Raw genomic sequence first — 56,138 nt, 5'->3', positions numbered from 1 at the left:
GTTTGATTATTTGGAATGTTGCTGTTAAAGAATCAGAAGCCTAAAACTCTTCTTGATTTAAAGCTAAATAAAGCCCTCATTATTGAGGGCTTTTTTATTGTGTTTTATAAATTTTTTTAATAGCTAACTTCCAACAAAAGCATTCTCTTTAAATAATCCTCTTAATCTTCGCCCATCATTTAAATAAATCATCTCGCCTTTACCATGACGCATGTCATTTAGCCACTCACCTTCATAACGACTGCCTTCCTGATACTTTGCACCATCCTGATATATCATAACTCCATAGCCATTGCGCTGGTTATTGAGAAACCCGCCTTCATATCTCCTTCCATCAGGATAGACCATAATTCCTTGCCCAGACATAATCCCGTTTACAAAGTTTCCAGTATAGGTCTGCCCATCAACATAACTAAAAAAACCAGTCCCGTTCGCTCTGTCATTTTTCCATGATCCTTCATAGCGACTATTTTGTTGATAAATGCCCGCATCATTGAATGTCATAATGCCAAAGCCTTCACGTTTATTCTTTCGATAGCTGCCTGCATAACTTAAACCATTTGGATAAATCATAACTCCATAGCCTTCAATCATTCCATCGTGAAAGTCACCTTCATAGCTTTGGCCGTTGACATGTTTGAAAAATCCTTGGCCACTTGGCTTGTTATTGGCGAATTCACCAACATATTTTGAGCCTGCTTTGAAGGCATAAATTCCTTTTCCATGCATGCAAGATTCCACATCAAAGCCAATAAGACATTCTTCTACCTGTCCTCTGTATAGACTCCCATCAGAAAACTCCATTAGGACAACGTCATTTATATTTTCAAGATATGCATCATTAAAACTAGCGCATGATATGCCGGGAACTAAAATAATGGATAGCGCCACTATGAATTTTCTTTTCATAGTAGAATTATATTTCAAACTTATGGAATGTAAGATGAAACCTGAAAAAATGTGTAAAACTTGTGGAAAGCCCTTTGCCTGGAGAAAGAAATGGAGAAAGGATTGGGAGCATGTTCTATATTGCAGTGAGAGATGCAGAAGAAACAAGCCTTAGTGTGACCTCGCTCTCTCAACTGAAAAAAGGCCCTAAGTATTAGAGCCTTAATCTTATTTTTTTAAATTTTATCTAGATTTCCAATAAAATAAAATTGCTAAAACGACATCAGGGGCAATATTGCCAATGATGTTGGCCGCACCAGCTGGAAATGCGCCCGTACTTATTTGAAACAAAGTTAAGGGCACCCATAGTGCATGCAGAATGGCAAAAAACATACCCACTGACTTGATATTTTCACTGGCCCAGCTAGGCATTTGCCAACTAATATAGGCCATACCCAAAGCCATTAACGACATGCCTCTCATAATATCCTCTGCAATAGCACTCGCTTCAACATTGAAGCTTCCCATTAACGCACCAGGTGCAAGCAGCATCATAGCTCCAAAAAAGGTAAATAAAGCAGCCTGAAGTCTAAAAACTAAAGATAAACTCATAGTGTTCCCCTTATTATTGAATGGAATTTTATTATGCCACAGATAAATCTACTAAGTCAAAAATGAATTCATCACTTAAAAAAAATAGGTTCATTATGGCTTATAAATTTAGTATACTAATTTCAATGGCAGGGACAAATTTAAAAATTACTTTCTCCTAAAGCGATTATTAAATGCTCTTCTTTTTTTGTGGAAATAAATCCCTGCCATTTAACTCAATGTTAAAGATTCAATCAGAGTTAGTAACTAGCTAGAGAGAATACAGCAAGACTTTCAAAGCCGACGCGTCTTAATAGCTTTGATGTGAGAATTCTTGCTGCGGGTCTTTCATACCAATCTCACTTTGGCTTATTAGAGTATTTAAATTTTGTCTAATTCATTCAAGGTGTAAAGCTCTTTAGCAACCTTGCTATATTTTTCATAGGTGCTATTAATAGCTTTTTCAAGCCATTTTTTTGCCTCAATAAGATCCCTATTTACACCAATACCACCGATGTAAGAAGCGCCAATCGAAAACTGTGCAGGAGCATAACCAAGATTTGCCGATTTCATCCACCAATCAAAGCCAGCTTCATCGCTCTGAACTACCCACATTCCCTCTTTCATGTACATCGTACCAAATTCATACATCGCTCTAGGATGGCCTCTAGTTGCTAGTTGGCTTATTTTGAAAAGCTCTTTGGCAGCTTTTTCGTACTCACCAGCTTGATCGAATGCAATAGCTCTCTTCAAGTCAGCATGAACCCCAAGAGAAAGAATTGTTAAAATAACCAATACTAATTTTTTCATCATTCACATTCTAGAGATGTGAAATGAAGATTACATGTAGATTATGAGTTCTTTAGATAAAGAATTTTATTTCAAAGGAGGCTCTAACCACAGGTGCCTCCAAAACGACTCCGAATAATAATTTCCTTTGCCACAGAGGAGCTTATATTAAATTTACGCGCCAAATACTCTAAGCTTTTATGTTGATAGGTGTAAAGCATCACCATCATATAGATTTCATCATCATTAACAGGTGATTTATTTAAATGCTGAAATGATTTTTGACCTCTTGCCATAATAGCATTAGTGTAATGAGATTTATTTGGTAAGTCTAATCAATAAAAAAGAAATCTTTAGAATGTCCTATCGATTGTTATTGATTTTTCTTCACCAAGAGTATCAATCTTAAAATTTGTACCTGAGCGCGTTGAATAGACTGGCCCCTTTCCTCTTAGCATCCTATTCCACTTTTGAAGTTTAATAGCTCTAGCAGATGCTTTATTGATCAAAATTTCTGATTCATCAATTGCAATACCATCTTCGCAGATAATTGCTCTTTCATTTATTTGAGATAACACCTCTTCAGAGATTGGAGGGTCTTTAGCAAACATACAAAGCTGATTATCACTAAAACCACTGACCTCGAGAGCAGCATATGCAATTTTTAAAGTTAAAGTGAGAGAAATAAATAGGGCTGCTTTCATTATTAAATAATTATAAGTCACTAGGAACTATATCTTAATTTTTTTAAAAAAATATAGTGTATGTTTTTTTTTACATTAAGTAAAATATTTATAACATTATGTATGGTATACTTTACATTTTTAAGAACAATTTACAAAAACTAATGAACATAAAAATTAGAAATACTTTAGCTGAAATAACTGGAGCATCACTTGCGATGATTTGGATGTGGCTTAACCTAACAGAGGCCTCATTAATGACTATTCAAGCTGTTTCTAAAGTTCTAGCCCAGGGAATTGGAGGCAGTATTATTCTAATTATTGCTCTTCATATCATCTTCAATATACTGTCTTCAATTATCACAGGACAATACGAAGAAGATATTGATGATGAAAGAGATAAAATTTTTGAACTCTATGCACTTCAAGTGAGTAGTGCAATTTTTGGAATATCAATTGTAGCTACTCTTGTCTTATTGGGATGGTTTAATCTTACAATCATTTCAGGCCTTATTGCTATCACTTTTTCAGGATTTATAGCAAGTATTTTGAGTCTACTATTAAAGATTTACCTCTACAGGTAGAGATGTTTAAGAAAAAAATTCAAATTAAAAATGCAGTGAGAAAGCTCAGATTTAATAACGATGAGATGACTCAACAGCAGCTAGCAGAAGAAGTTGGTGTGTCACGACAGACTATCGTCGCCATTGAAAAATACAAATACACCCCATCATTAGATCTAGCGTTTAAGATTGCGCTAGCTTTTGATAGGGAGATACAAGAAGTTTTTTTTATAAACCAGTAATTTTTATCAGGAGGAAGTAATGGAAATATCAGAGCTAGATCCAAATATAAAAGGCACTCAAGAGGAGCTCATAAGGCATCAAGAAAAAACTCGAAAATTTAAAGAATATGTGCAGGGTTTATTTATTGATCTCTATACTCAAGATGAATTTAATAGAAGGGTAGACGCAATATTTAACGAAACATTTAAGAGGAATCAAAATGATAAATGATGAAAATCATCTCATACAACAAATAAATAGTATTGATGATAATTTAGAAAAACTTGAACGAAACTCTAATAGAAATAGTGATCAAGTAGGTCTAATATGGTTAACAATATTAGGCTATATTATCTATTTAGAATTTATTAAATAATCAGGCATAAATATGAAAGAATACCCAGTAAAGCTGAATATTGACTACTCAGAATCCTCTAATCGCCTAACGGCAATCTTTAGACTAATTCTTGTCATCCCCATTGTCATCATTCTTGCACTAATTTCAACCTATGCTGAAGCTCTGTCATTAGCTATTGCAATGATGATACTCTTTAAAGAAAAGTATCCCAAATGGTGGTTTGAATGGCATATTGGTATCACTAAATTTACCTACAGAATCGCTGCATATGTTTTTCTCATGAGGGATGAGTACCCGTCAACAGATCACGATCAATCAGTTCAGATTGACGTTCCTTACCCTGACGTTAAAAATGATTTAAAGAGATGGATGCCACTTGTTAAATGGATACTGGTTATCCCTCACATCATTATTCTTATCTTCCTCTTTATCGGAGTTGTACTCTCTACAATTTTTGCATTAATAGCCATTTTATTTACAGGAAAATATCCTAAAAGCATCTTTAACTTTGTTGAGGGTTTTTTAAGATGGACACTGAGAGTGAGTGCATTTGCTCTTCTATTAACAACAGACGAGTATCCGCCATTTCGTTTGAGTGATTAATCTAAATATTAAAATACAATGCTATGCTAGAAATAAATTAATAGGAATAAGACTTATCTTTGTCAGGGCTGACTTCTTTAATTAGATCTGGATCAGGTGAAGGGAAAACTGTTCCACTCTCTAATGAAAGATTTACTTCAGTAGGCAAAGAGGCAACTTCAACGCTGCCATAACAGAGTATTTCTCTTTTCTCCACTTCTTTTTGAATATATTCAGGCGTGCTAGCAGAGTCCATCCATCCACACAGATCATCATTAGACCAGTCATCAAGATATGCCGCATAAATTTTGCTAGTGAAACCTACAGCCAGGAAAGTTACTAATATTTTTTTCATCAAAATGGGTTTTTATTAAAAAAACATCAAATATATGCTAATTTATTTTTTTTTAAATGTAAATTATGTGTTTTCTAAATGAAAATCTTATTTCAAGTGTAACTTTTTTCAGCAAAGCTAATGATTGAATTATCACGTAAAAAATTTGATGGTGAAATGAAGCTAACTGTTACTCGTGCACCCACTCAAGAGACAATAAAAGAGCTAAGGCATGAGCTAGGACTTGTTAAAAATATTGTTGATTACTGGAAAGAAAAATCAGATAAAAGAGCCTTTGGAAAAATTAAAAATGAAAATATTTCTTTTGAAAAGTGGAGAGAAATATATTCACAACATGGGTGGATTGAGATCTCAGATTATCATTGCTTTTATAATCCTAAAAGCATCTCAATTGAAAATGAGACTATTACAGCCCATCCGTCAGTAGAAGGTAACAGTGATAATGAGCAAAGCGGCACCTGGACATCCTATGAACTTGACAAGTCTTATTCAACATTTTTTAAGGTCTGGAATAAATACTATCAAAAATGGGAATTTAGGCTCAACAAATTAGAGAAAGAGCGCTTTGATATGAGGAGAGTTTCTCAAACACAAGCCACAAGAATAGAAGAGGCACTCTTTGTGCTTCTTGGGTTGAGTCCATCGGTTCAAGGCACAACAGGCTTTGAAAACTTCAGTCTCAGTGAAAGGCTGTTTGAGACTGACAGTGTCGAGTATCAAGACTACCAAGGAAACAAACTGCTAGTCAACAGCAACTTATATTCCAATGATGGCTATGGGCACTTGGAATGGTATTTGAAACAAAAAGAGGAATATGTCCTCATTGAAAGATTAGCCACAAGAGGTCAACCGTCAGATTTTAGTGATAGGCTCTCATCAATAAAGTTTAATGAATGGGCATATAAAAATCACTATTTAGAGGATAGGGTGCCAAAAATTAGAAACAGTGCAGATAGTCCATTTGGAGAGGGGTTTGCCTTTAAACTTTTCAGCTCTTTATTAGAGACTGGTTACATCAAAGGCACATTTGATTACAACTGGGAGTTGGCAGATGGTATGTCCTGGGCCTCACTCAATTATCTGACTTCAGAGCTTGTTAACAGAAATCTAATTCAAACAACTAGCCCCTTTGAAGATATTAAAAAATACATTCACTATGGGTCAGCTTACCCTCTAAAGGATCAAGCAATACTAACATCACCTGATGTTTTGAGTCATACAAATGATGATAAGATTTTTCTTCAGGAGTGCGATTTAATAGACTCTGCACTGATTAATGTTGAACCAGACAAAGCAATAGAAAACAAAACATATAAGGAGAAGCAATGAAAATACTTGATTTATTAGATGCAGCGTTAGTATTGGTAGATCTCGAGGTCAATCTTGGAGATAACAAACAAAACAGTCCGACTCTTTGCGCCAAATACAATGGAAAAATTATTCCCCTCAATACGCCTGATGGAAGGCCAATACTAATGAACGTAGATAATGCCATATGATTAATATCAATGAGGTTATTGAGATGGCTTGGAGCGATGATGTCACTTTCTCAGATATTGAAAAAGAGATTGGAATCAAAGAGCCAGAAGTTAAACGTATTATGCAGGCAAATCTTAGGCCTAATTCTTATAAGCTTTGGCGAAAAAGGGTTCGCTGGATCAAAGAAAAGAAGAAGAAATCTAACAATTTCCTTTAAGCTAGTTGAGTGATTTTGCCCAACTAATTGTTAATAAAAACTAATTTCAGAGACTGATACATCGGACCTGAAATCGCGACCATAGGCAACAACAGAGAAATCTCTTATCTGATTAACTTCTAGACCTCTCTGTCTGTATTTTGAGCTTTTAAATTTGTTAAAAGGTAAATCCACTTGCTGCCAATTAGGACTTGTTTCAAATGTGTGATAATAATAGTCGCTCGGAGACCAGGTTAAATAAGTTCTAATCATGACATGATAAGTCTCGCCATTCCCCCTAACATTAAGCCTAACCCCTTCAAGGCCTTTGCCCTCTTTATTAGCTTTATGGATTAATTGGAACATCTCCGGTTTATTGAATAATGATACTTTTGATCTAAATTGAACAAATCCTCCATTATTCTTTGTGCTTACATCACCAGTAAGTCTTAAATAAAACATATCTCCATCTTGCATTAATGAAGTACTCCCTTTAGATACACCCCCCATCACTTGATCACTCTGATATTTCCATTCTTTTGCCATCTTTGGCTCAATAGGAAATTCAAGAATGTCTTGGGCATAAGTAACTGATTGAGTAAGAACTAACAAAACTAACAGTATTGCTTTCATTCTTTTACCACCAGGAAAGCACTCTACCATTTCCAGCAATAATAAGAACACATGTAACCACATGAAGAACAATCCAAAACGTTCTAAAGAGGAGAGCTTTCTTCACATCTGTTTGGGCAATAGGTAAAAACTCGGGCTTATCTTCATCATTAAGACCGATTGGCATCCCAACTGTTCTAGCCCAAACCCTTAAGAATCTTCTTTGTCCACTCATCGCTATTTTTTATAATTTAACCCTGTAATTGAAAATGAACCTTATGCCGCTCTCTGAATTTTTGTTGGAGCCATTATTAGATGAAGGTGAAGGAAATACTGTTCCATGTTCTGCGGCATAGGGTTCTTGAATAGAGTTATCGCTTACATCAAGATTTGAAAAACATGCTAGCTCTCTGACCTCTATCTCAAATAAAATTGGGTCTGGCACTGAGACAGCCTCAACCCACCTGCAGAGGTCCTCATTAGACCAATCATCAAGATTGTTTGCTAATGAAACACCAAAAAGACAACTAATAAATACTAATAAATATTTAATTTTCATAAGTCAATTCTAAAAGATTGCACAAGAAAGCTAGTGAAGAAATGGAGTTTTTTAGATAAAGAGTAAAAACTTTCAAAGATATAGCAACATATCTCTAAAGAAGGTTATGCAGAATCTTTAATTAATTCTGAAGCATAATTACCAATAATCTGAATATCAATTCCTTTGAGACTATCTGGATACTTAGAAAAAACTACCTTATTGCATTCTGAAATTGGATGCCAAATATTAAAAAGTGGCATATTATTTCTATAAATTGATACAAGAGGCTTATTGAAAGCACAAGCTATGTGAACAACAGATGTGTCAGGAGAAATAATCAGATCAAGACTATCAATAATTGCCGCTAGGTCATGAATAGACTTAGTGGGATAGCTTGGAAATGTGTTTGAAGAACTTTCTTTGGGTATTAACTTTTTAATTGAGTCTAGCTCATCTGGCTTATGAATTAAGATAATTATCAAATTATTGAATCTTGAGTGAAGATTCATAATAATACTTTTTACATCTTCATCGGTGATTCTTTTTTCAGCACTGGAACCCTCAATATTAAAACCAATAAAAAAATTTTCTCTATCAAACGACGAAAGAAATGATAATGCCTCAGATTTGTTAATTTCTGGGTAGAAGACATCATAAGATTTGTCTGTAGCTTTAATATTCATCAATCTTAGTACGTCTAAACATGTATCACGCTGATGAGTAAGTTTTGAGTTGGTATAGTGATCATATGGCTCAATATCTTGAGGACCCATACCATATCTTCCGACACATTTACTAACTGCAATAATGCAGTTTGGTTTAACAATTTTTAGCAAAATAATAATCTTTGACACTACTTGATATTCTAGCTCTATTGCAAGATCAAAATTTATTTTGCGGAGTTGAAGCAAAAGTGGCATTAATTTTTGCCATTGATTTTTATATATATGAACTTCATCAATATAAGGGTTACAGATTGCAATTTCTTTATTAACCTCGCTAGCCAATACGTGTATTTTTGATTTGGGGTATGATTTTCTAATTTCACGTATTATGGGGCTGCAAACCACCATATCTCCAATTTTTTGATTCATCAAAATTAAGATTTTTTGTGATTTATCTAGGTTTATTGATCTCGACTTTTTTCGACTAATAAACTTTAAAAAACTTGCTTTGAAAAAATAACTTATTTTCATAAAGTATAAAAAATTTAAAATAAGACACATGGAAATATATTGTGACTTTACTATAGATTAAAAATATACCAGAGATAGTGTATATTCCATTCTTATAAAGAAATAGAGTGGAGTAAATAATTCCTAGCTATTTAAAAATTTGACAACATAACTCACTTAAATTTGAATAAAAAACTTTATATTGCTATAATTTTTACTACAGCTTTTATCCTCTATATATCTCTGGTGTTAAATCCGGCATCTGGGTGCTTTAGGCTTGAAAGTGGCTCAAATTCCCTAGGCCTATCTTTTTCTTACACCTTGACAATGGTTCAAGATTTCTTTGCTGCTAGAAATCAGGAGCAGCTACATTGCTACAGCCAGTTTCTCAAAGTCTGGGATATCATTTTTGCTATGATTTATACGTTAATGTATGGCTCTTGGATTTTGTATCTGCTTAATAAGAAAATTTATTTAGTGATTCCAATACTTGGAATGATTGCAGATTGGTCCGAGAACTTTTCTGAAATTTTGATGATTCAAAGCTATGTGACTTCTGGCTCAATAACCCAATCATTAGTTTCCCTTGGCTCGGGGATAAACTCCTTCAAATGGATTATGTCGAGCCTAACCTATGTGCTAGTCATCATTGGAATAATCGTTGCGATAAGATCATTTTTAATGAAAAAAAATCGAGTTAGATATTTGTGACAGCGACATACATAAAAACTGTCAAGAACAAATAGCCTACAACCGTCAACAAGTTTTTAAATAATCTCATTTCCTCTCAGCCCATCTTTTAGAAAGGAAAGGTTATCAAGGTAAGCGTCTTTAAGATGGTTGTCCATCATTGACTCCATTTTTCTAAGCTCTTTAAATTCTGTTTCTAATGCTCTTTTAGACTTTCGCCTATGGTTTGGAGAGCCATTTTTTGTGTTATATTTTGCAAGTGTCATTATTTAAATCCTTAAATTTAATATTGTACAAACCTAGCAATAAAGCTAACCATCACGTACATAAAACTGAGCATAAATGCCATACATGCAGTTATCCAGAGGACTAATTTAGTTTCCATAAATCGTTTTTTATTGGTTAATCATTTTAAAAAAAATCAAATTTTAATTTGGCAGAAATAAAGTTAGATGAAGATTAGATATAGTTTAGATAAAGAATCCTATTTTCGTTTTACGAAACCTGAGATGAATTTTTTTGAGCTATAATACAAGTGTCATAACTAGTTAAAAAGGGGTAAATATGAAATCAATAGTAGATAACCAAATCGAAGCTGCTGAAAAAGAGTGGTTAGATCTTTGGAAAAAAGGACCAACGCGTCTTCGGTGGGATAAAGTGCCGCTCCAAGTTGGGGACTTGGCTCCTGATTTTGAATTGCAAGATACATCGGGGAAATTAGTTCATTTGCAAGATTTTTGGAGTAATGGTCCAGCATTAATCATGTTCTGGAGGCATTATGGTTGTAGTTGCGGGGTTGACCGTGCCAATAGTCTAAAAAATGAATACGCGGATTACATTAAGCTGGGCGCCTCTGTCGTCGTGATTGGTCAAGGCGAGCCTGAGCGTTCAAAAGAATACAGTCAAAGAAACGGCATACCCTGCCCTGTCTTATGTGACCCAACATTTAGTGTCTATGAAGCCTATGACTTGTTGGAAGGCAAGCCTTCACAAATTGTCTATGACGCGCCTGATGAGTACCTTAATATCGATTATGAGACTGGTGCAGAATTGCAGAAGTCTCGTCACGGCACAGATGGTGGCCTGGTAGATAGCCCATGGCAGTTGCCAGGAGAATTTGTCGTTGATCAAAAAGGGATAATTCAGCTTGCTCACCGCTATCAGCATTGCGAAGATTGGCCTACTTCATCAATGCTTATTCCGGCTATCAAGGAAGCAATCTGGGAAAATAAACTGTAGTTAAAGTCCAAATTTAGTTTGATACCCTAAGACAGTCCAACTTCGTTTGATAATATGTCCCAAGCACACCACATTTATAAAATGAGCTTTGCAAGTATTTACCCACTGTACATTCAAAAAGCAGAGAGAAAAGGACGCCTAAAGACTGAAGTGAATCAGATTATCCAATGGCTAACAGGCTACAACGAAAAAGAACTTGGAGAACAATTAAAACAAGAGGTTGATTTTGAAACCTTTATTAAAGAAGCGCCCCAATTAAATCCTTGTCGCACTCTAATTCAGGGTGTTGTATGTGGGGTTAGAGTAGAGGACATCAAAGAGTCTACTATGCAAGAAATCCGATACTTAGATAAGATGATTGACGAGCTTGCCAGTGGAAAAGTGATGGAAAAAATTCTACGCCAATAATTATCAGGTACATAACTAAAGTCCAAATTTCGTTTGATGTGTGAGGGAGGTTAATTACTGACCAAGTTCTGCTTCTAGTTCAGCTTCAAACGCTGCGATTTCATCTTCAATCGATTGCTCAGTTTCATTTTCTGTTGCCTTATCAGCTTTTTCAGCGATACGTTTGAGATTAGCTGCTAAGGCTTCTCTATAACTTTTAGCTTTAGCTTCTTCTTCTGCGGCAAGTTCTTCTAATACTTTTTTAGGTATTACTACACTGCTATCATCTAACATTTCATAAAGTCCTAATGATTTAGGTGACGGTCTATCATCTGGCTTAATCATTGTAAAATCAAAATTACCGTTGTTTATAAAAACTGTTCCATCAGTCAAATGAGATTTTGAAGCAAGATACAAATCATAATCACCATCAGAATCTAAATCATTGAATAGAATAGACATGATAAAAACACTAAAGTTACTATCTACTGGAAAGATTCCATGGTCCTTAAACTTCTTGTTACCTAAGTTTTCTATAATTTGTATCGCAGCTCCTTTAATTGATTTTTTATTCCTACCATAAACTATGTCCATATCACCGTCATTGTCTAAATCCCAGGCCGATACTTCAGATATTCCCCCCCATACTTTGTGTTGCTTAAGTCGGGTTATGGTATAGGGTATAAAATTTCCTTGACCATCATTCCAGTAAATTCCAGTTGGGAAACCATTGCCCCCATATTCATTACCGCCAAATATAGCATCTAAGTTGCCATCATTGTCCATATCAGCTAGCTCCAGACCAAATGCATTACTGCCGCCACATTGACGTTTTGCTAAAAACCCACTACCATCATTCATTAAACACCAAAACGTTCTCCAGTCAGTTAGCACAACATCCATATCGCCATCATTATCAATATCGCCGGTAGCCGCGCCGTGTGCATACGCTATGAAGTTATTATCACTAAGATGGGTGTTACTTGACTCGAGCCACGTTCCATTTGGCTGACTTAGATAATAACTATCACGATAACCTTGGTTTTGATGCGTCTGTCCGTGGTCTGCAATATAAATATCTAACACTTTATCATTATTATAGTCTGCGATTAGTAACTGCCTTCCAACTGACATGCCTTTATTGTCACGATTATCAATCAACAGCTCAGGCGAGTAGTTAAACTTACCATCAGCGCCGCCCATATAAAGTGCAGGTTGTGGTTTAATACCATCATCCTGCTGTTGGAGAGTACATCTATCTTGATAAGAACAGCCATAGTTTTCTGCATGCATTCCACCAGCATAGATAAGATCAGTTAGACCATCATTATTAAAATCAGCCTTAAAATATCCACCTGTTCCAGGGTATAGCACTCTTGTTGGTGGAGGATGTGATGGCGGAGCAAAGAAATTAATATTGGGATCATTCTCAATATAAATACCAGCTAATGCTTTTGTTTTTGAATTGACATTTGATGAATTAGCAGTAGATGAAGATGATTGTTTATTGCCACCACCACAGTTGAATACAAAGTAAGTGCCGTCCTCTGAAATACTCTTAATTGGCTCACTGCCATCAGGGCATGAACCCGCAAGACTTTGGACTGATAAGAAGGACAGAATTAAGAGAGGGAATAGTTTTTTCATAATCTAACTATACCTCTTAATAGGACTCAATTTGAACTAAAGTCCAAATTCCGTTTGATGTGTGAGGGAGGGGTATTAATTAATGCTAAATATAGTAATTCACTATTCCATATGTATATAACCCAGTAAAGATTATATTAATCCATTTCAATTGTTTTTCAGTATGAAGCCAAGCACAGTAAACCCAGATTAAGCAAAAAGGAAGTCCAATAAACATTGTATAAGGATACAAGTCATTGATAATGGCAATTGTGCTTAGGATACCAAGGAATAGTGCGAACCACTTTAAGTGTTGTTCGTATTTAGCAAATCGCATCATCTAAGTCTCTCCTAAAAAAAATAGGATTATATGTCAATTAGAACTAAAGTCCAAATCTCGTTTGATGTGTGAGGGAGGGAGTTTCTATTGCTTTTTTAGTTTCATATAAACTTTGAAAAAGTCTTCTATAGGAGATTCTCCCCATATTTCTTCATCTATCAGGCCTTCAAAGAAAAATTCTTCTGATTTTTGTCCCGAACTATAAATATCGAGTTTAACAGAGCCAGATACGTCTCCATTTTTATCAACTTGACCACTAAAAGTATCATACAAATCTGAATCTCCTGTTTGCAAATTTCGATTACTCTCATCAATAGTTATTTGACCATTAGATATGTTAATGATGCCATTGCCTATATCGTCAGCTTCATCCTCTGCATAACGAAACAATTCAAAACTATAGCGACCATCAAAGAGTTCTGTTGGCTTTGGTTTCTTGGAAAACTCTATCTTTAGGCGATTACCAAAGCCCCAAACTCCTGAAATTTCACCATCATTAATATTTCCATAAAGTTCGGTATATCTAAGGTCATCAATAGTATATAAATTCAAATCACCCTTAATTGAAATGTCACCATTTGATTGATACTTGACAATTAGCTTTTTTCTAACTGCTGGTGTAGGGCGAGGATCAAATTGTTTTAAGCCTTCAAATTCACCTTCGCATTGATCTAGAATGAGAGGCTCTGAGCCTACAAACTCCCACTCACCATTGCCATTCCAATGATCTCGAAACCATTTGGCCTCATATTCGCCATTAAACCCACTATCAGAAGTTGCTTTAGCACATTGATCAATTTCTTCTTGTAACTTAGCTTGACGTAAAAGTTCAATCTTTGAAGTATTAGAATTTTCTTCTAATACGTTATTACCTATATGGAGCATGTAGGGATGAACACCAAAATTAGGTGAATCATTAAAATTTGAACCCATGTAATTTTTTACATCAAAATTGTAAAGCTCTGGCATATAACGCTTCACAAATTTAGTGTGTGCTTTTACAAACTCTTTATCACCATCCTCCCAGCTATAAGCCCATCCCCCATTAGTAGTTTTTTCATATAATTGTTGTGATAAATTCTTGATCTGATCATAGGGCAGCCACAATGACCCAATATTATATTTTGCCCATTGGGCAGTCAGCTTAAAATCTTTTAATAGCCTGTAATTAAAGCTTAAATACTCATGAACTTTTGCCCCGCGAGGAAGCGTATGCTCAAAATAGTCATAACCAACTGAATCATATATCTCTGCTAATAGACTTGAGTAGTATGTGTATTCCCAAGAGTAGTTCACTGTATTACCGCCCCTTGAAGCATGATTGATATTAATACCGTCTTCATTAATAAAGGCATGCACGACATACATATCATCATGCCCTTTATCTAACAAAGTTTGGTTTTCTAATCTAAAACCAAGCATAATTTCACCCACTGCTACTTTCATTCGCACATTGCCACAGTTATTTGTGCCGGTTCGTTCACTGTAAACGCTACTAAGATCATTAATATCACATTTAATGCGCGGTCCATTGTAGTCACGACTTATCGGGAGAAATTTTTGCTCCATTAGTTTCTTAGTCATGTAATCATCTACCCGTTGACGCTCCTCTGGCGTGTATGCTATTTCGTCATACCAGAATGCATAAGACTGGGCAAATGTGCCAATGGCTGATGGGATATTGTAGCCTGCAACAGAATGTTTGATTTCATGGGTTTCAACCTCATAAGGCACAACAAACATTGGATCTTTTGAAGCTGAGGCCCAGGACAGTAAAATGTCACCTAGTATTTGTGGGTTATTTGAAGACGCTGCATGAAGGTATGATTGACAATGCGCAAAAATTCTTGCTGAAGGATTATCACCTGGATAAGGGTTTACGCTCGTAAATCTCTCACTACAATTTCTGTCAACATATTGATCATAAATACTTTCATTTTTCCATCTGGGAATTGGAACCAGCTTAGCATATTCTTTTACAGACTCCCAATCAGCAATGGGCTCCCAATCCTTTACCACTTTGATTTCTTTAAGCTTGTCTGGAAGTAGTTTGCTAGAGCGAGGGCTTGAATCTTCAGAAGTTGAAACTGGCTCTGAGCAGTTAAATACATAATAAGTACCATCATCGGAAATACTCCTTACTGGCTCACTGCCATCAGGGCATGATGAGGCAAATCCTTGAATTGAATACAAAGACAGCACAAAAATAAATAATATTTTTTTCATTAAGTAGGATGAGATAAATAGAAAGTTAAATTATAGTTCAAAAGGAATTCAAATTTCGTTTGATGTGTAAGTGAGGAAGTATATATCTATCTACGAGGTCGAGAGGGGCTTTATTTACTGACTAGATTCTGCTTCTAATTCTTCTAATATTTCATCCATTAACTCTTGAGCAGCTATCTCTGCTGATGTTTTTTCTTTAATAACAGGTAAAGAAACTTTGTCGTCAACTTCCTCTAATATTTCATCCATTAACTCTTGAGCAGCAATCTCTGTTGCTATTTGTGCTTGACTAGTAGAGTCATTCTGAAATCTATACCCAACTGTTTTGATTTTGTAACCACCACGTTTGAATTCATTAGAAAAGTCACTTCTAGTCTTGTTAAAGATATGACCTTCATCAAGCACATTGCTTTCTTCGTCTAAGATGTAATAAGTTTGGCCCATACTCCAATCCCAAGTCCAGTCACTCGTATTTGCAAAAGGAGTAATTCGTTGATGCTCGGGTGAATGATTCTCCCAATCACTTTTTGCAATTTCATTAGTAACAACATAAGAGATACCTTCACAAATCATGTCATCTATGTTGTCGCTATTTAAATCAATAAACTTTGGCATACAAGCCTGGTTCCAAACGATACCTTCGTGCAAATTAACAGGAGTACTGGCTTGTGTATGTTTGTCCTGAATTGTGCGAAAACGTTTGGGGTCTTCTTTTAGGTACTTTGAACGAGTAATCTCTTTAGTCGTAAACTCTCGATTACCTAAATTTTCAACTAACACAACCGCACTACCTACAGTCCACTTGGATAATATATTGATAGCAATATCAACATCACCATCATTACCAATATCTACTGTGGTTTGACTTGCTCCTGAACCATCAAAGTAAACTTCACCTTGGTCAAATGGTTTATCATTCCATTCAGATAAGTCGATAAATGTCATATCATTCCAAGAGAACTGGCCACTTCCATTGCCCCAAAATATTCCTGGGTTCTTTAGTTGGTTGTTACGATATTGATGTTGAAAGAAGGTTGTTTTTTTAGGGCCGTGGTGTGCTAAAACAAGAACATCATTAAATCCGTCGTTATCATAGTCGGCAATACGAAAACCCCAAACATTTTGAATGAATCCTCGTATTGTATCTATTGGTGTTCGCAGACACGGTTTGACTGTGAAATTTGCTTTGCCGTCGTTGTAAGCACACAAAATATTTTTATCATTTAATTGATGATAGATAATATCAATATCACCGTCACTATCTACATCGCCAACACCGTGTGCGTGAGTGAATTGTTTTTTGCCAATATACTTGGGAGTAAATATACCTTTACCTGTATTTGTAAGTACTATTACGCCTCCATAATCAAACCGACCGTCAATTTGTCCCAGACTACTTGACGCGATTACCATATCCATTCTGCCGTCACCATTGAAGTCAGCGACTCGAATGTTATCACCTCTTCCAAATGTGGTATTTGGTGATTCGAGTGTATCAATCATATCGTATTCTTTCCACTCCTCAAGCCAAGGAGATACCACTAAATTCGCAGTGTTTTGTGTAACTTCAACATTAGGTCCAGCGTAAGGTGGGTCTGAATTAAATATCAAATCTTTGTGTCCATCATCATTGACATCAATCAAGGGTATTTGGACATATCCATAAAAGGCTGTTCTAATCGCAAAGGCAAAGTCTAAACTGACAAGTCCAGGAAAATTATTATAATGGTACTCATCGTGGATATTAATGCTTACTGGCCCTACATTTATATTCGTATTAGATGAAGATGCTTTTTTGTTTCCACCCTCGCAGCTAAAAACATAATAAGTTCCATCAGCAGAAATACTCCTTACTGGCTCACTGCCATCAGGGCATGATGAAGCAAATCCTTGAATTGAATACAAAGACAGCACAAAAATAAATAATATTTTTTTCATAAGATAGAAAGGAGGATTTGTAGATAAAAATTTAATTATAGCTCAAATAGAAATCCAAATTTCGTTTGATGTGTGAGGGAGGGTGGTTTTTGACTTACTCTTTTTTATCCAACTTCAAAATCACGTCAAAATAATGGTCCCACTCACCTTGTAATGGGCTATCGATACTCCCATTTAAATCTACTAAAAATAAATGGGTCTTTCCAGTCAAGACATTTATTTTAAGCGAACTGATAATATTGCCTTCCTTATCAATTTGACCTTTAAATGAATCATACAAGTCTATTGAACCAATTCTTTTATCTAGAGTGCGACCCTCTTTTGCCACAGTCATGATTCCATTGTTGATTTCAATATAACCATTTCCTAGGCGCTGACTTCCATCATTTTCATTGAAGCGTGATATAGTAAAAGAATAGCGTCCATCAAATAACGGGCTACTTAGAACTGTATCTGACGAGCGATTGCTATGGGTGGGTCTAAAGGACTCCAACGTGGATTCATCTTTATTAGTTGTTAACTCGAGTACTTGAAGAGTAAACCCTTTTTCTGAGCCTTTATGGACAACAAATTCTATATCTCCGTCATTATCTATATCGATTGGGCGAATACCTGCAAGAGTGTTTTTTTCTCCCCCAGTAAGTAAATCATTATTTAGAGGTCTAAATGAGCCATCCTCTTGTCTAATCAACACCTTAGGCGGGCTTGTTTTAATTTGACTTCCTATTTGCTGTTTGGATGGGTCGTCAATTCCGTTACCAGAAACCAATACAATATCATTTTTATCGTCATTATTTATATCTATCAAATTAAGCGATTTGTTCCACGTTCCATAATCAAAGGTAATTCCTGGAAAATAAAAATTACTTTTATCGACGAATTTTCGATTATTTTCTTGGATAAGAACTTGAAGATCTATGCCGAGATGACTCCGCTCTATCAATAGGTTTATGGTTACATGAAGTATCAATATATCGTTATCACCATCATTATCAATATCTGTTACGAGATAATTGTATCCAGCACTTTTCCTGCCAAATCTTCCGGGTTGAAGTTCAAGGGCATCGCTTTTTTTGAATCCAGAATTCGAACCAAAAATTATTCTGTTGTTGTCAACACCTTCAAGCTTGCCACTTAAAAGAATTAAATCAAGCTTGTCATCATCATCAACAAACTCCAAACCTGGAGTATAGAAAATGTTTCTTCTTTTATTACCAGGTTTCCACGATATATAAGAAAGACCCCTATCTAATAGTTGCCCATCTGGAATTTTAGTAAATCTACCTTTGCCATTATTTCTTAAGAAATAATGGGGTACATTAACGTCAATGCCTGCTTGCGTAACAAACAAATCAATATCCCCATCTGAGTCAACATCTCCACTGGTAACTCCATGAGTAAAGTCTAATATTTGTGGTAAGTTTGAAGTAGCATTTATAAATTTGCCGTTAGGAGCGCTCAAGATTAATGAGTTTTGGCAGCCAGGAAATGGATCATAGTCAACTCCAGTGTCAGCAATGAAAATATCGTTGACCCCATCTCCATTGAAATCCTCAATGACCGAACTTCTAGCATTGCAAGTATATGGAACTATATCCATTATTGGTCTAAACAAAGAAAAACCCTTGCCAGGAGTTTTTGTCAAAAATATTGGCTTAATATGAGAGCCTTTTTTTAAATCCCAATATTGTATGCCGTAAACAATTTCAGGCATGCCGTCTCCTGAAAAATCACCCGAACCAAGGGGTGTAATCATTGAACCCCCAGATTCGACAGACTTACTGAAATCTTTGCTTAAGACATTGAATTCATCTGTTATTGATTTTGCATATAAACCATCAACCCACTCAATTTGAGTTTTTTCCTCAGTTGAAGCTGAATTATTGGACTGAGAAGCATTTTCACTATTACTACTGCAGTTAAAGACGAAATAAGTACCATCAGCAGAAATACTCCTAACTGGGTCACTGCCATCAGGGCAGGAGTTTGCATAACTTTGTATTGAAAAGAAAAATAAAATTAAAAATAAGAGTAGTTTTTTCATACATAAACTATACCTTAATTAGACTCAATTTGAACTAAAGTCCAAATTACGTTTGATGTGTAAGTGAATGGCTAGTATCAATCCTCAATGAATTAATTATTAAACTTTTTTAATCTAATTTAATTATTAGCAAGTTTCTCCACACCAACATATACTGCCCTACTTCCAGAGAAATTCTTTGAGTATTTGTGAGTAAAGAAAGTTCTATAGCTGTCACCCTCAAAGTCGAAGAAATATGATTGTATTTCACAGCCGTAGTTCCCAAAGATTTCACTTTGCTCTTTAACTGACGGCCTCCTAAAAGTTCCATCGCCATTACCAAAGAATATATTATTAATTTGATTATTACACTCAAATGTATTCCACTCGTCTCTAAAGGCATAAAAATCCATATGGCCATCTTGATTTATGTCGAAGCTGTATAAGCGCGTTGTTGCGCCAGGGTCAATCTCATGCCTATCCGAAACAGTAAACTTGCCATTATCATTTCTAAAGAAAAACATCTCTCCTACAGGTTTACAATCGGAGGTAATTTGATATACTTTTTCTGAAGCTGATTTTTTGCAAAGTCGATTTTCTTTCCAGGTGGCAGTATCAAAGTCACCATCGCCATCCATGTCGAATTGATGAGAACGATAGGATTCGCTGATTAATTTAAATCTTTCGCTCGTTTCATATCCAGGCACTGCCCATCCTTTTCTTTTTTGCTCCCATCCTGACCAGTTATTAAATAGCTCCTCCTTATCAGGCTTTTTACTAGCAATATACTTGTCTAAAGGCTTTAACTCTATACCCCAATTATTGTAAGTCACCTCTGACCAGCACCAACTTAAATACTCCTTATCGCAGTTGTGAAATAAGATGCCACCTTTTTTGTTAGGATAGACAGAAAGTGATGTTTTAGATGTTTGAAGTCTTGTAGGATGGTTCTGATAAACGCACTCCAAGCTTTTTCCATTACACACACCAATCCCCGATCCCTGATGATCTCCACCCCAGGATATATCAATAAAATCATCATAGCCATCATCATCTAAATCTCCAGCTACGAAGTCATGTGAATACATTGGTTTGCCAAACTTTGTATAGCTTTCAGTCTCAAAGTCATAGATATAATTCACATCCTTCCATGATGAATCCTGATGCCTACCATCTTCAAGCATACCTGCAATGACTAATTCAGTTAAGCCATCTTGATTAACATCAGTCAAGACCATTCGAATAGTAGAGGCTGGTATTTCAACAATTGGGTTTTTAATGACTTCAACAGATTTTGAGCCAAGCTCTTCTGTATTAACTTCAATGGTTGCAATCTCCATTTGGCCAGGCCGATCTGTTTTCTCATTTGTCTCTACTTGAATGTTTTCAGCTTTACCAACTATTTCAAGATTTCCATTTTTATTAACTCGATGGATAAGCAATCCTGATGTTTGCCAAACATTCTTGAACCAATGTCCGCCTGGAAATTTAGGCTTTCTATCTAGGACAGCAATGATTGAGCACTTATTGGAGCTCTTACGATAAAAATTTGTATCGAGGTCTTTACAACTTGATGATGTCTCAGTATCCACAAATGATTCAAATTTAACAGCTTTTACTGAGGAAGAGGAAGATGAATCGTTGCTATTTGAAGATGATTGTTCATTGCTAACACCGCAGTTGAAAACAAAATAAGTGCCGTCCTCTGAAATACTCTTGATTGGCTCACTTCCATCTGGACAGGACCCCGCTAAACTTTGAACTGAGAAGAAGGAAAGAATTAAGAGAAGGAATAGTTTTTTCATAAAAGTATTAAGGTTTAACTAGGATTCAATTAAGAATACCATGGCTAAATTTAAACAATCAGATATATGTCAACTTGAACTAAAGTCCAAATTTCGTTTGATGTGTAAGGGAAAGTAGAGTGTCCTAACGCTGATGCCTAATTAATACAATTTGGGGGAAATCCAATCAATTCATCTATTCCGTTGGACTTTCCAATTTGGTACTTTCTTTTTTGAAGGTACACAGGGTCGTACTCGAGTTCTACACCAGTGACAATTTTCATTAGTGTGTCTATTGCAATTGCGACTTGGTGAGTGTGCTTTATGGCATTATTTGGGTCATTAATAGCATTACTTTGATTGCCGTCATACTTTCTGCTTTTAAACTTGTCCCAATCAGTTATAGCTAGGTTTACAACTTCTGATGCTTTAACTAATTTGTTTTGAAGTTTGTCTGGAATCTCTGCGCCCCATAATTCCGCAATATAGACGTAACCAAGTGCAATATCTAATCCATAAGAGTGGTACCATTGACCTCTATATCCTCTGAATGAATTGTTGTTTATGTAGCCATCATCATAGAATAGCCTATCCATTTCTTTAAACCTGTGATTTATTTCTTCTGCAGCAAGCTCTTTATCATTTGTCCAAGATGCGTATGCAAGAATTGATGTGCCACCATTAGCCATGGCATAAAAACCCTGCTCCTCTTCCTGAAGTTCTATTGGCTGTAGAAACTTTTTGTACATCTTTTTGATGTACTTATCTACAATCTCAAACTCCTGCTCGTTGAGTTCATCTCGCAACCATAATGCAGTAATCATGTAATTTGAAAATACGTTACTGGCGAATTGATATTCATGGTACCAGCAGGGTGCATTTATATCACCACCGGCATAGCAACCAGGTTTCTTTCTGACTTCAATATAGCCAATACTGTCATACAAGGTATCTGTTTTAGCCAGTTCTATTAACAAGTTTTTAGCTATGCTAATATTAGCTTGATAATCGTTTCCCAATGCGTTATGCGTTGCTGCCATTAGCATATTCATTGGTTCTGTAATTTTTTGATGATAAACATTCATGGAATTACTGTTTGCCTCCCAATCAGCATGCCAATCATAGCCAACTAAACCTTTAACAAGATTAATAGAAGAATTCAAGCTAAAAGATACGGGGACTAAGGCATTACAGGCGCTAATTTCTGTTGTATAAAATTTACCTGGAAAGCTAATGTCATTAGATTTAATAAGACCTTTATTAGTATCAGTATCAGGAGATACTTGATCAGGGCAATTGAAAACAAAATAAGTGCCATCATCAGAGATACTTTTAACTGGTTCGCTTCCATCAGGACATGATGAGGCCAATCCTTGAATAGAGTACAAAGACAAAACAAATATAAATAATATTTTTTTCATTAAGCAGAATGAGATAAATAGAAAGTTAAATTATAGCTCAAATAGAATTCCAAATTTCGTTTGATGTGTGAGGGAGGGTGTATACATATATCCGAAAGGCCAAGAGGGGCTCCCCCGTACCTTCAAAGTCAGTATATATATGCGAAGGATGGCACCTATTTTCTTCCAGTTAATTCCTTATAAAGCTCAGGATCACCCCAAACAATGTTATCACCTAGGGCATAGATTGTGCATTTACCATCTGTTTTATTATTTTGCTTACATCGTCTAAGGGCATTGTTTTCATTTCTAGACCATTCATAATGACAATCCAAGCCATTACTATCAATGGAGATAAATAAATAAGTTTCTTTATTAGTTTGGCTGTAGTAATCACCAGCATGGAACTCTTTTAAAATAGCTTTACAAACCGCTAAATTACCTTGAGTCTGTAATAGTTTTAACTGAGATTTAAAGTTTCGTGACGAATATTTAAAATTATTTTTTTTATTTTCCCTATCCTTGGCAAGCCTTTTAGCTTTTTCCTCTTCTTGTTTCTTTTTAAGTTCAGCAAGCTGACTTACTTTTTCTTCTCTATCTACGAGAGACTCAATTATGCCATTTTGCGCTAGCGACCCATATAACTTGTATGCCTCAGGTGGCATTATTAATGAAAAGTTAAAGTCGCCATTATTTACAAAAACTGAACCATTAGTGCTTTGATCCATGGAGTTTAGATATAAATCTATGTCCCCATCATTATCTAAATCTCTAAATAGAATATTCTTAATCCAACCAATTCTTGAATCTTTAACTATTGGGATTGGATCATACTCTCTAAACTTTTTACTACCTAAGTTTTCTATAAATTGAATTGCAGAGCCTTTATAGTCTGCCTTGGAGTTGAAGATTTGTGTTCCCACTTTACTAAACACAATATCCATATCTCCATCATTATCTAAATCTGAAGCTGTAACATCAGGAATTCCATGAAATACATCATTGTGATCATTAAGAGGGCTCGCCATATAAGATAGAAAATTTCCTGAACCATCATTCCAAACAATGCCTGTAAACTGGTTTCTATTCATGCCACCAACTATTGCATCCAAGTCGCCATCATTATCGATATCAGATAGCTCAACAGATGACGCAGAACTTGTGCCGCCACATTTGCGCATTTTCAAAAACCCACTTCCATTATTCATCAGACAGTAAAACCCATTATTGAATTGAGGATGCAATTCAGTTATCACAATATCCATATCTCCATCATTATCAATATCGCCCGTTGCTCCGCCATGATCATAAACCCTAAAGTTAGGCTGACTTAGATGTGTTTTACTAGATTCAAGCCAAGTTCCGTTAGGCTGACTTAAAAAATAGCTATCTCGATACCCCCATTTTTCTGGCCCACTAACTGAAGTATCATTGATATAAATATCTAACAATTTATCATTATTGAAGTCCGCGATTAGAAGTCTTCTTCCAAGCGACATTCCTTTATTGGATCGATTATCTATAAAAAGCTCAGGCGAGTAGTGTAATTTACCATCAGCATTACCCAAATAAAGTGCCGGTAGCGGTTTATCATTATCATCTATTTGACTATAACTGCAATCTGAATAAGTACATGAGGGAGAAGCATTCATATCCATCATTCCTATATAAATAACATCGGATAAACCATCATTATTAAAATCAGCAATTCTTCCCTCAGATCCATGCAACGTTTTATTTGTTGGGTATAGACCTAATGGCAAACTGAAAAAATCTAAATTTGGGTCATTTTCAATATTAATACCAGCAAGTGCCTTGGCTACTTTTTGTGAGGAAGTACTGCTGTTTGCCGTGTTTGAACCACCACAGTTGTATACAAAATAAGTGCCATCAGCAGAAATACTCTTGGCTGGTTCACTACCATCAGGACAAGACCCCGCAAAACCTTGAGCTGAGAAAAAGGATAGAATTAAAAGTAGCGGTATTAGAAGCTTTCGCATGGGCTTGTTGAACTTATCTAAAAATGCTAATAAAAGTTTAATAATTTTCTTTTTTGAAGTCGATAATCACATCAAAAAAAGATGGATAAAAATTTTCATCAAGGACATACTCTTTAGTATTGTTATCCCAAGACTTAATATCCTCAAACTTTCCTCTCAACTGAAGTGAGTCCATACTTCCCGAGAACTTAATAGTCTTAGGCTCTACCATATCCATTATTGGATTGAGCTCAATTGAAGCTTTTATGTTTCCTTCTTTATCAATTACGCCTTCAAAAGTATCATAACTACTGATTGCACTCGTACTGAGATATCGGTATTTTCTAGCAATACTAATCTTCCCATCTTTAATTATAAATTGTGCGGTGCCAATATTTTTTTGTCCATCTGTCGGTTCAGTTCTTATTATGAGTGCATAAGACCCATCGAAGTTATTAGCTGCCTCACCAACTTTTTTAATAGGCTCGAGAGGTTTTACAGCCTTAGACTTCACTTTAAAAGAGCTTGAAGTTTTTGTATTATCAAGAGTAACCTCTACAGGTGTAATTGGATTCATTGAGGTCTTTGGAGTTGTGAAGTAAGCCATAGCTGGTTTTATAACTTTATCTCTATCATTACAGCATTGGTAAAGACCGAAAAGCATAAAATTTAGATTTTCTTTTTGCAATGTTAAAGTTCTGCCTTTATAGGCTAAGACTTGTTTACCATTTAGCCAAAGATTTGCCAAGCCAGTTTCATTATTCTCCCACTTCATTTCTAAATGAAAATTTGTCCACTTGCCTCGCATGTCTTGGATTTGTGTTATTGGTATCTTAGATGTATCCTCACCATAATCTGCACAATCTCCATCCCATAGTTTCTGTGTTGTGAAATGTAAAACTCCATTGTCTTCTCCTCCTTGACTTGTAAATGCTATATGTGGACATTCACTATTATGAAACTCTCCAAGCAATAATTTACCACTATCTTGTATAGGAAAATCATTTGGTAAGTATACATCCCAGCTATACCACTGCTGATTTGGCTGAATATCTCCTGGTCGATTATCTTCCCACACTTGTTCAACCATTTGCGACCTTACTGAATTTTCTCCACAGTCACTGGTTTCCATTTCACCTACCATATTATCCCAATCAATATCTCTTGTTTTTGACCCACATTCACTTCCGGTAGTAAATTTATGAACTTTGTTAAACTTTCCTGTTGGGTCAGTTATATAAGAATAGTCCTCAAGCTTGCCATTTGTTGTATCTAGCTCAAACTTAAGGCTTTTAGCAGTTGATGAGGACGCTTTTTCATTACCCGCGCTACAGTTGTATACAAAGTAAGTACCGTCAGCAGAAATACTCTTAACTGGCTCACTTCCATCTGGACATCCGCCAGCAAAACTCTGTATTGATAAAAGTGAAAAAACTAAAATCAGAAGTAGGTTCTTCATAAAAGTATTAAGGTTCAAATTGGATTAGGTTCAGAATACCATGGTTAAATTCAAATAATCAGATATATGTCAACTTGGACTAAAGTCCAAATTTCGTTTGATGTGTGATGGAGGGTGTATAAATTTAATGAATAGATATGCTAGCTAACAAGTCATCGCTCAACATTTTCTTCTAGATAATTCAGTGTAGAATCCGTACCACCTAGGACAGCCTGGAATAATTTCCAAGCTTCTTCATCATTTGCTTCTTTGAAATAATCATAATGACATTGTTGGTTTTTAGCACTCTTCATATTGGTCGTTTCGCTGACAAAACTCATCCAATCATATTCGTTCATTAGTCCCAGTCCACACTCCTTTTGAAGGGAAGCCTGATGTCTTGTAAAAGGTCTAAATTCAGGCGCATTGAGTTCACCTACATTAATTGACAATCTACTCTCATTAAGGACATCGAATTTAAAAGCCAGCGGTCTAAATTTAGGAATGTGAAAATTCTCAAGTCTCAATTCACCATAAATTTCTGCCTTGTGTGTCTCCCACCCAACATTTTTATTTTGTTGGTTAGGCGGACTTATTTCGAAAAATTCAGCTTGGTCAAGGTTTAAAATTAGGGCTTCATCATTCATGTCATAAATTGGAATTTCTGCTAAAAGTTGTTCTTGCTCTTGAGCTTTTTTAGTCTCTAGTTGTTCTTGCTCTTGATCTTTTTTAGCCTTTATTGCTTCCGCATTTTTCTTTAATCGAAGCCTATTTTCTTCTTGTTTCTCTTTCAGTTTTTCATCCTGTTCTTGGAGAAAATTACTAACATTTTGATTAAATGCCTCATATACTGCTACACCACTGATATTAACAAAAACCGATATATAATTGTCCCAAAACTTGCCCCATTTTTTAGAGTAGTCGATCATACTCATTAAATCAGGACGATACCTTAGGACATACCCTTTTGATTGCGCCGCCAATACTTTAGGGTTAATATACTCACGATGCCACTTTTCTTCAAGTGGCAACTTATCAAATTCGTGAACATCTAAATCCCCATAGTCTGGGATTCCAAAAGCATATTTATTGAGCTTTTCAGGATGATAAATGAAATCAAAGAAAGCGTCATAGACCTCATGAATTTTTTTCCCATGAGGAAGTTGATGTTCATAAAAATCATAGCCAATAGATTCATATGCAACTGCTAGTAGGGTTAATACTTCTGGTAACTGCCTTTGATAACTCAGAGCCAGTGCGCCTTTTCTAGCCCAAGGGGCGTAAATGCCATCTTTATCAATTACTGCTAAGGCTATTTCAAGGTGGCGATTTCCGGCAGTAAAAAGTTTTTGATTGCCAGTCTTTAGTCCAAGGTAGACTGCCCCTAGAGCTAAACGCCACCTATTACTGCCGCAGTAATCTATAGACATAAAATTATTCCCTATAAATTCAAACTTTGTCAGATCTTCAAGGTCACATCTTTGATACATTCTAGGTGGATCAATATCATGGTTTATGAGCCAATCACTCAGATAGCTCTCAACTGCTTGACGCTGATCTTGCGTAAAATCAAAATCATCATAATAGACAGCATAGAACGATGCAAAATCACCAACAAGCATGGTAGAAGCATATCCTAAAGCGCCGTGTTCCCACATCTTTAAATTATTAGAAGTAGGATAAGCAACTGGCTCATTTTTAGCCCAAGACAAAAGGATTCTCTCAAATACCTTAATCCCCTCATCACGATTACGGAAATGCTGGTGCGTAAAAAAAGTAGCACACCTGATAAAGCTTGATTGAATTCCATTTGAAAGCCCCTGACCTTTATGAGAAAGCCAGCTTTTATCCCATTCAGAAATTGCTCGTTCACAATCATCTACATAAGGGTGCATATTCCACCACCCAATAGAGTATTTTTCGTGAACTGGACCTTTGAATCTCTCATGAAGAAGATCTAACTCACTGGGGTCTTTGAATAGTTCCCAGTTTTCAGTTACTTTTAAATCACGAAGTGGAGATTTTGCAAACTCATGAACTGGAAAAGAGTCATAAGTATTTGAAGCAAATCCTTGAATTGAATACAAAGACAGCACAAAAATAAATAATATTTTTTTCATTAGACAAAAAGGAGGATTGGTAGATAAAAATTTAATTATAGCTCAAATAGAAATCCAAATTTCGTTTGATGTGTGAGGGAGGGTTTATAGATTTAATGAGAAGCTATGCTAGCTAGCAAGTCATCGCTCAACATTTTCTTCTAGATAATTCAGTATAGAAGCCGTCCCACCTAAGACAGCCTGAAACAACTTCCAAGCCTCTTCGTCATTTGCATCCTTGAAATAATCATAATGACATTGTTGGTTTTTAGCACTCTTCATATTGGTCGTTTCGCTGACAAAACTCATCCAGTCATATTCATTCATTAACTCAAGGCCACATTCCTTTTGAAGAGAGGCTCGATGTCTTTTGAACGGGTTAAACTCAGGCGCATTCAAATCACCGACATTGATTGATAATCTATTCTCATTATATAAAACATATTTAAAAGCCAATGGCCTAAACTCAGGAACTTGAAAACTGCCCATACTTAACTCGCAACTTATTTCTGCTTTGTGTGTCTCCAATCCAGAATTTTTGTTTTGTTTTTTTGGCGGACTTATTTCGACAAATTCAGCTAGGTCAAGATTTAAAATTAGAGTCTCATCATTCATATCATAAATTGGAATTTCTGCTAAAAGCTGTTCTTGCTCTTGAGACTTTTTAACCTTTAATGATTCAGCATTGTTCTTTAATCGAAGCCTGTTTTTTTCTTGATCTTGTTCTAATTTTTTTTGTTCCTCGATGATTAACTTTGAAACATTTTGATTAAACGCCTCATAAATTGCTAAACCTGAAATATTAACAAATCTTGAAACATGTTCCTGCCAGTGCTCATACTCACCCCATTTCCATTCTGCTTGCTTATTGGGGTTATACCCCCATGTTTTTTTGTATTCAATCTTGTCCATTAAATCAGGACGATATCGAATAACATAACCCTTGGACTCGGCTGCTAGTATTTCTGGGGAAATCATTTCACGGTTCCATTTTTCACTTAATGGAAGTTTATCGAATTCATAGACGTCAATAACCCCTGGATTTCCCTTGCCTCCATAGTAACGAGTTCCATGTGCATACTTATTCAGTTTCTCAGGATGATAAATAAAATCAAATAATGCCTCATAGACCTCATGAATTTTTTTTCCACGAGGCAATTGGTGTTCATAAAAGTCATAGCCGATCGATTCGTAGGCCACTGCAAGCAGCGTTAGGACCTCTGGAAATTGTCTTAAATAGCTCAGAGCCAAGACTCCTTTTCCAGCCCAAACTGCATTAATACCATCTTTATCAATTGTAGCTAAATTTATTTCAATATGCCTATTACCTGCTGTAAATAGCTCTTGGTTACCCGTTCTAAGACCGAGATAGACAGCACCTATTCCCATACGCCAGCGGTTACTTCCGCAATAGTTTGCAGCTCTAGTTGTATTGGCACCACCAACTTCGAATTGCTTTATATCCTTGAGGTTACAGATTGGGAATCCAGGAAGGGTAAGATCATGATTGATTAGCCAATCACTTAAGTATTCCTCTACAGATTGGCGCTGCTCTTGAGTGAAATCAAAATCATCATAATAAACAGCGTAAAAAGATGCAAAATCTCCCATAAGCATAGACGCTGCATACGCCTGACTACCAAATATATTTTCATCATTTGAGTTTGCTGCATAGATGACGGGCTTTGTTTTTGCCCAGGACAGAAGTATTCTTTCAAAGGTCTTTATACCTTCAGCTCGATCTCGAAAATGACGAAGAGTGAATACTCTTGCGCATCTTATAAAACTTCTGGCCAAATTCTCTTCAAGCAAACGAAAGTTTTGATCAAATTCAGAAATACCGCGTTCACAATCATCCACATAATTTTGCATCTTCCACGAATTAATAGGTTGATTTTCATGAACTGGGCCTTTGAATCGCTCATGAAAAAGATCTAACTCACTGGGGTCTTTGAATAGTTTCCAGTTTTCAGGAACCTTCAAATCACGAAGTGGGGATTTTGCAAATTCATGCACTGGAAAAGATTGATAGGCTTGATTCGAGTTTGACTTGGTATTAGATGAATTAGCATTAGAAGAAGGTGCTTCATTAGCACCGCCGCAGTTAAATACAAAGTAAGTACCATCCGCAGAAATACTCTTGACTGGCTCACTGCCATCTGGGCACGACCCAGCATAACTTTGAGCTGAGAAAAAGGATAGAATTAAAAGTAGGAATAGTTTTTTCATAATTGAATTATAGTTCAAATAGAAATCCAAATTTCGTTTGATGTGTGAGGGAAGGTGTATATATCTATCCACGATGTCAAGAGGGGCTCCCCCCGTACCTTCAAAGTCTAAATAAATATGCCAAGGATGGTCTTTATTTTGTTCCAGTTAATTCCTTATAAAGATTGGGATTTCCCCAAACAGAAGTATCGCCAATGGCATAGATAGTGCATTTTCCATTAGACTTTGTATTCTCTTCGCATTGTTGGAATGCTGTCATCTCATTGGTAGACCATTCATAATGACAATCCTTACCATTACTATCAAGAGAGACAAAAAAGTAAGTATCTTTGTTTGTTCTTTTGTTGTATTCACCTCCAAAAAACTCACTAAAGACCGCATCACAGACTTGTAATTTTTTTTGATTAGTTAATAATTCGATTTGTGATTTATGAAAAGATGATTCTTTTAGCTGCTGAATAAGTTCTCCAGTCTCATGATTAAATTCAAAATAATAAGGATGGAAATTAAAATCAAAAATAACAACCTGGTCTTTATTTACCATCAACTTATAAGGAAAAGTTCCATCGGAAACATTTTCTTTTTTAAACTTGCCTGAATTCATTATTTTCACATTCTTGCCATTCTTTTGAAGCGTTGTAAAGCCCCAGCCCACATGGTTATTACTTGTAAGTAGTAGAAATTTATCATCATACTCAACAATATGATGAACCATCCCAAAGTCACCACTCCATGTACGAGACTGACAATCCTGTGATGACTTACTAGCTTTTATAGGAATTTTAATTTGATCCCATGGTGAGAATGAGCCTCTTCCATTATTTCTGAGAACACTTGAAGCATTTTTACAACCATTTGTCCCAATAAATAAATCTAGATAACCATCGGAGTCAAAGTCTATAAGCTCAAGATAATTTGTGTGATATCCCATCTGAATCATGCCTTGATTTTTAAAATTACCTTTTCCATCATTAATATGAATGACTGACCTATCGACATAGGAAATGATAAAGTCCTGGTCACCGTCATTATCTATATCACCAGCAGTTATTCCATGGGCTTTATCTAATATGCCAAATTCGACATGCTTAAATTTGTCGCCTGTGCTCATAAATAGATGACTTTGATAAGACGGTCTATAGCTATAACCGCGGTTATCCCAACCACCATCTGCAATAACAAAATCATCAATACTGTCACCATTAAAATCGGCAATACGTATCATGCGAGCATTTTTTACATATGGAGCGTTTCCACTTACAAAAAATTGACCCGCATCTTTTGGTCCTTGAGCCTTGCCATTTTCATCAGTCAGAAAAGCAACAACTGGGAATACCACGTCTCCACTTACACAGCCCTCTCTGCCACAGTTTTTATAAATCCCACTTGAAGAATCTTTTATGGCTTGTGTGAAACCAAACAAGAAAACAAGCCAATCTTTATCGCCATCATTATCTAAATCTATACTGATGAAATCTTCAACCAAAGCTGATGGATTTATTTGAGCAATCCACTTTACCTTTTCATCAATTGCCATAAAATCCCCATAAAGCTCTGCGGTCCACCTTTTTTTATTTGGAAACTCTGAAACTTTGTTCTTTTTAAACAATTCATTTAATTCAGGAATTCCATCAAGTTTACTTATTTGAAAAGCCTCACCTTTTCCTTGAATTTTTGCTATTCGCATTCTTGTATCAAGTAATTTAGCATAAGCAAAATAAAATGGAGGTTCAGAGTGATACTTGTTGTTGTGGGTATAAGTGCCTTGCGATATTGGTGAAATTATATTTTCATTAATTTGATTAGCTGTTTTTTTATTAGCATTATCATTTCCATCGCCACAATTGAAAACAAAATAAGTGCCATCCGCAGAAATACTCTTGACTGGTTCACTGCCATCAGGACACGAGCCCGCAAAACTCTGAATTGAGAAAAGTGATAAAACTAAAATCAGAAGTAGGTTCTTCATAGAAGTATTAAGGTTTAAATGGGATTAGATTTAGAATACCATAGCTAAATTTAAATAATTAGATATATGTCAACTTGGACTAAAGTCCAAATTTCGTTTGATGTGTGAGTGAGGGTGTATATATCTATCTCCGATGTCGAGAGGGGCTCCCCCCGTGCCTCAAAGTCAGTATATATATGCGAAGGAATAATTATTGACTTCTTAAATTTTCATACAGTTTGGGATTCCCCCAAACAGCAGTATCGCCAATGGCATAGATAGTACATTTTCCAATAGCCTTTGTATTCTCTTCGCATTGTTCGAATGCTGTCATCTCATTAGTAGACCACTCATAATGACAATCCTTACCATTACTATCAAGAGAGACAAAAAAGTAAGTGTCCTTATTTGTTCTTTTGTAGTATTCACCTCCAAACAACTCACTAAAGACGGCGCTACAGACCTGTAATCTTCTTTGGTCGGTTAATAATTTGATTTGTGATTCAAGAAAAGATAATTCTTTTGGTTGTTCTTCATTAGCCACTTCACCAACTCTAACCACTTCACCATTATAATTTTCAATTAATTGTTTTATTTCTTCACCTGCAGTTTCTTTATAGTTTGTCTGTTGAGTTTTGATCTGTACCATAGGATTGTCTGGCTGGTTCTTGTTAATCAGTTCAAACTTGAGATTTCCTTTGTTTAACCAGATTGCATTGTCATACTTGCCAGATTTGCCATCATAAAATATAACATCCATTAAGCCATCATCATTTACATCATGTAGTTTCAATGTAAAGTACTTATTTGCCCAATTAATCTCAGTTTTTAACTCAGCATGCTCTTCTTTTGTCATAGGGTCCCAAAGAATAGTCAAATCTGACTTGAAGTTCATATTACCGAGATTTTCTTTAATCTCCATTGCAACCCCAACATACAAGTTTCTAAAACGCATAAGTATGATATCTTGGTCACCATCATTGTCAAAGTCCCATGAACGTGCACCGACTGAGCCAACCCAATCGTAATCTCCATCAGTGAATACTGACATATCTTTACATACACGGAACCAACCATTACCATCGTTACAGGATATCTTTGGGTGTCCAGGTTGACTTGCGTTTTCTTGTTGCTGAGTGTACATGTCTAAATCACCATCGCCGTCGAAATCAGCAAGTTCAACAATATATGCCCCCGCACCATCGATACATTTGCGGTATTTCATTACACCGCCGCCAATATTTATCCAACAATCGACATGTTTACCACCTGTTGTAGATAACATATCTATCCAACCGTCACCATTGATATCCCCTGCTTGACCGCCATGGCCAAAATCATTAATGACTTTGTTTAGATGTGTATCAGAACTTTCTAACCAGGTACCATTAGATTGAGACAAGTAGTAACTGTCACGAAAGCCTCTCCAACGAACTTTGTTAGAAGATGCGTGGCCGCTCTCGTCTGCTTTATCATCATAAAACCAGAAGTCTTGGATACCGTCACCATTAAAGTCAGCAACAGCGGGCTTGCCACCACGTATGCCTGCATCTTTGCGCTTATCGATAAGAAGATAAGAACTTCTTTTCCAAATTCCATCAGCATGCCCAAGAAACAATTCAGGCATCATATTTGGAGTAATACAAGCCTTCTTGCCACACGAATAGAATTGCCCTACTGGGTCATTATCATCGATGTCTGTAGCATTGTTGATTCCTTTTCTGTTTGAGTATATTAAATTATATTTCGCATCATCAACGGCTCCACCATAAATGAAATCAACGTAGCCATCATTATTGAAATCTCCAGTCCAATGTTGGGGTCCACCTCGTTGACGACCAGTATCTTTCAAAAATGGTGAATACCTGCCTGGAGTTGGACCATTAATTAATGTATTCTCCGTTATCTCAATCATAGGACCTGACCAAGGACCATCGTTTTCAGATAAATTCGTGTAGGGTTTGCCTGAGAGAACGTTATTATTTACACAGTTAAAAACATAATAACTTCCATCATCAGAAACACTCTTGATTGGCTCACTGCCATCAGGGCATGATGATGCAAATCCTTGAATTGAATACAAAGACAGCACAAAAATAAATAAAATTTTCTTCATTAGGGGGTGTGAATAGAAATTTAGAAAGGCTAAATTATAGCTCAAAAAGAGTCCAAATTTCGTTTGATGTGTGAGGGAGGGTGTATATATCTATCTCCGATGTCGAGAGGGGCTCCCCCCGTACCTTCAAAGTCAGTATATATATGCGAGGGATGGTACTTTTTTCATAGTATTTATCTAAACCATCGGTTATATACACCTCAAACCAACGGTTACTAGTCTCTAGTTATTTAACTATTATTATTTATCTAATTATTTGGACTTAAGCGAGGTGTAGAAAAGGTATCGAAAATCGTTTCTTTGAGTACCAGTTGAGTACCAGTCTAATATTTAGATTTAAGTGAAATCGCTTAAAGCCTTATGGGATATGGTGGTTATGGGTGGACTTGAACCACCGACCCCAGCATTATGAATTTAATTTACTTTATTATCCTTTATTTCCTATATAATACTGGTATGTCCATAAACATCCTATTATACATAGGTTTAAAGAGATGAACACTTCCATAGACATCCATTTTAGTATAACTCAATATAACCCACATCTGTGTACTGGATGTGTACTGGAGTTAGTATCATGAAGATTAACTTTACACGCAAAGCACTAGACAACATTGAAATACCTAGCAATGGGCAAGTTGCTTACGGTGACACACAAGTTAAAGGCTTATCGTTAAGAGTCACCCATCTAGGGGTTAAGGCTTTTATAGTTCGCAAAAGACTAAAGGGAAAGAAAAACGCTTCTTATGTCACTCTAGGCTACTATCCTTCAATGACAATTCCACAGGCTAGGACACAAGCACAGGGAACATTCTCTAATATCGATAAAGGCATTGACCCAAATAAAGTTAAAGGTGATTTAGTTTCTAAGCAAAGCATTACCCTTCAACAAGTCTTCAATGATTACATTAGAAGCCGAGGAACTAAGATAGAGGAAAGTACAGTTGAAAACTATAGGTCTGCTCTAAATATATATCTAGGTGATTGGAAACATAAACCGATAGCAGATATTACACGCAACATGGTGGAGCAAAGACATAGAGACATCACCTATGGACTTGGTAAGTTCAAAGAATCACCAACAAGAGCAAACACTACAATGAGAGTTCTAAGGGCTTTGTTTAATTATGCTCATGGTCAATATGAAGATAGCAAAGGAGAACCCCTCTTTATTCACAATCCTGTTCAAAGAATCTCTCATAACAAGTCTTGGAATAGAGAAAAGGTTAGACAAGGCCTAGTTAATAACTACGAATTAAAGCAATGGTATGAAGGAATTATGTCACTACCTGAGCATGAGAAGAACTCAGTTAAGAAGAATAGTGCCGAGGTTGTTAGAGACTTGTTTATCTTTATTTTGTTTACAGGATTAAGAAGAAATGAAGCATTAGAACTCAAGTGGGAAGACATAGACTTTAGAGACAATTCTTTTGTTATTGAAGATACCAAGAACCACGAAACACACGCCCTTCCATTGACTAAAACTTTATTAGAGATACTCGATAGGCGTAAAGATGGCTCTGACAATCCATATGTATTCCAAGGTCAGAAACCAAACACTCATTTGTCACCGCCACAAAAAAGACAAATGGCTAGAGCAAGAGATTTAGCGGGTTGTTATTTCAACTTACACGACCTTAGAAGGACTTTTGAAACTACAGCAAGTAGAGTTGTTTTCTCAACATACAACCTAAAGAAACTCATCAATCACAAAGACCCAAAAGACATTACAGGGCGCTACATAATCATTCAATTAGAAGACCTCAGGGAACCTATGAATTTGATCGAGGCAGAACTATGGAGTCACATCAAATGAAGTATCAGTTCACCCAAAAAGCAAAGGACAGAAAACAAGAACTCATTAAGGAGTTTGAGGCACAGGTCAAAGCCTCTCGTAAAGAGAGAAAAAGACTTCATAAAATATGTGTCGATGAAGTTCCTCTATTTGAGCAGTTGCTTGAATTAGATACTGAGTTAGAACCCCATAAGGACTTAACTCAAGAATCATGGGAAGTTGTTTATATTAGCCATGGTTGGGTCAAAGAAGATTTAATAATCAAAGACCCAAGAGAATTTGAGAATGATGATATGCCTTCATTTACATCCCTTGCTGAAAGATTGAGGGATTTTGAGCACAAGAAAAAGAACCCTCACTTTATCAATCCAAAGAAAGATAAACGAGCCTTATATATCGAAGACATTTACAACATCGATAACTGGCAAAGGATGGATAGGAGAACGAGCACTTCTGAAAGATTATTAAAAGTTTTCAAAGAGGCCTCTTTTGATTTAAGTCTTCTTGATAGACATCAAACCCTATATCAACATGAAGGTTTTTATATTCTTCTAGGTCTCTGTCCTGATATTGAAAAAAGATATATTGCGCAATGGGATATGAATGCCACTAATTTTAAAGATGAAGATGGGTTCATAGAAAAAGGTGGGCTAGGCGAAAGTGGTAGAGACTATGATGAATGGAAGTGGGTTGAAAGAGAGTTCAAAACCAAAAAAAGACAACTCAGCCGTCAAGAGCGTTCTAATATGTCGGAAAACGAACTTCATAATCACATTGTTGTACCTATCGACATAGACAAGGAGCAGTTTATTGGGTGGGCAAAAGGCTTAGGATATATTAAAGAAAATACTGCCTTGAGAGATGTTGAAGAGGCACCCTTTAAGGCTGAGTTTTCCAAGATGTTATATGACCAACTTATTGAAAAAGATTGTATCAATGGTGACCTTGAAGGTAAATGGATTTGGCTTAAAGAAACTGGAGCATATAGTCATTTAGTAAGAATGCTTCATGTCAACACAATTCCTACTGAATACCACACAGAGGAATCGAGTAACCAAATCAAATGGGCTAACCTTGAACATTACATCCATGTTGACTACAAAGGACATCCAAAAGATTACAGGACAACGAGACAAGATGCTGTGATTGAAGAAGTCGTTACCTACTTGTTAGAAGGCTACAATAATACGGACAGGAGACACCTTAAATATCCATGACATAGGCCTTTTTTTATGGTCTCCGAAAACTCCCTTTTTTATGGCGTACGAAAACCCCTTTTTATGGTGTCACTAAACTCCCTTTTTATGGACTCCGAAAACACCAAGATTACAACAAGATAAAACACCAAATATTTCTTTATGGTATTTACTAAACTTTATCTTTTACTTTTACTTTTACTTTTGCTTTAACCTTTACCTTTACTTTAGGTTTAACAGTTAGCTAACCGTTGGTTTAACAATTAGCTAACCGTTGGTTATAGACTATTCTTTATTTGGCTTTCTTCCACCTTTCTTAGAATTGATGCGCCTTTTAATATTGGCATCAATCTGAGGCTTTATTAATTCAAATAAAGATTGAAGTTTGTCAGGCAACTTAGATTGTTTTTCATACAAGCCGTAGTTCATCATAGCGTCAAACACAAGTCTTAATTCAGAGCCATCAAGATGTTTCATGGCTTTGAAAAAACTACCATAGACAATTACAGATTCATGTTGTGGTGTTCTAGCGTTACTATGAATTGCCTTATAGATTTGCTTCTTAACTTCCATCAAACCTTGCTCTTGATGAAGGTCGTTAAAGTCTGTCAATCTTTGACTCTTGTTTAACCCTTCAAAGTGAGGAAAACAAACAAATCCGCCAACATGCTTCGCTGTCTCAGAGGCTTTTATAAGACCTGTATTGACATCATTGAACTGGTCATCATCACCCGCAACAATGATTGAAGCATGAGGGTATAAGGAAGTCATTTCTTTAGCTACAGGCAAAAGATTACCCGCATTAAATGAAACAACCACAGCCAACTTAGTAGCCTCGTGGATACTGGCTCCAGTTGACATTCCTTCTACGATAATAAGATGTTCATCAACATCACCAATCAAGTAGAAACAGCCTTCTATCTTTCCACCTTTAGCAAAATATTTACCACCACTTGGTGAAATGGTTTGAAGATTGACCAACTCTCCATCGGCATTAAAGATAGGAACAACCAAATTGTCCTTTTCAACCTTTAAGCCATAAGACTTGACACCTTTATCTGAAAGATATTGATGTGAATCAACTTGATCGATTTTTGCCCATCTTTCATTGACATCTCTCTCAGCCTGTTGATGTTTATCTTCTTTCTCTTTGGCTTTAAGCTGTCTTACTTCCTCTTGCTTTATGGCAAAGGCTTTCTTTTCTTCAGGAGTGAAAGACGATGTATCACGATTACAAAAGTCCTCGTGAATATCTAACTTCCAACAGCCAAAAGCACCTGACTGAAAGTCTCCATCCTGAAAGCCAACATACCAACTATTAGCTTTGGTATCGCCCTCATTCTTGAACCTTTTAATCTTACCATCATAAACAAAAGCGGAAGGTGGCGTTATGCCACGCTCCAACATTGCTCTACTCATACTAGCCATCCAACACCTCCAAGTACTTGTTGATGTAAATTTTGTCTTCATCGCTAGTTGTGTACTCCTTACAAAGAGTCTCACCACCAAAGCGATTTGGAACTTTAATCCATCTTCGAGGAAATTCCAAACCATGCTGATTTGAAAGAGCCGATATAGTTGATGGTAGACAATGGTCACCTAACTGCTCTGCGTCAAACCTCGTTAGAGAGCCTTCAACAAGGGCGTTGAGTATGGTATCATTCTTGCTGAAAGTTTTACTGTAAGCCCCCTGAGTCCTAGCCGACTGAGGGGGTTTTTTTGTATTACTACTCATTACTTTACTTCTCCTGTGTGTTTAAAAGTATTGGCCTCAATGTAATCTAATACATCGGACTCTCTATAACGGACTGCTCCGTTTTGCCCAAACTTCACGAAAGGAATCGAACCAATTCCAACTCCTGTACTTCTCGCATTTGCCAAGGTCTTTGACTCAATACCAAACTTCTCAGCTACTTGGTGTGTATCTAACAACGTCTTTAATCTTTCCATCTAATCTCCTTTATAGGGATTTTAAAATGCTTCTTTTGAAGCGCCTATCTTTCCGCCATTGGAAAGACATGGTGCTAAAGATACGCTGAATGGAAATTTTCCGTACCCCACTCAATACACACTCGATACACACTTTATTGTGTATTGGAAAAGTGTACTGTGAATTGCCGTCAAACGCCCATATGAAAGGATTATTACTTTACACTCTTCCATTTTTTTCCATAACAAAAAGGAGAACTATGAGACTACTCACATTGAAACAAGTAAAGGAAATAACACTACTCAGTACTGCTACGATTTATAGACTTATGAAAGAGGATAAATTCCCAAAGCAGATTAAATTATCTGAAAGAACTTCTCGTTGGTCTGAGAACAAAATAATCGAATTCATTATTAAAAAAATGATCGATAGGAATAGATGATTTGCTATGTATGGAAACCTGTGGAAAGTGGTCTAATTAGGCCACTATACGGGGCTCGTATTTGGCTAGTGGGGTGATGGTATTACTCGACTAGGAAAGTGTCCTTAGTAACCAAGCAGTAGCCCTTTATTTATCTATTTCTTTTTATCAATATAGGCGTACAGAAAAAGTCCGCCAAATAAGAAACCGCCTCCAAGCGTCATATATTGTATGCCAATGGAATGAGGCACTTGAGTATTTTCAAATCCACCTCCACCATACCAAACTAGCATTCCACCTAAACCAGCAATAATTAGTGCGATTAATTTCATACTATTGGTTCATCATTTCAAGAAGTTCTTGCTGAAGTGGATTTGGAGTTAGTCCATATTCTCCACTCCAAGGAGTACAACCTGTAAGCATTTGGGCTTCTCCTGAAACTGCTTGGCAGAATTTCACCTTGCCATTAACTTGGTCTATGAGATAAACACCCATTTCATTTGGATTTACAACAGCTTCATATTGATACTCATCAGCACCGAATGATAATGATGAGAAAGTTAGTAGTATTGTTAATAGAAGTTTCTTCATACTAGGATTGTATATCAACTTGAACTAAAGTCCAAATTTCGTTTTTTATTTTTTACCAATTTTCTGTTTCAATTGCTCCATTAGATTTTTCCATTCAGTCCAGTTCTTTACATCTATGGTTTTGGGTATCACATTAATATCAAACTCATCTTCAATTTGTTCATCGGTGTAGTCTAATTGTTTCATAACCTCTTCATAGTTATTTAGAATTGATGAGGCAACCTTGGTGTCAAAATAATGAAATCTATTTCTACAAATTCCTATGACATATGGGATTTTTGGCTTAGGTCTTCTATATACAATCTTTTCTCCATAACGCTTAAATATTTTAATTCCGAGCGACCCTTCAAACCACTCTTCATCATCCTTCATGTTATATTTTTTTCTTATTCTTAAATCTTCTTCAATGAGTTCTTGCTCCCTAATCCTATCTTTTTCTTCTTGCTCTCTTCTATTCTTTTCTTGTTCAGCCTTTATTTCATCAATTTGTTTTTGAATTGGCTCTAGTAGTTTTATATTAACCTCATCTGAGCGAGAATCATTCATCATTTCAACAAAAGAATTTCTTGAAAAAGCACTAATACAATCATTGTTATTAATTAACCATAGCTCATCAGCTCCAAAATCAACAAATACTAATGACTGACTAGAGCCCCATTCTCTAATTAACCTGTAATCTTTGGGAAATTCAGGATAAATGAGGGGATGTGCGTGATGAACTAAACTTTCAAACTGCTTAATATCAGTCTTGCGTCTTGTTCCATCAACCACCCATATCAGCTTATTGTAAAAGTAATCTCTTGAGTCGCGCTCTTCTTTAGAAATTGGTGAATGTTGAAATTCAATTGTCCAACCCGAACTCGTTTTAACATCGGCAATATGTTTCTCACCACTCTCATCTCTTTGGATTATCTCTTGCCATTCTTTAGGAAAGTTATTCTTCCAATTGCGATGCCACTCTGTTTCATTCTCCCACCAATGGTCATCACACTTCTTCTTATGCGACCAATAATGTCTTTTGATTTCGCCACACTTAGCAACTAGTTCAGAACCACAACTAGGACAGACCCCCTTTGCTCCTTTGGTAGGTTCAATACGCTCATTATTTGAAAGTGCGAATCTCATAAAAGGATTATAAGTCCAAATTTCGTTTGATGTGTGAGGGAGGGTGTATATATCTATCTCCGATGTCGAGAGGGGCTCCCCTGTACCTTCAAAGTCAGTATATATATGCGAGGGATAAAAAAGCATTGAACCAAAATAGAATTTACCCAGGTTGGTAATATCCTTTTTTTAATCATCAAAGGAGTACGAAAAGTGTCATATTTAAATCTCAAACAAGTCAAAGAAATTACTCAGTTTAGTAATGCCATAATTTATCGATTAATTGCTCGAGAAGTTTATTTTTTGAATGTTTTTTAGTCTTTAAAGGTATCTCTTAAATAATCAACCATCACTTTGACCTTTGTTGGGGTAAACCTTCGAGACAATCTAACGGCATATAGTGTTTCAGGTTTAACTTGATTGTCGATTATTGTTACTAATTTTCCATTTTTTAAATCGTCTTCAATCAAGAATAATGGAAGTGCAGTAATGCCAAAACCATTAATTGCAGCCTCCCTTATGACATCACCATTATTTGCCACAAAGCCAATTCGAGGATCAGAATTTGAACCAAGTCGAGTTTTAAGGTTATTCGATGCTAAGCTATATCCAAGAAAATTATACTTTTGAATATCATTTATAGATTTAGGTTTGCCATGTTTATTGATATAGTCTGGTGAGGCGCAAATTACTATGGGAATTGAGCATAAGGGAGTTGCAATAAGGGATGAATCCTTAATATTTTGAGTAACTCGAAGCGCTATATCTATTCCTTCAGCTTGAAGATCAGTCTGGCTGTCTTCTAGTTTCAAGTTGATGATTATATTTGGATGGCTCTTCATGAATGATGGTAGTACTGGAGATAAGTGTTTTATGCCAAAACTAAGTGGAGCAGCAATTCGTAATTCACCCTTTGCTTCTGCTTTACCTTCCCCAATCCTTTCTTCTGAGATCTCTACGCTTTCTAAGATATTTTTAACATCATCAAGATATTGCTCACCAGCTTCTGTTAGATTTATATTTCTAGTCGTACGATTCAGTAATCTAACACCTAAAGCTGATTCTAGGGTGCTTATGCGACGACTCACAGTTGCAGCGCTTGTGCTCAATCTGTCGGCAGCTAGGTTAAAGCTTCCGGCTTCAACAACAGCCTGATAAGTTTCTAATTCGATTAAAGAGTATTGTTTCATAATATGTAATAGTAATTTGTTTAATAGTGACTTTATTGCAAATTATAAATGATTATAATTTTATTTCAATGACTAAACGCTAATAATCTGCAGAGGCGTTATTTAATCAGTCGCCAGCACTGAAGTCAAAAGCTGGCAATAATCTAACAATTCAAAGGAAAAAATGATGGATAACGTTAAAAAAGAAAATGGTACATGTGGTTGCGGTAGATCACCTACTGGAGATTGTATTGGATGGCATATGTTAACTGAAGAAGAGTATGCGGCAAAAACTGATGCTGACAAAGCGGCGATGTTTGAAAAAAGTGAAAATTAAAGTCTTTTCACAGGCAGCTCCTGTTCAAGGAGCTGCTATTCAAAATAAAGGAGAAAAATGATAGTAATATCAAATTTTGAAGTTACTAAAGGTTACAAGGTCTGGAAGAAAGCATTCGAATCTAATGAGGCTATGAGACAAAAAAATAACGTTAAAGTTTTAGCCTATGGCCATGAAAAGGGCAACGAAAGTAATGTATATACAGTTGTCGAAATGAATTCAATCGAGGATAAGAAATTAAAAGAGCCTAATATGATTGAAAGTAGAGAGAATGCTGGCGTTAATCACGCTTCATTAAAAATCACATCACTGGCTGAATAAAGGCGCTAATTAAAAATAAAACGACTTTTTTTTAGGGAGTTTTTTCTATAAATCATAGGAGTAAATTATGAATAAACTAAATCAATATTTAATACCGCTTGTAAAAATTCTTTTGTCACTGGCTTTTTTAAGTGCGGGCGCTTTCAAAATTATAGGTGCTGAGCAAATGGTTGGTATGTATGAGCTGATCGGGTGGGGTCAATGGTTCAGGTATGTAACAGGTTTAATCGAAGTTACTGCAGTTGTATTGATATGGCTACCAAATAAACAAGTTTTTGGAGCGGCACTTCTTGTATGCACCATGATAGGAGGTTTTATTACTCACATTGCGTTAAGCATGCCTGGAGCATTTGCACCTGTCATGCTTGGGGTTTTAGCTGCCTATATTCTATATTTTTATAGAGATCAGTTAGGCGATTTTGCAAAGATTTAATTAGTTTTTTTTATTAGCCTTCCATTACTTTAAGGAAGGCTTTTTCAATCTAAGTCTTTTATCAAATAAGTCGTTAAATATCTAAGGATTTACTATGAACACAAGTGCAAATAAAACGCTAATATGGAAGAAAGTAGCAATCATCGCAACAATGATGACGTTTATTGGTGGTCCACTAACTGGGGTAATGACCTACATGAATATTGGCTTGAGCGATAGTTTCGCCTTGGCATGGTTAAAGAGTTTTGCCCTATCTATGCTAGTGATGGCACCCGTTGGTATCATTATGATGACTCTGTTCGAAAAGTTAGTTACCAGCCTTTGGCCGAATCTATCCAAGCTGCAAACTAATTTGTTAATTGGTGTCATGATGGGTATTGTGATGGAATCAGTCATGGTAACTATGACCACCTTAAGTAACGTTGGAATTGCTGATATGACAGTCTACTTCAGTGCTTGGAAATCTGCCTTTACCGCAGCCCTGCCATTGGGCTTGACTGTTGGGCTAATTATGGCTACCACCATTAAACCACGTATTCAAAAAATTATGCGCGGCTAAAAAATAACAAAGAGCATTTCTGGTGTCAAATTCATACTAAAATTATATGTCAATTAGAACTAAAGTCCAAATTTCGTTTGATGTGTGAGGGAGGGTGTATATATCTATCTCCGATGTCGAGAGGGGCTCCCCCCCCGTACCTCAAAGTCAGTATATATATGCGAGGGATGGTACTTTTTTCATAGTATTTATCTAAACCATCGGTTATATACACTTCAAACCAACGGTTACTAGTCTCTATTTATTTAACTATTATTATTTATCTAATTATTTGGACTTAAGCGAGGTGTAGAAAAGGGGTGTTTTTTAGTCCTATTGTGTACTGAGTGTGTACTGGAGCATTATTTTGATTTAAGTGAAATGGCTGAAAGCCTTATGGGATATGGTGGTTATGGGTGGACTTGAACCACCGACCCCAGCATTATGAATGCTGTGCTCTAACCAGCTGAGCTACATAACCAAAAAGAGCGCTTATTATCGAAATATTTGCTCCAAAAGTCAAGCTAATTAGCAAAATAGAGCAATAAAAATATCATTGGGACTGTGTCAGCCTCATTTCGTTATAAAATTTGGATATTAGTATCAATAATTCAGAATTATATGACGAGCAAAGTTCTAAAAGTAGCTCTAACTGGAGGCATTGCATCAGGCAAAAGTTTAGTCAGCGACTTACTTGAAATTCATGGATGCAAAATTATTGATCTTGATATCATTTCACGTGAAGTTGTGATGCCAGGCACCGAGGGCCTCCAGGAATTAGTTGATACTTTTGGTAAATCAATTCTATTGAGTGATGGCTCGCTTGATCGCAAAAACTTAAGAGATGTCCTCTATAAAAAAGGAAGAAATAGAGCATTAATTGAACAGATCCTTCACCCAAGGATTCTTCATAAAATGAAAGCAATGATGGATGACTGTCATGAGGGAGTAATGATAGTTGTGATACCTCTTCTTGTTGAGAAAGAACTTTGGGGACCATTTGATAGAGCTATCTTAGTTGACTGTGAAAATGAAACACAAATTAAGCGCCTCATGGAAAGAGATGATATTGACTCAGCAAAAGCAAAAACGATGTTGCTTGCTCAAGCAAGTCGAGAGCAGCGCCTTAAACTCAATGAACATGTTCCAACCGATATCATTGAGAATAATTCGAGAGTGAGCGACCTTAAAGAAAAAGTTCAGGCGCTTAATCAAAAACTACTTGCATTTCTCTAGGCTTAATTAAACATTAAAAAGTATTACTCATTCCGGATGAGTGGATAGACCTTTGGGCTAAAAATGCTACGATTTGCAAGCATTATGAGCAAAAACGAAACTGCTGCTGTTGAAACAAGTATCCACAAGGCAAGACCAAAGTCAAAGTACCAAGTAAGTTGCAGTGCGTTCTCTACCACTAGGTAAGAGCTAATTGTTGCTACTGAAAGTGCAAAAAATATTAAAGTGCCATAGATAACAGCAAACTCCATTGTCATAGCCTTCAGTATGGTTGGAAAGTCAACTCCTAGTATCTTATAGATAAGGTTGTTATATCTCCTGAATGTGGTCTGCACCAACACTGCACTCACAATAACTATTAAACCAACGATAATAACAATCAGCGATATAGCTGTAACAGCTATGAATACTTTATTTAAAACTTCACTGACCTGTTTCAGAATTCTATCAATCTTGATTGCTGAAACATTTGGAAATTTTTCAACCACCATAGCCAAAATCTCACTTGAAGGTAGTCCAGACTTTAGAGTTCCAACATACTCATATGGCAGTTTATTTGCAAAGGCTTTATTGATGATGATAGCAAAGTTAATTGAGATATCCCTATAGTCTACCTCTCTGAAATTCTTAATTGTTCCAGTGACATCTCGACCTAATATATTCAGAACTATCTTGTCATTAATTTTCATACCAAGATCATAGGCAGCCCTGCTATCCATTGAAATGAAAAGCTCATCCTCAATACCCGGCTCCCACCACTGGCCTTCCACTATTGGATTATCGGGCTTTGGTTTCTCTGACCAAGAAATTCGTCTATCACCCCTAACTACCCATGCTGATCTATTGTTATTAGAGACAATCTCTTCAATGGGGGTTCCATTAAGTGAAATAAAGGATGCACTTGCCATTGGACTAAATTCAATCTCAGCGCTTGGGTCAACTTCTTTTATATAGGACTCAAGATCGCCTTTAACATCTCTGTCAATACTGACAAAAAATAAATCTGGAGCCAAAGATGGAATGCTATCTGATATTTCTTTTTTCAAATTGTTTGCGACAAAACTAAGCGTGAGTAGAAGAGTTAACCCAATTCCTAGAGAAATTGTCATGATTGGTGCAAGTGATTTTTTTGCTACAATATTTCTGTAGGCTATCCTGTAACTATTATTTGAAAATTTATAAATGCGCTTGATCAAAGCAATTAACAATCGCGACACTCCATAAAAAATAAGCATGGTGCCAAAAAAAGAGACGAAGTAAAAAACTGTATAAAGCTTCTGATTGGTTTGAGAAACAAAATACGTGGTCAGGACCAATACCAAAATAGTTAACAATAGAATATTCTTCAATGAGAAATTTAAGCTGACAGGATTAAATGTATTTCGGAACAAGGAGGCTGCTTTAATCTCACTAATCGAATATAAAGATGGAATAGAAAAAATTAATACCACCAGAAGGCCAATAAAGAAAATGTTTAGGTAGCCCAAAACACTAAATGAAGGCTGCAAATCGATTCCCAGAGCCTCCGGCAAAAACTCATTCGCCAATAATGGACTAAAAACACCTATCAGATATGCGATAACTGAGGTCATAATCAAAATCAACATGATTTCATAAAAATACATGGTTTGAATAAAGCTGGAAGGAAAACCAATAGACTTTTTGACTGCTATGCTAGTATTGTTTTGGTTTATAAATGACAAGAGTGTATTACTAATACCAATTCCTGCTATGACCATAGCACTCACAGAAACTAAATTTAAAAAATTTGAAAAGTTATCTATAACCCTACTTAGACTTCGCCCACTCTGGCCTGGAAGGCGGGTCTGGATTCTATCATCATAGGCAACAATAGTCTTAATTGTATTCTCTTGCTCTTGAATATCATTTAAATTATTAAACTTAATTCTGTACTTATGGTCAAGAAAGCTGCCCCCCGAGCTCAGCCCGAATTTTTTATAGCTGTCCATGCTGATAATTGCAAATTCACCAAAAACAGCGCTCTCAGCAAGGTCTGGAACAGATGAGACAAGCCCGGCAACTTCAAATTTTTGGCCCATAATAATAATGTCATCACCAGCATTGACTTTGAGCAGTTTCTGGATGCTCTCATTAATTAAGACGGCTGGATTTTTAGTACTAGAAAATATTTTTTTGGAAGCTCCCTGGGTGGTTGTTTCAATCTCTCCATAGAGTGGATAATTATTATCAACTGCCCTAAGCTCAGTGAATACCGGCGACTCGCCTTCCTTGGATAGCATGGTGGCAAACTCAATGGTTGCGCTGACCCTTCCAAGCTCATTAAACTGCTCAATAACTGCGTCAGGAAGTGGATCTATATCACTATCTACTTGAATATCACCACCTAAAAGCTCCTTAGAATTATTTTCTATCTCGCTATTGAGCGCCTCTTTAATTGAAAACGTTAGTGAAAGAAGTAGCAGACTGACAAATAGAGTTGAGGTAACTACCCATAGCTTTTTATAGCTTCTTGAGAAATCCCTTAAGGCGTATTTATTGATTAATTTGAATTGCTGAATATCAAACAATCTGGCCATCCCTAATTTCTATAATTCGATCACATCTTTTTGCAATTGAACTATCGTGAGTCACCATGATAAGAGAGGTATGACTTTTTTTGGTGTACTCAAAAAGCAAGTCGATCATACTCTCTGAATTAACGCTATCAAGATTACCTGTTGGCTCATCAGCCAAAATGATTTTGGGTTTGTTTATGAGTGCTCTGGCTATTGCAACCCTCTGCTGCTCTCCCCCAGAAAGTTCACTTGGCAGATGGTGCATTCGATGTGAGAGGCCAAATTCTCCCAAAAGATTCTCGGCATCTTTTTCTAAGCTGTATTGTTGATTCGCTTCAAGAGATAACAAAACATTCTCCACAGCAGTCAGGTTAGGAATCAAATAAAAGGATTGAAAAACAATGCCAATGTTTTTCCTTCTTACCTCTGACAATTCTTTTTCTTTTAGGCCGACAATTTCTTTGCCATTAATTTGAATTGAGCCTTTGCTTGCACTCTCAAGACCAGATGCGAGCATAATAATTGAAGTTTTGCCTGATCCGCTAGGGCCAACAATTGAAACAACCTCAGTGCTATCAATTGAAAAACTAATGTCCTTTAAAACTTCAACTTCCTCGGCAATATCACCGTAACTGAGTGAAACATTATTGAACTGTATTGATGCATTCATTTCAAATTCTAATATAAAATTCAGCGCATGATTATCTCAAAAAAGCACGCGTTTAAATCATTATTTATGGGGCTAATAATGACATTATTATTCACTAATGTTTATGCACAAGACCCTATAAAAATTATGCTTTATGGCGATAGCCTGATGGCAGGCTACGGTTTGTCTCAAACAGAAAATTTGACCTCCGAATTAACAAGGAATTTTAAAAACAATGAGCCTCCAATCCAGTTTATCAACGCAAGCATCTCAGGAAACACCTCTAAAAATGGGTTGTCCAGAGTTGACTGGTCACTTGGCGATAAGCCTAGCATTGTAATCCTTTGTCTTGGTGCAAATGACATGCTGAGAGGCCTTGACCCATCACTGACAGGTAATAATCTTGAACAGATCATTAATAAATTTGTCGAGAATAAGTCAGTTGTTGTTCTGGCTGGCATGAAGTCGCCTGAGAGTATGGGGGCTAAATACCAATTAGAATTTGATAGCATTTATCCAGAGCTTTCAAAAAAATATAGCCTAATCATGATGCCGTTTCTATTAGAGGGAGTTGCGCTAGAGAAAGATATGCTTCTAGCTGATTACAAGCATCCAAACGCCAAAGGCATAAAAGTGATGGCGAGCAATTTAAAGCCTTATATTCTTGAGGCAATTAAAAAACTGGATTAGAGAGCTCGTTTATTTAATCAATAAACGATTTACAATCTTATCGCTCTCCATATGCGATTCAAATATCTCGTCAATGTCCTCTTCATCAATATATTGATACCAAACATTATCAGGATAAACCACTGCCACAGGACCATTTTCACATCGACCCAGGCATCTTGACTCACTTACCCCCAGCCTTCCAACACCCAATGAGCCATTAGCACGACACTTATCTTTGGCATAACGATACATCTGTTTTGCCCCATTCTCTGAACAACACTGCTTGCCATCATTTCGAATGTTATTACAGAAAAAAATATGGCGTTTATAGAAATTACTCATAGGATTATCGCTTTTTTATAACAATATTTTTTATCTAGCCCAGTAATTTTAGATGCTAGTTTGGCAGCTTTTGAAGCTCCCATCTCCTCACATAAAATAGGCAAGATTTTTTCAAGCTCAACATTGGCTTCGTCAAGTTCTATTTTATCAGCAGGTGAGACTAAAATCACAAATTCACCTTTCTGATGATTTGAATCACTTTCAAGATAATCAATTAAAGCTGGTAAATTATCATTAAGAATTGTTTCAAATGATTTTGTAAGCTCTTTTGCTAGACAAACCCTTCGATCTTCTCCAAAGACATCCATCATATCCTTGAGTGTTGATAATATCCTTTTAGGAGATTCATAATAAATAATAGTCTCATCAAGATTTTTTTTAGATTTTAAAAATTTTAATCTTGATGTTTGTTTTGATGGCAGAAACCCAAAAAAGGCAAAGCTACTGCTCGCGATTCCAGAAGAGGATAGTGCTGCGATTGCTGCATTAGGGCCTGGAATGGGCACTACATTAATTCCTATTTTTTTAGCTTCTGATACGAGTTGATAACCAGGATCACTTATTAGAGGCGTGCCTGCATCACTAATTAGTGCGACTGACTGGCCAGAATTAATCGCACTAATAATCCCATTGACCTTCTCATTTTCATTGTGCTCATGGAATGCCTTTAAAGGAGATTTAATTTCATAATGATCAAACAGTTTTTTGCTATGTCTTGTGTCTTCGGATAAAACAAAGTCAACATTTTTAAGAATGTCAACCGCCCTAAAAGTAATATCACTTAAATTCCCAATGGGCGTCGCAACAATATAAAGCAATCCAATCATAGAGTAGTCATAATTTTTTTAAATCCTAGGAGTGTTAATATTATGCTTTATAAATTGAAAGCACAATCTAAATTAATATTTCTGTTTGGGCCTTAATAGAATCTGATTTAAAATATAACTTAATTGTTTCCTTGCAGTTCAATAAATTAGAGGCCAATATGAAAAAAATTCTCTTTCTTTGTGCAATCATTATTTCTTCTTCAATCCTTAGTTCTTGCTCACCAATAGTCCAAGGCGCTGCTGCAGTAACTACGGTCGCTACAATGAACAATGATCGCAGAACTATGGGCGAAATATTAGATGACAAAACTCTATATATGGACTTAGGGAATATGGTCAATAAAGATCCCATGCTAGAAGATGCGCATGTTAACTTTAATATTTATAACCAAGCTGTTTTAATTACTGGTGAAGCTCCAACTGAAAACGCAAAAGAGTACCTTGAAAGCATTGTCAAAAGCAAATCTTCAAAAATTAAACAGCTCATCAATGAAGTTGAGGTAATGCCAAATAGTAGTTATTTAGATAGAGCAAAAGATGGTGTTATTACTGTTCAAATTGAAACTTTATTCTTTGACCAAGAAGTCTTCCACCCAAGCCATGTCTCGGTTCTTACAGAACGAGGCGTTGTTTATTTGATGGGCTCAGTTACAAAAAGAGAGGCTGAGCACGCAACAAATATAGCCAGCAAGGCAAAAAATGTTAAAAAAGTTGTCAAGCTCTTTAACTATCTAATGGCAAGGCCTGCTAAGGAAATTGAGCGCGACAACAAGAAAAAAGCTGAGGCTGAAAAAAGAGCTGAGCTGGAGGCTAAAAAAGCTGAACTGGAGGCTAAACAGAATGAGCTTAACCAGCAGCTTTATGAGTTAGGATCTGATTAATTTTTTTACTGGTGCAAAAGTAAAACGATGTTGCCCTTCAATTGGGCCCAAATTTTTAAGTGCTTCAAGATGGGCCTTGGTTCCATAGCCCTTATGCCTTGCAAAACCATATCCTGGATAATCCTGATCGAGATTCACCATCTGCCTATCTCTAGTTACCTTGGCAATGACTGATGCAGCTGAAATGGCTGGCACAGTTAAGTCGCCCTTCACAATGGCCCTACAGTTTTCTATATCAGGGCACCTGTTCCCATCAACAAGAACACTAGTAATTTGACTATTATTTGCTAGCTCTGTCTTTAATTTATCTACCGCTCTTTTCATGGCCAGCATTGTGGCCTCTAAAATATTAATTTGGTCAATTTCATAGCTACTCGATTGACCAATGGACCAGAGGCACTCACTAGTAATTTGCTCATAGAGCGCCTCCCTTTTTTTTTCAGATAGCTTTTTGGAGTCGGTCAGTCCATCAATCAATAGCCCCGATGGAAAAGCAACCGCAGCTGCCACCACACTGCCAACTAAAGACCCTCTACCTGCCTCATCTACTCCAATAACTAGCATCCTTTAATCACTCTAGAGGCCCTTAAAGCCAATATCGGTTCTAAAATAACTTCCATCCCAATCGATCTCATTGACAAGAGAATACGCTCTGTTTTGGGCATCTTTCAAATCTTTACCAAGAGATGTTGCGCACAATACCCTGCCCCCATTACTGAGTATTTTCTCGTTATCAAGTTTTGTGCCCGCATGAAAAACTTTTGCGTTCGATGATAATCCGGGCAAAGAAATTAAATCTCCCTTTTGATATGAATTTGGATACCCCTTTGCTGACATAACCACTCCTAAAGATGATCGACTATCCCATTCAGCTGTTACATTAGCCAAAAATCCCCTAGCCCCTAGAAGACATAAGTTTGCTAAATTGGATTGAAGCCTCATCATAATAGGTTGAGTTTCTGGATCTCCGAACCTGCAGTTATACTCAAGAACCTTAACGCCTTCATCCTGATCAATCATAAGGCCCGCATACAAAAACCCAGTATACGGCATCCCTTCATTTTTCATAGCGTCAACAGTTGGCCTTATAACCTTCTCCATGGCATTTTCATAAACTAAATCGCTGACGACTGGAGCTGGAGAATAAGCCCCCATGCCGCCTGTATTTGGACCCATATCTCCATTATCTCTAGCCTTATGATCCTGTGATGTTGCCATAGGCAGTATGTTTTTTCCATCAACCATCACTATAAAGCTTGCTTCTTCCCCCACTAAAAACTCTTCAATGACAACTCTTGAGCCCGCCTCGCCAAACCTGTTGCCCTCAAGCATATCATTGATTGCATTTATTGCTACTTCGAGTGAAGTGGCTATTATCACGCCTTTTCCAGCGGCAAGGCCATCCGCTTTAATCACAATAGGCGTCCCTTTCTCTTTGACATACTCTATCGCTGACTTGGTTTCAGTAAAGACCTTATAGAATGCAGTAGGTATATTGTTTCTCTCTAAAAAATCTTTACAGAACGCTTTTGATCCCTCAAGTTGAGCAGCCAGCTTCGAAGGCCCAAAAATAGCAAGCCCTTCATCTTTAAACTGGTCAACAATTCCAAGGACTAGTGGAGCCTCTGGTCCCACTATAGTAATATCTATCATCTCTTCTTTAGCAAAAGAAATAAGCCCAGAAATATTTTCAGATTCAACACCAATATTAGATATTTTGCTTTCAAGAGCAGTTCCTGCATTACCAGGAGCTACAAAAACATGCTCTACCTCATCAAATTGAGCACATTGCCAAGCAATCGCATGCTCTCTTCCGCCTGAACCAATAACTAAAACTTTCATTATCTTCCTAAATAAAATAAAATAAAAACGTTAAACAAACAGTCTCTTTGGCAAAACCTCAGAGGAGGTGTTGCTCTCTCCGATACCAACAAATCTTTTATGTACATCATAAAGTTTAACTTTTTGAGGGGTACTTAGCTCACTGCATTGTATTTTTCTGCCACACTTGATGTCTGCTGTCTGAGTATTGTCTAAATGTATCGACTGCAAATTTGGAATCATCTCGTCCGACCCAATTAGAAGACTATCTAACTCATCCAAGCTCAATTCTTTTATCTCCTCAAAGGTTTTGCTTTGGCCAATATTTAAGTGCGCAAAACCTATCCTTCTTAACTCGATTACATGGCCGCCGCAATAAAGATGTTTTCCAATGTCCTCTATTAAAGTTCGAATATAGGTACCTTTTGAGCAAGACACTTCTAGGGTTAAGATATCGTTTTCTATGCTAATGAACTCTATTTCATAGATGCTTACTTCTCTTGGCTTTCTTTCAACCTCTATGCCTTTTCTTGCAAGTTTATACAATGGCGTGCCATTTTTTTTAAGGGCAGAGAACATCGGTGGTATTTGACTAATTACACCTGTAAAGTTCTTTAGACTATCCTTAATAACAGCCTCATCTATCGCCTGTGTGGAGCCAAATTGGCTTATCTGGCCCTCTGAATCGCCAGTATCACTTATTTCACCAAGCTTGCCTCTTACAAAGTATCGCTTATCGTCATTAAGTAGGAATTGGGCTACTTTAGTTGACTGGCCCAAGCAGATTGGAAGAAGGCCACTTGCTAACGGGTCAAGGCTTCCAGTGTGTCCTGCTTTATTTGCTCCAAATAAGCGCTTTATTTCTTGCAATGCATTGTTTGAACTCTGTCCAGATGCTTTGTCTAAAATCAAAACTCCATCAATATCTCTACCTTTCTTATTTCGTTTTGACATAAGGCTATGAATTCACAATTTTCTTAATAGGTCATCCATTCTAGCTCCAGTATTTGGGGCTGTATCATAAATAAAGCTTAGTGAGGGAGTGTGTCTCAAGTCTAAAGATTTAGACAGAGATGATCTAAAAAAACCGCCCGCTTTATTGAGCAATTGAGCGACACTCTTGTGCATGTTGTCATCAACAGAGAAAAAGACTTTGGCACTGGTTAGGTCTCTACTAACATCAACATCTGTAATGATAACGTCTTGCAATCTAGGGTCTTTCGTGCCTGTTGCAAGAAGCATTATGAGCTCACGCTTGATCAGCTCATTCACTCTGTCTGCTCTAAAGCTTGGCTGTTTTGGCACCTAGTTTTTACCCCTACAGTGAGCGAGCTCTCTCAATTCTTTCAAAAACCTCAATCTGGTCTCCTGGCTGAACATCAGTATAGTTGAGAACGCCAATTCCGCATTCAGTTCCAGATTTAACCTCTTTAACATCGTCTTTGAAGCGTCTCAGAGACTCTAATTCACCTTCGTAAATAACAACGCTATCTCTCAAAACACGAATTGGACTGTCTTTCCTAACCACACCCTCTTCAACCATACAACCAGCAATATCACCAAATTTAGGAGACCTAAACACATCCTTAACGCCTGCAATTCCAATAATGTTTTCGCTTAGCTCTGGGCTAAGCATTCCACCCATAATGGCCTTGACATCATCAATCAGGTTATAAATAATGCTGTAATACTCAATCTTAACGCCTTCAGTATCGGCAGTTTTTCTAGCAACTGCATCTGCTCTAACGTTAAATCCAAGAACGATTGCCTCAGACGCGCTGGCCAAAGAAATATCGGTATTGTTTATGGCTCCAACGCCTGAAGAAACCACCTTTACTTTTACCTCGTCAGTTGAAAGCTCCTCTAGCGCCTCAACTAGTGCCTGTGCTGAGCCTTTCACATCAGACTTAATGAGAACATTAACTGTTGAAATTTCACCATCTTCCATTTTTGAAAAGAAGTTATCCATCTTCTCTGCTTGTTGTTTTTGAAGTTTCGTTTCACGATCTTTTGTTTTCCTGAACTCAGCAACTTCTTTCGCTTTTCTTTCGCTTTCTACAGCCAGAACCTCTGCGCCTGAATCAGGAACACCTGAGAGACCCAAGATCTCAACCGGAGTTGAAGGTCCAGCCTTATTAATTGGCTTACCCTGATCATCAATAATTTGCTTGACCTTGCCAAACTCCAGCCCTGCAATAACAATATCACCTTTGTTAAGTGTTCCAGACTGAACGAGCACTGTTGTCACTTTTCCTCGCCCTTTATCTAGCCTGGCTTCAAGGACAACGCCGCTTGCAGGCTTATCTGAAACTGCGCTAATCTCAGCCATCTCAGCTGTCAATGTGATACTTTCCAAAAGCTCATCAATGCCCTCTCCCGTATGCGCTGAAACGCCAACCATTAAGACATCACCGCCCCATTCATCGGCAATCACATCGTGTGTTGAAAGAACTTGTTTAACCTTATCGATTTCAGCTCCCTCTTTATCAATTTTATTAATGGCCACAATAATAGGCACATTAGAGTCTTTTGCATGTTTAATAGATTCAATAGTTTGCGGCATTACGCCGTCATCAGCCGCAACAACTAAAATCACAATGTCAGTTGCTGAAGCTCCTCTTAGGCGCATCTTAGAGAATGCAGCATGGCCTGGAGTATCGATAAACGTTATTAAACTTCCTTTTTGTTCAACCTGATAAGCACCAATATGCTGAGTAATGCCACCTGCTTCAGCAGAGGCTACTTTAGACTTTCGAATATAGTCAAGGAGTGAGGTTTTTCCGTGGTCAACATGACCCATAATGGTCACAACCGGAGGTCTTGGAACTGACTTTGCATCATC

At 36.6% G+C, this 56,138-nt stretch carries 62 protein-coding genes and 1 tRNA gene (2 of these 63 only partly in view); 22 read left to right on the top strand and 41 right to left on the bottom strand.

All coding sequences use genetic code 11. From position 1 onward, the window contains the following. Window positions 1–44 carry the end of a bacteriorhodopsin-like gene (locus ACMAZA_RS00605; protein WP_435189115.1) on the top strand. The gene continues 661 nt to the left of window position 1, outside the view, so 44 of the gene's 705 nt are visible here — the last part of the coding sequence; the start codon falls outside the window, past its left edge; it ends in the stop codon at window positions 42–44. 79 nt (window positions 45–123) lie between these two features. Here ACMAZA_RS00605 and ACMAZA_RS00600 read toward each other — a convergent pair whose 3' ends face one another. After that, window positions 124–909 (bottom strand): MORN repeat-containing protein, encoded by a 786-nt coding sequence (locus ACMAZA_RS00600; RefSeq protein WP_435189114.1) that lies wholly within the window; start codon window positions 907–909, stop codon window positions 124–126. A gap of 34 nt (window positions 910–943) precedes the next feature. On the opposite strand from ACMAZA_RS00600, the gene ACMAZA_RS00595 reads away from it, so the two are divergent. Continuing rightward, window positions 944–1,063: a DUF2256 domain-containing protein gene (locus ACMAZA_RS00595; protein WP_435189113.1), complete on the top strand. Its 120-nt coding sequence runs from the start codon at window positions 944–946 to the stop codon at window positions 1,061–1,063. 68 nt (window positions 1,064–1,131) lie between these two features. Here the strand turns inward: ACMAZA_RS00595 and ACMAZA_RS00590 are convergent, their stop codons facing one another. The 4 genes from ACMAZA_RS00590 to ACMAZA_RS00575 form a co-directional block, all read right to left on the bottom strand. Further along, a complete protein-coding gene (locus tag ACMAZA_RS00590; protein WP_435189111.1) occupies window positions 1,132–1,500 on the bottom strand; it encodes a hypothetical protein in 369 nt (122 codons plus the stop codon). A 360-nt stretch (window positions 1,501–1,860) separates the two neighbouring features. Continuing rightward, complete coding sequence (locus ACMAZA_RS00585) at window positions 1,861–2,292, bottom strand: tetratricopeptide repeat protein (protein WP_435189110.1); 432 nt, start codon at window positions 2,290–2,292, stop codon at window positions 1,861–1,863. An 80-nt stretch (window positions 2,293–2,372) separates the two neighbouring features. After that, the gene (locus ACMAZA_RS00580) at window positions 2,373–2,564 is read right to left on the bottom strand and encodes a hypothetical protein (RefSeq protein ID WP_435189109.1); all 192 of its coding nucleotides are present in this window, start codon (window positions 2,562–2,564) and stop codon (window positions 2,373–2,375) included. Between the two features lie 57 nt (window positions 2,565–2,621). Further along, window positions 2,622–2,972, bottom strand: coding sequence for a hypothetical protein (locus ACMAZA_RS00575; RefSeq protein WP_435189108.1), 351 nt, complete (start codon window positions 2,970–2,972; stop codon window positions 2,622–2,624). A 143-nt stretch (window positions 2,973–3,115) separates the two neighbouring features. Between ACMAZA_RS00575 and ACMAZA_RS00570 the strand changes: the two genes are divergently transcribed. The 4 genes from ACMAZA_RS00570 (at window position 3,116) to ACMAZA_RS00555 (ending at window position 4,697) form a co-directional block, all read left to right on the top strand. Continuing rightward, window positions 3,116–3,535, top strand: a complete 420-nt coding sequence (locus ACMAZA_RS00570) for a hypothetical protein (RefSeq protein WP_435189107.1) — start codon at window positions 3,116–3,118, stop codon at window positions 3,533–3,535. 2 nt (window positions 3,536–3,537) lie between these two features. Next, entirely contained in the window at window positions 3,538–3,756 is a 219-nt protein-coding gene (locus ACMAZA_RS00565) for a helix-turn-helix transcriptional regulator (protein WP_435189105.1), read from the top strand. Window positions 3,757–3,775: 19 nt separating this feature from the next. Continuing rightward, entirely contained in the window at window positions 3,776–3,967 is a 192-nt protein-coding gene (locus ACMAZA_RS00560; protein WP_435189103.1) for a hypothetical protein, read from the top strand. Between the two features lie 157 nt (window positions 3,968–4,124). After that, a complete protein-coding gene (locus tag ACMAZA_RS00555; RefSeq protein WP_435189102.1) occupies window positions 4,125–4,697 on the top strand; it encodes a DUF4389 domain-containing protein in 573 nt (190 codons plus the stop codon). 37 nt (window positions 4,698–4,734) lie between these two features. Here the strand turns inward: ACMAZA_RS00555 and ACMAZA_RS00550 are convergent, their stop codons facing one another. After that, entirely contained in the window at window positions 4,735–5,031 is a 297-nt protein-coding gene (locus tag ACMAZA_RS00550; protein WP_435189101.1) for a transposase, read from the bottom strand. A 120-nt stretch (window positions 5,032–5,151) separates the two neighbouring features. On the opposite strand from ACMAZA_RS00550, the gene ACMAZA_RS00545 reads away from it, so the two are divergent. Genes ACMAZA_RS00545 through ACMAZA_RS00535 form a run of 3 tightly spaced genes read left to right on the top strand, consistent with a single transcriptional unit; the run spans window position 5,152 to window position 6,727 of the window. Then, on the top strand, window positions 5,152–6,360 hold the full coding sequence (locus tag ACMAZA_RS00545) for a hypothetical protein (RefSeq protein WP_435189099.1): 1,209 nt from the start codon (window positions 5,152–5,154) through the stop codon (window positions 6,358–6,360). Then, a complete protein-coding gene (locus ACMAZA_RS00540) occupies window positions 6,357–6,530 on the top strand; it encodes a hypothetical protein (protein WP_435189097.1) in 174 nt (57 codons plus the stop codon). Before ACMAZA_RS00545 ends, ACMAZA_RS00540 begins: the two co-directional genes overlap by 4 nt. After that, window positions 6,527–6,727, top strand: coding sequence for a TIGR03643 family protein (locus ACMAZA_RS00535; protein ID WP_435189095.1), 201 nt, complete (start codon window positions 6,527–6,529; stop codon window positions 6,725–6,727). Before ACMAZA_RS00540 ends, ACMAZA_RS00535 begins: the two co-directional genes overlap by 4 nt. A gap of 30 nt (window positions 6,728–6,757) precedes the next feature. Here ACMAZA_RS00535 and ACMAZA_RS00530 read toward each other — a convergent pair whose 3' ends face one another. From ACMAZA_RS00530 to ACMAZA_RS00515, 4 genes are all read right to left on the bottom strand, one after another. After that, a complete protein-coding gene (locus tag ACMAZA_RS00530) occupies window positions 6,758–7,339 on the bottom strand; it encodes a CIA30 family protein (RefSeq protein WP_435189093.1) in 582 nt (193 codons plus the stop codon). Between the two features lie 4 nt (window positions 7,340–7,343). Next, on the bottom strand, window positions 7,344–7,553 hold the full coding sequence (locus tag ACMAZA_RS00525; protein ID WP_435189092.1) for a hypothetical protein: 210 nt from the start codon (window positions 7,551–7,553) through the stop codon (window positions 7,344–7,346). Between the two features lie 9 nt (window positions 7,554–7,562). Continuing rightward, entirely contained in the window at window positions 7,563–7,877 is a 315-nt protein-coding gene (locus tag ACMAZA_RS00520) for a hypothetical protein (protein ID WP_435189090.1), read from the bottom strand. 104 nt (window positions 7,878–7,981) lie between these two features. Then, window positions 7,982–8,953, bottom strand: coding sequence for a glycosyltransferase family 9 protein (locus ACMAZA_RS00515; RefSeq protein ID WP_435189088.1), 972 nt, complete (start codon window positions 8,951–8,953; stop codon window positions 7,982–7,984). Window positions 8,954–9,361: 408 nt separating this feature from the next. Here ACMAZA_RS00515 and ACMAZA_RS00510 point away from each other — a divergent pair, with 408 nt between their 5' ends. Beyond that, window positions 9,362–9,745, top strand: a complete 384-nt coding sequence (locus ACMAZA_RS00510) for a hypothetical protein (protein ID WP_435189087.1) — start codon at window positions 9,362–9,364, stop codon at window positions 9,743–9,745. A 56-nt stretch (window positions 9,746–9,801) separates the two neighbouring features. On the opposite strand, the gene ACMAZA_RS00505 is transcribed toward ACMAZA_RS00510, so the two are convergent. Beyond that, complete coding sequence (locus tag ACMAZA_RS00505) at window positions 9,802–9,990, bottom strand: hypothetical protein (protein ID WP_435189085.1); 189 nt, start codon at window positions 9,988–9,990, stop codon at window positions 9,802–9,804. Window positions 9,991–10,288: 298 nt separating this feature from the next. On the opposite strand from ACMAZA_RS00505, the gene ACMAZA_RS00500 reads away from it, so the two are divergent. Continuing rightward, a complete protein-coding gene (locus ACMAZA_RS00500) occupies window positions 10,289–10,963 on the top strand; it encodes a peroxiredoxin-like family protein (protein ID WP_435189083.1) in 675 nt (224 codons plus the stop codon). An 81-nt stretch (window positions 10,964–11,044) separates the two neighbouring features. Beyond that, window positions 11,045–11,371, top strand: coding sequence for a DUF2200 domain-containing protein (locus ACMAZA_RS00495; protein ID WP_435189082.1), 327 nt, complete (start codon window positions 11,045–11,047; stop codon window positions 11,369–11,371). Window positions 11,372–11,425: 54 nt separating this feature from the next. On the opposite strand, the gene ACMAZA_RS00490 is transcribed toward ACMAZA_RS00495, so the two are convergent. From ACMAZA_RS00490 to ACMAZA_RS00430, 13 genes are all read right to left on the bottom strand, one after another. Beyond that, window positions 11,426–12,997 (bottom strand): FG-GAP repeat domain-containing protein, encoded by a 1,572-nt coding sequence (locus tag ACMAZA_RS00490; protein WP_435189080.1) that lies wholly within the window; start codon window positions 12,995–12,997, stop codon window positions 11,426–11,428. 85 nt (window positions 12,998–13,082) lie between these two features. Continuing rightward, a complete protein-coding gene (locus ACMAZA_RS00485) occupies window positions 13,083–13,313 on the bottom strand; it encodes a peptidase (protein WP_435190507.1) in 231 nt (76 codons plus the stop codon). Window positions 13,314–13,400: 87 nt separating this feature from the next. Continuing rightward, a complete protein-coding gene (locus tag ACMAZA_RS00480; RefSeq protein ID WP_435189078.1) occupies window positions 13,401–15,542 on the bottom strand; it encodes a hypothetical protein in 2,142 nt (713 codons plus the stop codon). A 114-nt stretch (window positions 15,543–15,656) separates the two neighbouring features. After that, window positions 15,657–17,480: an FG-GAP repeat domain-containing protein gene (locus ACMAZA_RS00475; protein ID WP_435189076.1), complete on the bottom strand. Its 1,824-nt coding sequence runs from the start codon at window positions 17,478–17,480 to the stop codon at window positions 15,657–15,659. A 94-nt stretch (window positions 17,481–17,574) separates the two neighbouring features. Beyond that, window positions 17,575–19,524, bottom strand: coding sequence for an FG-GAP repeat domain-containing protein (locus ACMAZA_RS00470; RefSeq protein WP_435189074.1), 1,950 nt, complete (start codon window positions 19,522–19,524; stop codon window positions 17,575–17,577). A 119-nt stretch (window positions 19,525–19,643) separates the two neighbouring features. Continuing rightward, complete coding sequence (locus ACMAZA_RS00465; RefSeq protein WP_435189072.1) at window positions 19,644–21,308, bottom strand: FG-GAP repeat domain-containing protein; 1,665 nt, start codon at window positions 21,306–21,308, stop codon at window positions 19,644–19,646. 137 nt (window positions 21,309–21,445) lie between these two features. After that, window positions 21,446–22,708: a hypothetical protein gene (locus tag ACMAZA_RS00460; RefSeq protein WP_435189070.1), complete on the bottom strand. Its 1,263-nt coding sequence runs from the start codon at window positions 22,706–22,708 to the stop codon at window positions 21,446–21,448. A gap of 155 nt (window positions 22,709–22,863) precedes the next feature. After that, the gene (locus ACMAZA_RS00455; RefSeq protein ID WP_435189068.1) at window positions 22,864–24,687 is read right to left on the bottom strand and encodes an FG-GAP repeat domain-containing protein; all 1,824 of its coding nucleotides are present in this window, start codon (window positions 24,685–24,687) and stop codon (window positions 22,864–22,866) included. A gap of 37 nt (window positions 24,688–24,724) precedes the next feature. Next, the gene (locus ACMAZA_RS00450) at window positions 24,725–26,125 is read right to left on the bottom strand and encodes a heparin lyase I family protein (RefSeq protein ID WP_435189066.1); all 1,401 of its coding nucleotides are present in this window, start codon (window positions 26,123–26,125) and stop codon (window positions 24,725–24,727) included. A 152-nt stretch (window positions 26,126–26,277) separates the two neighbouring features. Next, window positions 26,278–28,224, bottom strand: coding sequence for a hypothetical protein (locus ACMAZA_RS00445; protein ID WP_435189064.1), 1,947 nt, complete (start codon window positions 28,222–28,224; stop codon window positions 26,278–26,280). A 120-nt stretch (window positions 28,225–28,344) separates the two neighbouring features. Beyond that, window positions 28,345–30,432 carry a hypothetical protein gene (locus ACMAZA_RS00440; protein ID WP_435189062.1) on the bottom strand — a complete coding sequence of 696 codons (2,088 nt, stop codon included), beginning with the start codon at window positions 30,430–30,432 and terminating at the stop codon, window positions 28,345–28,347. A 133-nt stretch (window positions 30,433–30,565) separates the two neighbouring features. Then, a complete protein-coding gene (locus ACMAZA_RS00435) occupies window positions 30,566–32,401 on the bottom strand; it encodes an FG-GAP repeat domain-containing protein (protein ID WP_435189060.1) in 1,836 nt (611 codons plus the stop codon). Between the two features lie 190 nt (window positions 32,402–32,591). Then, window positions 32,592–34,496 (bottom strand): FG-GAP repeat domain-containing protein, encoded by a 1,905-nt coding sequence (locus ACMAZA_RS00430; RefSeq protein ID WP_435189059.1) that lies wholly within the window; start codon window positions 34,494–34,496, stop codon window positions 32,592–32,594. Between the two features lie 577 nt (window positions 34,497–35,073). Here ACMAZA_RS00430 and ACMAZA_RS00425 point away from each other — a divergent pair. Both ACMAZA_RS00425 and ACMAZA_RS00420 read left to right on the top strand, forming a co-directional pair. After that, window positions 35,074–36,312, top strand: a complete 1,239-nt coding sequence (locus tag ACMAZA_RS00425) for a tyrosine-type recombinase/integrase (protein WP_435189057.1) — start codon at window positions 35,074–35,076, stop codon at window positions 36,310–36,312. Next, on the top strand, window positions 36,309–37,508 hold the full coding sequence (locus tag ACMAZA_RS00420; protein ID WP_435189055.1) for a hypothetical protein: 1,200 nt from the start codon (window positions 36,309–36,311) through the stop codon (window positions 37,506–37,508). Before ACMAZA_RS00425 ends, ACMAZA_RS00420 begins: the two co-directional genes overlap by 4 nt. A gap of 264 nt (window positions 37,509–37,772) precedes the next feature. Here ACMAZA_RS00420 and ACMAZA_RS00415 read toward each other — a convergent pair whose 3' ends face one another. Genes ACMAZA_RS00415 through ACMAZA_RS00405 form a run of 3 tightly spaced genes read right to left on the bottom strand, consistent with a single transcriptional unit; the run spans window position 37,773 to window position 39,437 of the window. Further along, window positions 37,773–38,915 (bottom strand): DUF6291 domain-containing protein, encoded by a 1,143-nt coding sequence (locus ACMAZA_RS00415; RefSeq protein WP_435189053.1) that lies wholly within the window; start codon window positions 38,913–38,915, stop codon window positions 37,773–37,775. Next, window positions 38,908–39,222, bottom strand: a complete 315-nt coding sequence (locus ACMAZA_RS00410) for a hypothetical protein (RefSeq protein WP_435189051.1) — start codon at window positions 39,220–39,222, stop codon at window positions 38,908–38,910. The genes ACMAZA_RS00415 and ACMAZA_RS00410 overlap by 8 nt, the downstream gene beginning before the upstream one ends. Further along, the gene (locus ACMAZA_RS00405) at window positions 39,222–39,437 is read right to left on the bottom strand and encodes a helix-turn-helix transcriptional regulator (RefSeq protein WP_435189050.1); all 216 of its coding nucleotides are present in this window, start codon (window positions 39,435–39,437) and stop codon (window positions 39,222–39,224) included. The genes ACMAZA_RS00410 and ACMAZA_RS00405 overlap by 1 nt, the downstream gene beginning before the upstream one ends. 239 nt (window positions 39,438–39,676) lie before the next feature. Between ACMAZA_RS00405 and ACMAZA_RS00400 the strand changes: the two genes are divergently transcribed. Next, entirely contained in the window at window positions 39,677–39,859 is a 183-nt protein-coding gene (locus tag ACMAZA_RS00400) for a helix-turn-helix transcriptional regulator (RefSeq protein ID WP_435189048.1), read from the top strand. A gap of 134 nt (window positions 39,860–39,993) precedes the next feature. Here the strand turns inward: ACMAZA_RS00400 and ACMAZA_RS00395 are convergent, their stop codons facing one another. The 4 genes from ACMAZA_RS00395 to ACMAZA_RS00380 all read right to left on the bottom strand — a co-directional run bounded on the left by ACMAZA_RS00395 (window position 39,994) and on the right by ACMAZA_RS00380 (window position 42,723). Further along, window positions 39,994–40,170, bottom strand: a complete 177-nt coding sequence (locus ACMAZA_RS00395) for a hypothetical protein (protein WP_435189046.1) — start codon at window positions 40,168–40,170, stop codon at window positions 39,994–39,996. A 1-nt stretch (window position 40,171) separates the two neighbouring features. After that, a complete protein-coding gene (locus tag ACMAZA_RS00390; protein WP_435189044.1) occupies window positions 40,172–40,429 on the bottom strand; it encodes a hypothetical protein in 258 nt (85 codons plus the stop codon). Between the two features lie 45 nt (window positions 40,430–40,474). Then, entirely contained in the window at window positions 40,475–41,554 is a 1,080-nt protein-coding gene (locus ACMAZA_RS00385; protein ID WP_435189042.1) for a competence protein CoiA, read from the bottom strand. A 293-nt stretch (window positions 41,555–41,847) separates the two neighbouring features. Beyond that, window positions 41,848–42,723 carry a LysR family transcriptional regulator gene (locus ACMAZA_RS00380; RefSeq protein ID WP_020024810.1) on the bottom strand — a complete coding sequence of 292 codons (876 nt, stop codon included), beginning with the start codon at window positions 42,721–42,723 and terminating at the stop codon, window positions 41,848–41,850. A gap of 163 nt (window positions 42,724–42,886) precedes the next feature. On the opposite strand from ACMAZA_RS00380, the gene ACMAZA_RS00375 reads away from it, so the two are divergent. The 4 genes from ACMAZA_RS00375 (at window position 42,887) to ACMAZA_RS00360 (ending at window position 44,352) form a co-directional block, all read left to right on the top strand. After that, complete coding sequence (locus tag ACMAZA_RS00375) at window positions 42,887–43,039, top strand: hypothetical protein (protein WP_020026592.1); 153 nt, start codon at window positions 42,887–42,889, stop codon at window positions 43,037–43,039. A gap of 57 nt (window positions 43,040–43,096) precedes the next feature. Continuing rightward, on the top strand, window positions 43,097–43,360 hold the full coding sequence (locus ACMAZA_RS00370) for a hypothetical protein (RefSeq protein WP_435189040.1): 264 nt from the start codon (window positions 43,097–43,099) through the stop codon (window positions 43,358–43,360). Window positions 43,361–43,427: 67 nt separating this feature from the next. Next, window positions 43,428–43,793 (top strand): DoxX family protein, encoded by a 366-nt coding sequence (locus ACMAZA_RS00365; protein WP_435189038.1) that lies wholly within the window; start codon window positions 43,428–43,430, stop codon window positions 43,791–43,793. A 151-nt stretch (window positions 43,794–43,944) separates the two neighbouring features. After that, on the top strand, window positions 43,945–44,352 hold the full coding sequence (locus tag ACMAZA_RS00360; RefSeq protein WP_435189036.1) for a DUF2798 domain-containing protein: 408 nt from the start codon (window positions 43,945–43,947) through the stop codon (window positions 44,350–44,352). A gap of 383 nt (window positions 44,353–44,735) precedes the next feature. Here the strand turns inward: ACMAZA_RS00360 and ACMAZA_RS00355 are convergent. Further along, a tRNA-Met gene (locus tag ACMAZA_RS00355) sits at window positions 44,736–44,812 on the bottom strand. 140 nt (window positions 44,813–44,952) lie between these two features. On the opposite strand from ACMAZA_RS00355, the gene coaE reads away from it, so the two are divergent. After that, entirely contained in the window at window positions 44,953–45,567 is a 615-nt protein-coding gene (gene coaE / locus ACMAZA_RS00350) for a dephospho-CoA kinase (RefSeq protein ID WP_435189034.1), read from the top strand. A 23-nt stretch (window positions 45,568–45,590) separates the two neighbouring features. On the opposite strand, the gene ACMAZA_RS00345 is transcribed toward coaE, so the two are convergent. Further along, on the bottom strand, window positions 45,591–48,125 hold the full coding sequence (locus ACMAZA_RS00345; RefSeq protein WP_435189032.1) for an ABC transporter permease: 2,535 nt from the start codon (window positions 48,123–48,125) through the stop codon (window positions 45,591–45,593). After that, window positions 48,109–48,774, bottom strand: a complete 666-nt coding sequence (locus ACMAZA_RS00340; RefSeq protein WP_435189030.1) for an ABC transporter ATP-binding protein — start codon at window positions 48,772–48,774, stop codon at window positions 48,109–48,111. The genes ACMAZA_RS00345 and ACMAZA_RS00340 overlap by 17 nt, the downstream gene beginning before the upstream one ends. Window positions 48,775–48,852: 78 nt before the next feature. Between ACMAZA_RS00340 and ACMAZA_RS00335 the strand changes: the two genes are divergently transcribed. After that, the gene (locus ACMAZA_RS00335) at window positions 48,853–49,443 is read left to right on the top strand and encodes an arylesterase (RefSeq protein WP_435189029.1); all 591 of its coding nucleotides are present in this window, start codon (window positions 48,853–48,855) and stop codon (window positions 49,441–49,443) included. Window positions 49,444–49,452: 9 nt separating this feature from the next. Here ACMAZA_RS00335 and ACMAZA_RS00330 read toward each other — a convergent pair whose 3' ends face one another. Together ACMAZA_RS00330 and rsmI are read right to left on the bottom strand one after the other, a co-directional pair. Beyond that, complete coding sequence (locus tag ACMAZA_RS00330) at window positions 49,453–49,767, bottom strand: (2Fe-2S) ferredoxin domain-containing protein (protein WP_435189027.1); 315 nt, start codon at window positions 49,765–49,767, stop codon at window positions 49,453–49,455. Continuing rightward, on the bottom strand, window positions 49,764–50,594 hold the full coding sequence (gene rsmI / locus ACMAZA_RS00325) for a 16S rRNA (cytidine(1402)-2'-O)-methyltransferase (RefSeq protein ID WP_435189025.1): 831 nt from the start codon (window positions 50,592–50,594) through the stop codon (window positions 49,764–49,766). Before rsmI ends, ACMAZA_RS00330 begins: the two co-directional genes overlap by 4 nt. A 158-nt stretch (window positions 50,595–50,752) precedes the next feature. On the opposite strand from rsmI, the gene ACMAZA_RS00320 reads away from it, so the two are divergent. Next, window positions 50,753–51,475, top strand: coding sequence for a BON domain-containing protein (locus tag ACMAZA_RS00320; RefSeq protein ID WP_435189024.1), 723 nt, complete (start codon window positions 50,753–50,755; stop codon window positions 51,473–51,475). On the opposite strand, the gene ACMAZA_RS00315 is transcribed toward ACMAZA_RS00320, so the two are convergent. The 5 genes in view from ACMAZA_RS00315 to infB are tightly spaced (at most 30 nt apart) and all read right to left on the bottom strand, a layout consistent with a single transcriptional unit that may run on beyond the window. After that, window positions 51,461–52,039, bottom strand: coding sequence for a ribonuclease HII (locus ACMAZA_RS00315; protein WP_435189022.1), 579 nt, complete (start codon window positions 52,037–52,039; stop codon window positions 51,461–51,463). The genes ACMAZA_RS00320 and ACMAZA_RS00315 overlap by 15 nt on opposite strands. Window positions 52,040–52,051: 12 nt before the next feature. Next, entirely contained in the window at window positions 52,052–53,317 is a 1,266-nt protein-coding gene (gene purD, locus ACMAZA_RS00310) for a phosphoribosylamine--glycine ligase (RefSeq protein WP_435189021.1), read from the bottom strand. 30 nt (window positions 53,318–53,347) lie between these two features. Beyond that, the gene (truB, locus tag ACMAZA_RS00305; RefSeq protein WP_435189019.1) at window positions 53,348–54,250 is read right to left on the bottom strand and encodes a tRNA pseudouridine(55) synthase TruB; all 903 of its coding nucleotides are present in this window, start codon (window positions 54,248–54,250) and stop codon (window positions 53,348–53,350) included. A gap of 12 nt (window positions 54,251–54,262) precedes the next feature. After that, the gene (gene rbfA / locus ACMAZA_RS00300; RefSeq protein WP_435189017.1) at window positions 54,263–54,601 is read right to left on the bottom strand and encodes a 30S ribosome-binding factor RbfA; all 339 of its coding nucleotides are present in this window, start codon (window positions 54,599–54,601) and stop codon (window positions 54,263–54,265) included. 13 nt (window positions 54,602–54,614) lie between these two features. Further along, a protein-coding gene (gene infB, locus ACMAZA_RS00295; RefSeq protein ID WP_435189016.1) for a translation initiation factor IF-2 crosses the window boundary here: on the bottom strand, window positions 54,615–56,138 show its 3' portion. The gene runs 915 nt beyond the window's last position; the window shows 1,524 of its 2,439 coding nt (coding positions 916–2,439); its start codon lies beyond the right edge, outside the window; it ends in the stop codon at window positions 54,615–54,617.

The sequence above is a fragment of the Pseudothioglobus sp. nBUS_23 genome, assembly GCF_051201565.1.
Lineage (GTDB): Bacteria > Pseudomonadota > Gammaproteobacteria > PS1 > Pseudothioglobaceae > Pseudothioglobus.
This window is presented reverse-complemented; position numbering and strand designations above follow the sequence as displayed.

What these genes read in the sequence shown, in the direction of transcription:
- ACMAZA_RS00425 (WP_435189057.1), top strand. Translation starts at nt 35,074, where the DNA reads ATGAAGATTAACTTTACACGCAAAGCACTAGACAACATTGAAATACCT.
- coaE (WP_435189034.1), top strand. Translation starts at nt 44,953, where the DNA reads ATGACGAGCAAAGTTCTAAAAGTAGCTCTAACTGGAGGCATTGCATCA.
- ACMAZA_RS00585 (WP_435189110.1), bottom strand. Translation starts at nt 2,292, where the DNA reads ATGATGAAAAAATTAGTATTGGTTATTTTAACAATTCTTTCTCTTGGG.
- ACMAZA_RS00440 (WP_435189062.1), bottom strand. Translation starts at nt 30,432, where the DNA reads ATGAAAAAACTATTCCTACTTTTAATTCTATCCTTTTTCTCAGCTCAA.
- ACMAZA_RS00560 (WP_435189103.1), top strand. Translation starts at nt 3,776, where the DNA reads ATGGAAATATCAGAGCTAGATCCAAATATAAAAGGCACTCAAGAGGAG.
- ACMAZA_RS00505 (WP_435189085.1), bottom strand. Translation starts at nt 9,990, where the DNA reads ATGACACTTGCAAAATATAACACAAAAAATGGCTCTCCAAACCATAGG.
- purD (WP_435189021.1), bottom strand. Translation starts at nt 53,317, where the DNA reads ATGAAAGTTTTAGTTATTGGTTCAGGCGGAAGAGAGCATGCGATTGCT.
- ACMAZA_RS00530 (WP_435189093.1), bottom strand. Translation starts at nt 7,339, where the DNA reads ATGAAAGCAATACTGTTAGTTTTGTTAGTTCTTACTCAATCAGTTACT.
- ACMAZA_RS00380 (WP_020024810.1), bottom strand. Translation starts at nt 42,723, where the DNA reads ATGAAACAATACTCTTTAATCGAATTAGAAACTTATCAGGCTGTTGTT.
- ACMAZA_RS00335 (WP_435189029.1), top strand. Translation starts at nt 48,853, where the DNA reads ATGACATTATTATTCACTAATGTTTATGCACAAGACCCTATAAAAATT.
- ACMAZA_RS00330 (WP_435189027.1), bottom strand. Translation starts at nt 49,767, where the DNA reads ATGAGTAATTTCTATAAACGCCATATTTTTTTCTGTAATAACATTCGA.
- ACMAZA_RS00495 (WP_435189082.1), top strand. Translation starts at nt 11,045, where the DNA reads ATGAGCTTTGCAAGTATTTACCCACTGTACATTCAAAAAGCAGAGAGA.
- ACMAZA_RS00340 (WP_435189030.1), bottom strand. Translation starts at nt 48,774, where the DNA reads ATGAATGCATCAATACAGTTCAATAATGTTTCACTCAGTTACGGTGAT.
- ACMAZA_RS00400 (WP_435189048.1), top strand. Translation starts at nt 39,677, where the DNA reads ATGAGACTACTCACATTGAAACAAGTAAAGGAAATAACACTACTCAGT.
- ACMAZA_RS00345 (WP_435189032.1), bottom strand. Translation starts at nt 48,125, where the DNA reads ATGGCCAGATTGTTTGATATTCAGCAATTCAAATTAATCAATAAATAC.
- ACMAZA_RS00525 (WP_435189092.1), bottom strand. Translation starts at nt 7,553, where the DNA reads ATGAGTGGACAAAGAAGATTCTTAAGGGTTTGGGCTAGAACAGTTGGG.
- ACMAZA_RS00445 (WP_435189064.1), bottom strand. Translation starts at nt 28,224, where the DNA reads ATGAAAAAAATATTATTTATTTTTGTGCTGTCTTTGTATTCAATTCAA.
- ACMAZA_RS00385 (WP_435189042.1), bottom strand. Translation starts at nt 41,554, where the DNA reads ATGAGATTCGCACTTTCAAATAATGAGCGTATTGAACCTACCAAAGGA.
- ACMAZA_RS00430 (WP_435189059.1), bottom strand. Translation starts at nt 34,496, where the DNA reads ATGAAGAAAATTTTATTTATTTTTGTGCTGTCTTTGTATTCAATTCAA.
- ACMAZA_RS00475 (WP_435189076.1), bottom strand. Translation starts at nt 17,480, where the DNA reads ATGAAAAAAATATTATTTATTTTTGTGCTGTCTTTGTATTCAATTCAA.
- ACMAZA_RS00435 (WP_435189060.1), bottom strand. Translation starts at nt 32,401, where the DNA reads ATGAAGAACCTACTTCTGATTTTAGTTTTATCACTTTTCTCAATTCAG.
- ACMAZA_RS00485 (WP_435190507.1), bottom strand. Translation starts at nt 13,313, where the DNA reads ATGCGATTTGCTAAATACGAACAACACTTAAAGTGGTTCGCACTATTC.
- rsmI (WP_435189025.1), bottom strand. Translation starts at nt 50,594, where the DNA reads ATGATTGGATTGCTTTATATTGTTGCGACGCCCATTGGGAATTTAAGT.
- ACMAZA_RS00370 (WP_435189040.1), top strand. Translation starts at nt 43,097, where the DNA reads ATGATAGTAATATCAAATTTTGAAGTTACTAAAGGTTACAAGGTCTGG.
- truB (WP_435189019.1), bottom strand. Translation starts at nt 54,250, where the DNA reads ATGTCAAAACGAAATAAGAAAGGTAGAGATATTGATGGAGTTTTGATT.
- ACMAZA_RS00515 (WP_435189088.1), bottom strand. Translation starts at nt 8,953, where the DNA reads ATGAATCAAAAAATTGGAGATATGGTGGTTTGCAGCCCCATAATACGT.
- ACMAZA_RS00600 (WP_435189114.1), bottom strand. Translation starts at nt 909, where the DNA reads ATGAAAAGAAAATTCATAGTGGCGCTATCCATTATTTTAGTTCCCGGC.
- ACMAZA_RS00590 (WP_435189111.1), bottom strand. Translation starts at nt 1,500, where the DNA reads ATGAGTTTATCTTTAGTTTTTAGACTTCAGGCTGCTTTATTTACCTTT.
- ACMAZA_RS00420 (WP_435189055.1), top strand. Translation starts at nt 36,309, where the DNA reads ATGAAGTATCAGTTCACCCAAAAAGCAAAGGACAGAAAACAAGAACTC.
- ACMAZA_RS00320 (WP_435189024.1), top strand. Translation starts at nt 50,753, where the DNA reads ATGAAAAAAATTCTCTTTCTTTGTGCAATCATTATTTCTTCTTCAATC.
- ACMAZA_RS00390 (WP_435189044.1), bottom strand. Translation starts at nt 40,429, where the DNA reads ATGAAGAAACTTCTATTAACAATACTACTAACTTTCTCATCATTATCA.
- ACMAZA_RS00465 (WP_435189072.1), bottom strand. Translation starts at nt 21,308, where the DNA reads ATGAAAAAACTATTCCTTCTCTTAATTCTTTCCTTCTTCTCAGTTCAA.
- ACMAZA_RS00360 (WP_435189036.1), top strand. Translation starts at nt 43,945, where the DNA reads ATGATGACGTTTATTGGTGGTCCACTAACTGGGGTAATGACCTACATG.
- ACMAZA_RS00520 (WP_435189090.1), bottom strand. Translation starts at nt 7,877, where the DNA reads ATGAAAATTAAATATTTATTAGTATTTATTAGTTGTCTTTTTGGTGTT.
- ACMAZA_RS00575 (WP_435189108.1), bottom strand. Translation starts at nt 2,972, where the DNA reads ATGAAAGCAGCCCTATTTATTTCTCTCACTTTAACTTTAAAAATTGCA.
- ACMAZA_RS00455 (WP_435189068.1), bottom strand. Translation starts at nt 24,687, where the DNA reads ATGCGAAAGCTTCTAATACCGCTACTTTTAATTCTATCCTTTTTCTCA.
- ACMAZA_RS00550 (WP_435189101.1), bottom strand. Translation starts at nt 5,031, where the DNA reads ATGAAAAAAATATTAGTAACTTTCCTGGCTGTAGGTTTCACTAGCAAA.
- ACMAZA_RS00450 (WP_435189066.1), bottom strand. Translation starts at nt 26,125, where the DNA reads ATGAAGAACCTACTTCTGATTTTAGTTTTTTCACTTTTATCAATACAG.
- ACMAZA_RS00540 (WP_435189097.1), top strand. Translation starts at nt 6,357, where the DNA reads ATGAAAATACTTGATTTATTAGATGCAGCGTTAGTATTGGTAGATCTC.
- ACMAZA_RS00535 (WP_435189095.1), top strand. Translation starts at nt 6,527, where the DNA reads ATGATTAATATCAATGAGGTTATTGAGATGGCTTGGAGCGATGATGTC.
- ACMAZA_RS00580 (WP_435189109.1), bottom strand. Translation starts at nt 2,564, where the DNA reads ATGGCAAGAGGTCAAAAATCATTTCAGCATTTAAATAAATCACCTGTT.
- ACMAZA_RS00595 (WP_435189113.1), top strand. Translation starts at nt 944, where the DNA reads ATGAAACCTGAAAAAATGTGTAAAACTTGTGGAAAGCCCTTTGCCTGG.
- ACMAZA_RS00415 (WP_435189053.1), bottom strand. Translation starts at nt 38,915, where the DNA reads ATGGCTAGTATGAGTAGAGCAATGTTGGAGCGTGGCATAACGCCACCT.
- ACMAZA_RS00470 (WP_435189074.1), bottom strand. Translation starts at nt 19,524, where the DNA reads ATGAAAAAACTACTCTTATTTTTAATTTTATTTTTCTTTTCAATACAA.
- ACMAZA_RS00365 (WP_435189038.1), top strand. Translation starts at nt 43,428, where the DNA reads ATGAATAAACTAAATCAATATTTAATACCGCTTGTAAAAATTCTTTTG.
- ACMAZA_RS00500 (WP_435189083.1), top strand. Translation starts at nt 10,289, where the DNA reads ATGAAATCAATAGTAGATAACCAAATCGAAGCTGCTGAAAAAGAGTGG.
- ACMAZA_RS00545 (WP_435189099.1), top strand. Translation starts at nt 5,152, where the DNA reads ATGATTGAATTATCACGTAAAAAATTTGATGGTGAAATGAAGCTAACT.
- ACMAZA_RS00480 (WP_435189078.1), bottom strand. Translation starts at nt 15,542, where the DNA reads ATGAAAAAAATATTATTTATTTTTGTGCTGTCTTTGTATTCAATTCAA.
- ACMAZA_RS00570 (WP_435189107.1), top strand. Translation starts at nt 3,116, where the DNA reads ATGAACATAAAAATTAGAAATACTTTAGCTGAAATAACTGGAGCATCA.
- ACMAZA_RS00315 (WP_435189022.1), bottom strand. Translation starts at nt 52,039, where the DNA reads ATGCTAGTTATTGGAGTAGATGAGGCAGGTAGAGGGTCTTTAGTTGGC.
- ACMAZA_RS00405 (WP_435189050.1), bottom strand. Translation starts at nt 39,437, where the DNA reads ATGGAAAGATTAAAGACGTTGTTAGATACACACCAAGTAGCTGAGAAG.
- ACMAZA_RS00490 (WP_435189080.1), bottom strand. Translation starts at nt 12,997, where the DNA reads ATGAAAAAACTATTCCCTCTCTTAATTCTGTCCTTCTTATCAGTCCAA.
- ACMAZA_RS00555 (WP_435189102.1), top strand. Translation starts at nt 4,125, where the DNA reads ATGAAAGAATACCCAGTAAAGCTGAATATTGACTACTCAGAATCCTCT.
- ACMAZA_RS00410 (WP_435189051.1), bottom strand. Translation starts at nt 39,222, where the DNA reads ATGAGTAGTAATACAAAAAAACCCCCTCAGTCGGCTAGGACTCAGGGG.
- ACMAZA_RS00565 (WP_435189105.1), top strand. Translation starts at nt 3,538, where the DNA reads ATGTTTAAGAAAAAAATTCAAATTAAAAATGCAGTGAGAAAGCTCAGA.
- ACMAZA_RS00375 (WP_020026592.1), top strand. Translation starts at nt 42,887, where the DNA reads ATGATGGATAACGTTAAAAAAGAAAATGGTACATGTGGTTGCGGTAGA.
- ACMAZA_RS00460 (WP_435189070.1), bottom strand. Translation starts at nt 22,708, where the DNA reads ATGAAAAAAATATTATTTATATTTGTTTTGTCTTTGTACTCTATTCAA.
- ACMAZA_RS00510 (WP_435189087.1), top strand. Translation starts at nt 9,362, where the DNA reads ATGGTTCAAGATTTCTTTGCTGCTAGAAATCAGGAGCAGCTACATTGC.
- ACMAZA_RS00395 (WP_435189046.1), bottom strand. Translation starts at nt 40,170, where the DNA reads ATGAAATTAATCGCACTAATTATTGCTGGTTTAGGTGGAATGCTAGTT.